Below are 57,671 nucleotides of genomic sequence, written 5' to 3' on the forward strand. Positions count from 1 at the left end.
ATTTCCCCGACTATCCTGATCGCTCATAAAGATGCGAACATGGCAGTTGGTGGCGCTGGTATCCTTTCCGGTATGAACCCGAAGGGTTACATCGATGAGGAAGCAGCAGAGCAGATCGTTAACGCTCAGATCGAGAACAGCAAACATCACGTTCCGGCTCCGGGTTCCGTGCCGATCCACTATGATGAGACAGGATTCTTCCGTGAAGTTTACGAGGATGATTTAGGCGTTATCGAGGGAATCAAGAAGTACATCAACTACCTTCCGTGCTTCAACCTGGAGTTCTTCCGTGTTGACAGCCCGAAGGCTCCGCAGCTTCCGGCTGAGGATCTGTACAGCATCATCCCGATGAACCAGAAACGTCCGTACGACATCTACGATGTAATCGGCCGTCTGTTCGATAACAGTGAGTTCTTCGAGTACAAGAAAGGCTACGGTCCGGAGATCGTTGCTGGTCTTGCAAAAGTTAACGGCCTTCTGGTTGGTGTTATCGCTAACGTACAGGGCTTACTCATGAACTATCCGGAGTACAAACAGGGTTCTGTAGGTATCGGTGGTAAGCTGTACCGTCAGGGTCTGATTAAGATGAACGAGTTCGTTACTCTGTGTGCTCGTGATAAGACACCGGTTATCTGGCTGCAGGATACCACAGGTATCGATGTAGGCGATGACGCTGAGAAGGCAGAGCTGCTTGGTTTAGGTCAGTCCCTGATCTACTCTATCGAGAATGCTAAGCTTCCGTCTCTGGAGGTTACTCTTCGTAAGGCAAGTGCTGCTGCTCACTACGTTCTGGGTGGTCCGCAGGGCAACAACACCAACGTATTCTCTATCGGTACAGGTGCTTGCGAGTACTACGTAATGCCGGGTGAGACCGCTGCAAACGCTATGTACTCCAGAAAGCTTGTTAAAGCTAAAAAAGCTGGCGAGCCGCTTCAGCCGATCATCGACAAGATGAACGCTATGATCCAGATGTACACAGACAAATCTCGTCCGAAATATTGTACAAAACAGGGTATGGTTGATGAGATCGTAGATCTGACCGATCTTCGTCCGTACATCCAGGCATTTACCGAGGCTTATTATCAGAATGCTCAGGCTATCTGCCCGATGCATCAGATGCTGGCTCCGAGATCTACTCGTGAGTTCATCAACTACGGTAAATAATTATCAAATTAAAACGGCATTGTGATAGGTGCCGCTAAGATAACATTTTAAAAAGAGAAGGCGCGTAAGTACGCGGCTGACAGTGATAGTGTAAATAGTGATAAGTAACAAATTGATAGTGTGAATAGTGTGAGGCTCTGGCGAAGCGGCTTGTCTGTATGACTGTAAATGAACCGTTTTGCCGGATGCTTGCAGATAAATCGGGCAAAGGAACTGGAACCTTTGCTCGATTTATTGGTATACTCAGGCAGATAAGTAATAAGTAATAGTTTTGTTAAGAATTATTTTATAACATTTTCAAGATTTTACAGCGACTTTTAGTTGATTTTGTGGTATTATGATGGGTGGAGACGATGTGATAGCACGGATCTGCCAAAACATCGTTGAAACAAAAATCAGGCATAGAAAGTCAGTATTGAAAGGAAAAAGATACATCATGAGCGAAATTTTCACTTTAGGTATCGACGTAGGCTCTACAGCTTCCAAATGTATCATCCTGAAGGATGGCAAGGAGATCGTAGGTAAGTCTCTGATTGACGTTGGAGCAGGTACCAGCGGTCCAAGCCGTGCCATCGAGGCAGTTCTGGAAGATGCAGGCCTCAAGAAAGAAGATATGGCATTCACACTGGCTACCGGTTATGGACGTACATCTCTGATGGACGGAATTGCCGATAAGCAGATGAGTGAGCTGTCATGTCATGCAAAGGGCGCTTATTTCCTTTTCCCGAAGGTTCATACCGTAATTGACATCGGCGGTCAGGACGTGAAGGTTCTTCGCGTTGAGGACGGTGTCATGACAAACTTCCAGATGAACGATAAGTGTGCAGCCGGAACCGGAAGATTCCTGGATGTTATGGCTCGCGTTCTCGAAGTTGAGGTAAGTGATCTAGGCCGTCTTGGCGCTATGTCCAAGAAGCAGGTAGGAATCAGTTCCACCTGTACGGTTTTTGCAGAGAGTGAGGTTATAAGCCAGTTGTCGATGGGAACGGATAAATGTGATATCATTGCCGGTATTCATCGTTCAGTGGCTCATCGTGTCACGGGTCTTGCCCACCGAATCGGTGTAGTGCCGGATGTCGTTATGACAGGCGGTGTGGCTCAGAACCAGGGCGTAGTAGATGCGCTTGAGGCTGAGCTTGGCGTAAAGATTTGTACATCCCCGCTGACACAGTATAACGGCGCGCTTGGCGCAGCCCTGATGGCATATCAGGTAGCCAGCCGTCAGAAGTAACTAAGTTAATTTTTAAGAATGGAGGATAATTATTATGGCAAAACAAGTTAGTCCTGGTGTTCTTGCGCTTCGTAAAGTCGTAGATGACGTACACAAAGAGGCGCGTGAGGCCAAAGCAAGAGGCGAGTTAGTTGGATGGTCTTCTTCCAAATTCCCGTGTGAGCTTGCAGCAGCATTTGATTTACACGTTATGTATCCGGAGAACCAGGCAGCTGGTATCGCAGCTAACCGTTACGGTGAGCTGATGTGCCAGGCAGCTGAGGATCTTGGATATGACAACGATATCTGCGGTTACGCTCGTATCAGCCTTGCATATGCAGCTGGTGTACGTGTATCCCGTAAGTATGATCCGGAGACTGGTGAATACATCATCGATCCGAGCACAGGTAAACCATTAAAAGATGCTGACGGCAACGTAGTGATGGGTGAAGACGGAAAACCGAAGAAGGATCCGAAGACTCAGACTCCGTATCTGCAGCTGGACAACCTGCTTGAGATTGAAAAACTCCCGGATGGTCCGGAAAAAGAGAAACGTCTTGAGGCTATTTCTCCGATTCGTCAGATGCGTATTCCGCAGCCGGATTTCGTTCTTTGCTGCAACAACATCTGTAACTGTATGACAAAATGGTATGAGAACATCGCTCGTATGTGTAACATTCCGCTGATCATGATCGATATCCCGTACAACAATACAGTAGAAGTTCATGATGAGAATGTTAAATACGTTCGCGCTCAGTTCGACAAAGCGATCAAACAGCTGGAAGAGCTGACAGGCAAGAAGTTCGACGAGAAGAAGTTCGAGCAGGCTTGTGCAAACGCTAACCGTACCGCTAAGGCTTGGCTGAAAGTCTGTGATTTCCTGCAGTACAAACCGGCTCCATACAGTGGATTTGACCTGTTCAACCACATGGCAGACGTTGTAACTGCACGTGCTACTGTAGCTGCTGGTGATGCTTTTGAATTACTTGCAAAAGACCTGGAAGAGACAGTTAAGAAGGGTGAGACCACAACTCCGTTCCCGGAGAAATACCGTGTTATGTTCGAGGGTATTCCGTGCTGGCCGAAACTGCCGGCTCTGTTCAAACCGCTGAAGACCCACGGTGTAAACGTTACTGCCGTTGTATATGCTCCGGCATTTGGTTTCGTTTACAACAACATCGATGAGATGGCTCGTGCTTACTACAAAGCTCCGAACTCTGTCTGCATCGAGCAGGGTGTTGACTGGCGTGAAGGCATCTGCCGTGATAACAAGGTAGATGGCGTTCTGGTTCACTACAACAGAAGCTGTAAACCGTGGAGTGGTTACATGGCTGAGATGCAGCGTCGCTTTACTGCTGACCTGGGTATCCCGTGTGCTGGTTTCGACGGCGATCAGGCTGACCCGCGTAACTTCAATGCTGCTCAGTACGAGACTCGTGTAGAGGGTCTGGTTGAGGCAATGGAAGCAAATAAGCAGGCAAAGGAGGCTAAATAACCATGAGTGTTAACGCATTATTAGAAGAATTTAAGGTAAAAGCTGCAACTCCGAAGCAGCAGCTTGCTGAATATAAAGCTCAGGGCAAAAAAGTAGTTGGTGTTCTTCCTTACTACGCTCCGGAAGAGCTTGTATATGCCGCTGGTATCGTTCCGATGGGTATGTGGGGTTCCAACACTAAGACCATCAGCCGTGCAAAAGAGTACTGCGCTACTTTCTACTGCACCATCGCTCAGTTAGCTCTGGAGATGCTGCTGGATGGAACTATGGATCAGTTAGACGGTATTATCACACCTACTATCTGTGATACTCTTCGTCCGATGAGCCAGAACTTCCGTGTAGCTATGGGCGACAAGATGAAAGTTATCTTCTTAGCTCATCCGCAGAACCGTTTCGAAGAGTTTGGTCTTCAGTTCTGTATCGATCAGTACAACCATGTAAAAGCTGATCTGGAAGAGATCGCTGGAAGAAAGATTACTGATTCTGACATCCAGGATGCTATCGTTGTATACAACAAGAGCCGTGCAGCTCGCCGTGAGTTCGTAAAATTGGCTAACGAGCACTGTGATGTTATCACACCAACCAAACGTTCCGCAGTTCTGAAGGCATTCTACTTCATGGAGAAGCCGGAATACACTGCAAAGCTGAACGAGCTGAACGCAGAGCTGGCTAAACTTCCTGTCTGTGACTGGAAGGGAACCAAGGTTGTTACCTCCGGTATTATCTGTGATAATCCGAAGCTGCTTTCTATCTTCGAAGAGAACAACATCGCTATCGCTGCAGATGATGTAGCACATGAGACACGTTCCTTCCGTGTAGACGCTCCGGAAGACGAGCTGGATCCGGTTAGAGCACTGGCTAAACAGTTCGCTAACATCGATTACGAAGTACTTCTGTACGATCCGGAATCTGACAAGAACCGTCGTGGTGAGTTCGTAGCTAACATGGTTAAAGAGAGCGGCGCTCAGGGTCTGGTACTGTTTATGCAGCAGTTCTGTGATCCGGAGGAGATGGAGTATCCATACCTGAAGAAAGCTCTGAACGATGCAGGCGTTCCGCACATCAAACTGGGTATCGACCAGCAGATGAGAGACTTCGGTCAGGCAAGCACTGCTATTCAGGCATTCGCTGACGTTCTTGCACTTCAGAAATAATAGAAGATTCGTTTGGGAAACTGAATGATGAGATAGAAACGCCCCCGCAGGAGATTTTCTTGCGGGGGCGTTTGTTTGGTGCGCCTTGCGGCATACATTTATTTATTCCTTAGTGGAGTCAGAAGAACTATTATTTGCAATTTGCTCATCCGTCACAGACCCCTGGCGGTAGCCGCTGCCTGGTTCCTGTTTGGAGTTCTTCTTTGGAGCATCCGGCTTTTTGTCTCCGGAAGTAGAAGAGGTTTCTTTGGACGGACCGGAGCTTCCGGAATTGCTGTGGCTGCCGGAGCTTCCGTTGGAATTGCTGCTATCATCGCTGGAAGAATCTTCGGATGAGCCGGTGCTGGAGTCAGAGCTTCCGGAATCTGGCGTCCTGCTGGAGCTGGTGGCTGTTTTTTTCGTCTTTTTGGAGGAGCTGTTCTGGAAATCGTCCCAGCTTTCGTTATCGAATTCATTGGAAGCCGCGGTCTGGCGGCTCTGAGCGATGCCGTTTACCGTCCAGGCGCCGTCTGCGTTTACAGTGTAGCCGTCCGGTGTCGTGGTGGAGGTTAGAAGCCAGCCTTCGGCGTCGAAATAGTAGCATTCGCTGACGCCGTCCTGGTTGCCGTCGATCCAGCGCCAGCCATTTGCCGCCCAGGTGTTGTCACCGTTGTCGTACCACCAGCGGGCAGCATTGTCACCAGCTCCATTTTTCCAGCTTCCTGCCATCGCCGGGAAAGCGACGGAGAGGGAGAGAAGACCGGTTGTTAAGCCTGCTAAAAATAAGCGTTTATTAATCATAAAGTGAAATCTCCTTTATTTCTCCTGCTTAAATGTATGTCCCATATAATAGGATAATTCTGCCGCACTGTGGCGGACCTGATCCTGCAGGTGCAGAAGATGTGTGTCATCTTCAATACGGGAATACGGTGCGATGATTCCGACCGAAGCGGAAATGCGTCCGTCAATACCGTAAATGGGAGCACCGATCCCGACTGCATCCGGGACGTATTCGCCGTGGGAAACGGCAATGCCCTTCTCACGGATGGTGCGGAGTTCTTCTGCCAATTCTGCGGGATCCGCCTTTGGAAATGCCTCAGGACGGGTTAAGCGTGTGTCCAGATAGCGGCGGATGTATTCGTCGCTCTGGAAAGCCAGAAGCGCTTTGCGGATCGCACCGCAGTGCAGATCCATCTCATAGCCAAATTCTTCGACGACCTTGAGGTGGTTCGGACCGTCCGTTTTGTCAAGTACCAGTCCCTTGTCGCCAACCTGGATGATCAGATAGGAATCCTCACGGGTACAGTAGGAGAGGTTCTTGAGAATCGGAAGCGCCGCATCCTGAATCCGCACATTGTCAGCCGCCGCCCGACCGAGAGAGATGAGGGCGGGACCAAGCTGGTAGGTGTGCGCGTGTTCATCGCGGATCACGTATTTTTTTTCACAAAATGTCTGCAAAATCCGGTGGATTGTGCTGGGCGGAAGCCCGGTTGATTCGGAAAGTTCTGCGATGGAATATTTGTGGTTGGCTTCTTTTAAAAGTTCCAGAAGTTCCATCGCGCGGAGAAGACTTTGTATCATGCAAAGAATCCTCCTGTGTTATTCTGTGATTTCCTCAACCGTCACGGTTGTGCTGTCATCCGGGGCTGCGTCGGAATCTTCTTTCTCGGAAGAAGATTCGCCGTCCTCGGAAACCGGAGCATCTGCGCGGACGGTTTCTGTTTTGACTGGTTCTTCGGAAGAGACATCTGCATCAGCCGGAGCTTTTTCGCTTTCCTCAGAATGTTCAGAAGTTTCCTCTGGAGTCTCAGCCGGAGCTTCCTTTTTCTCCGGATTTAAGGAAACATAGCTGCGTTCGGAGGCAGCTGTATCAGAAGCCTTGGAAGCTTCTTTATCGCCGGCATCGTCAAAATCATCGAAATCATCTTCAAAGTCGTGGAAATCCTCATCCAGTTCCTTGTGGAATGATTTATACTGTAAGACGTAAGAAACACCAGCTGCTGCAGCGCCGACGATAGCTGCCAGTGTCAGTAATTTACCAAAATGTTTTTTTGCCATGGTTGATACTCCTCTCTATACGATTCGATATCCTTATTGTAATACGAAACGCCTAAAAAATAAAGGGAATCTTTTGTGAACAACGGGAAGTGTGTGAATCACGTGTTACGGGGTACGTATGCGTGAACAGTAACACAGGGGCGGTAATTATGTACAGGAAGCATGAGAAAAATGCTTGTTGTCATACCGGAAATCATGTAGAATAAAATTATATATTTGCTAGGTGGTGATAAAAATAAAATGATGAATTTGAATACAAAGATGACGGCGCAGGAATTGGAACAAATGATTGCACAGATGGAAAGGATATTTACGGTTGTACGTATTTTAGATAAAGATCTACTCCATAAGATGGATGTGAGGAACGGGGAACTCCGATCCGAGGACTGCAAATGCTATTCGTTCTGGGAAAAAGGAAAGAATTGTGAGAATTGTGCGGCACAGCGCGCGCTTGCGATGAAGGGACAGTGCATGAAGCTTGAATTTATCGGTCTGAAGATGTATCAGGTCATCGCGAAGTATCTGGAGGTGGATGGAGTTCCCTGTGTGGTGGAGATGATTTCCTGTCTGGATGATGAGACACTTCTTGACGCAGAGGGAAGAGAAGCACTCGTTAAGAAATTTGCACACTACAGGCGCGAGCTGTATGCGGATGCACTGACGAGGAGCTACAGCCGGAGATATTTTGAAGATCAGTTAAAAGAGCAGCGGATGGATGCCGGTATCGCGATGCTCGATCTGGATGATTTTAAGACCTACAATGATATATATGGGCATGTGGCGGGCGATAAAGTGCTGGTGACGGTGTCGGCGGCGATTATAAGCTGTATCCGTAAGACGGACCGCTTGGTGCGTTATGGCGGGGATGAATTCCTGCTTGTGATGCCGGGCATCAGTCTGGAGGCATTTGTTGAGAAGCTGCATCGGATACAGGATCTGATCTGCAACATGAGTGTTGAAGGATATCCGCAACTGAAATTGTCAGTCAGCATCGGCGGTACGCTGACGAACGGGGAGACAGTCGGGAAGGCGATGTGCCGGGCGGACGAATTTATGTATCAGGCGAAGACCTCCAAGAACATGATTGTGACTGAGAAAGATGGACAGTGGACACCGGAGGAGATCGTGGTAGCCGGGCGGCGCAATGCGAGTCGTTACCGCATTTTGATCGTGGACGATTCGGAGATGAACCGTATGATTCTCTCAGAAATGCTGAAAGGCGAATTCGAGATTCTGGAGGCAGAAAATGGTTCAGCATGTCTCGACATGCTGAACCGTTATGAGACGAAGATTTCCCTGATTCTTCTCGATATCGTCATGCCGGGGATGAACGGCTTCGGGGTTCTGGAATACATGAACCGCAACAACCTGATCGGGGATATCCCGGTTATCATGATTTCGGGCGAAGATTCGGGCGAGGTCATCAAGCAGGCGTATGAGTGGGGAGTTTCTGATTATATCAAGCGCCCGTTCGATATGGAGGTTGTACACCGGCGTGTCTTAAATACGATCAAATTGTATGCGAAACAGCGCCGCCTGGTGGCAATGGTGACGAACCAGGTTTTTGAGAAAGAGAAGAATAGCCGGATGCTGATCAGTGTTCTGAGCGAGATCGTGGAATTTCGAAATGGCGAGAGCGGTATGCACGTACTCAATATTAATATATTGACGACGATGATTCTGGAACAGCTCGTCAAGAAGACGGACAAATATCCCTTGTCCTGGTCGAACCGGATGCTGATCAGCACGGCATCATCCCTGCATGACATCGGAAAGATCGGAATTGACGAGAAGATTTTGAATAAACCGGGTCGTCTGACGCCGGAGGAGCGTAAGATCATGGAAAAACATACAGTGATCGGTGCGGACATGCTTGCGAATCTTCAGATGTATGAGGATGAGCCGCTGATGAAAGTGGCGTACCAGATCTGCCGTTGGCACCATGAGCGCTATGATGGAAAAGGATATCCAGATGGTCTAAAAGGGGAGGAGATCCCGATCTCAGCGCAGGTGGTGGCGCTGGCGGATGTGTATGATGCGCTGACAAGTGAGCGCGTCTATAAAAAGGCTTATTCTCATGAGGAGGCGGTGCAGATGATCTGCAACGGAGAGTGTGGTACATTTAACCCGCTCCTGCTTGAGTGCCTGTGTGAGATTCAGGATCCTATTAAAAAGGAGCTGCAGGAGGCAGCATACCGGAGTGAGATGAGTGATCCGGAGCGAAAAAATAAGAAATTTGAACATTATGACAATTCACAGAAGAAGTTTTTCGGCGCGGTGACGCAGGCGATTGAAAAAGAGTATGGAACTGCGGGCGAGGAGCTGAGCCGTATGAAAACTGAGGAAGAGAAATAACAGGAGGCTGTCATGACAATTCAGGAATGCTACAAAGAAATGGGCGGGGATTTTGAAGGAGTTCAGAAACGCTTTGGAGGTGTGGCGCTGGTGGAAAAATTTGCCATCAAGTTTCTGAGCGATTCCAGCTTTCAGGATCTGGAGGATGGATTAAAAGAAAAGGATGCGGAGAAAGCATTCCGCGCGGCACATACCCTGAAAGGAATCTGTCTGAACCTGGGCTTTGATGCCTTCTATGAGGTAAGCGCAGCGCTGACCGAAAAACTGAGAGGCAGAGAACTGACCGGATACGAGGCGGATTTTGCATCGGTAAAAGAGTGTTATGAGAAAACGGTTGCGGCGATTAAGGCATTTGAGGAGAGCAATTAATAGAACGGGGAGAAATGGAATATTTCAGTTCTCCCCGTAAAATTTACTAAAATTTTAGCACTCAACACTTGACGGTGCTAACAGAACGTGTTATAACATACTTCGTAAGAAGAAGATACATATCTGATTACGAAAGAAAAGCAATCAGATGGAATAAATTTGGATGGATAAGGAGGAGCCAATAATGAAGTTAACACCATTATTTGACAGAGTTGTATTAAAGCAGTTAGTTGCAGAGGAGACGACCAAATCAGGTATCGTTCTTCCGGGTCAGGCAAAAGAGAAACCGCAGCAGGCAGAGGTAATCGCGGTTGGTCCTGGCGGAGTGGTAGATGGAAAAGAAATCACGATGCAGGTAAAGGTTGGCGATAAAGTTATCTATTCGAAATACTCAGGCACAGAAGTTGAGCTGGACAATGAGAAATATGTCATTGTAAAACAGAATGATATTCTGGCTGTTATCGGTTAATCGATGGGCAGGATGTCTGGAAGACAGATGCTGATCGGAACGTTTATTCAAGAAAATTATGGAGGTTGATAACCATGGCAAAGGAAATTAAATATGGCGTAGAAGCCAGAAAAGCCCTGGAAGCGGGCGTAAATCAGTTAGCAGATACCGTAAGAGTTACATTAGGACCGAAAGGCAGAAACGTAGTTCTGGATAAATCCTTCGGCGCTCCGCTCATTACCAACGATGGTGTGACCATTGCGAAGGAGATCGAGCTGGCAGACCCGTTTGAGAACATGGGCGCACAGCTGGTGAAGGAAGTAGCAACCAAGACCAACGATGCAGCTGGTGATGGTACTACAACCGCAACCGTTCTGGCCCAGGCGATGATCAACGAAGGTATGAAGAACCTGGCAGCAGGTGCTAACCCGATCATTATGAGAAAGGGTATGAAGAAAGCCACAGATGCAGCCGTAGAGGCAATCAAAGGCATGAAGAAGGACGTTAAGAGCCAGGCAGATATCGCAAGAGTCGCTGCTATCTCTTCCGCTGATGAGGAAGTAGGCCAGATGGTAGCAGACGCGATGGAGAAGGTTTCCAAAGACGGCGTTATTACCATTGAAGAGTCCAAGACTATGAAGACTGAGCTTGATCTGGTAGAAGGCATGCAGTTTGACCGTGGCTATGTATCTGCATACATGGCAACTGATATGGAGAAGATGGAAGCCGTTCTGGACGATCCGTACATCTTAATTACCGATAAGAAGATCTCCAACATTCAGGAGATTCTGCCGCTGCTGGAACAGCTGGTACAGTCTGGTTCCAAGCTGCTCATCATCGCTGAGGACATTGAGGGTGAGGCGCTGACCACCCTGATTGTCAATAAGCTGAGAGGTACTTTCACCGTTGTTGGTGTGAAGGCTCCGGGTTACGGCGATAGAAGAAAAGAAATGTTAAAGGATATTGCAATCCTGACTGGCGGTACTGTTATTTCCGAGGAACTGGGACTTGAATTAAAGGATACCACCATGGATCAGCTTGGTCGTGCGAAATCCGTTAAAGTTCAGAAAGAGAACACCATCATCGTAGATGGCTGCGGCGATAAGAAAGCCATCGCAGACCGTGTGGCTCAGATTAAGGCTCAGATTGAGGAAACCACTTCTGATTTTGACCGTGAGAAACTGCAGGAGAGACTGGCTAAGATGGCTGGCGGCGTAGCCGTTATCCGTGTTGGTGCAGCGACCGAGGCTGAGATGAAGGAAGCTAAGATGCGTATGGAAGATGCCCTGTCCGCAGCAAAGGCAGCTGTTGAGGAAGGCATCATCGCAGGCGGCGGATCTGCATATGTTCACGCAGCAGCAGAAGTTCAGAAGGTAGTAGACGGACTGGAAGGCGACGAGAAGACCGGCGGCCGTATCGTCCTGAAAGCTCTGGAAGCTCCGCTGTTCCACATCGCAGCAAACGCAGGTCTGGAAGGCTCTGTTATCATCAACAAGGTAAAAGAGTCCCCGGTAGGCGTAGGTTACGATGCTTACAATGAGGAATACGTAGATATGGTAGAAGCAGGCATCCTGGATCCGGCAAAGGTAACCAGAAGTGCCCTGCAGAACGCAACCAGCGTTGCATCTACCCTGCTTACAACCGAGTCTGCAGTTGCCAACATCAAAGAAGATGCACCGGCAGGTCCGGCAGCAGGCGCTGGCATGGGCGGCATGATGTAAGTAAGAGAGCCGGAAAATGGCGGAAGATGTTACATCAGAGATGCAGTATCGAATGTAGAAAATAAAAATGGTAATTTATAGAAAGAATCTCTGACAGGCAGCTGCCAGGGGAGAGAAGGACTGCTATGCGAAGGTGTGGCAGTCCTTCTTTTTTGGTGAAAAAATTGGCAAGGAAATGAGGCTAAGGATGACTGCATTATTAATACTTATCTGATTGGTATTATTTATAAGATACACTAATTAAATGGCGTAAGTAAATTCTATCGTCAACCCCTTTATTCTCCGGTTGACATATTTCAAAAAACTTGCTAAAATCAATTATTAACATCAGACAGTTTTCAATGTCCAGTGTTTAAAATTTACGAAAGTGAGGGTAATATAATGGGTAAGATTATTGGCGATGGCATTACATTTGATGATGTCCTGCTTGTGCCGTCCTATTCTGAGGTTATTCCGAATCAGGTAAACTTGACGACACATCTGACCAAGAAGATTCAGCTGAACATCCCCCTGATGAGTGCCGGCATGGATACGGTTACAGAGCACCGCATGGCGATTGCAATGGCAAGACAGGGTGGAATTGGTATTATTCACAAGAACATGTCGATCGAGGCGCAGGCTGAGGAGGTCGATAAAGTAAAACGTTCTGAGAATGGTGTAATCACTGACCCGTTTTATTTATCCCCAGAGCATACATTAAAGGATGCGGATGAGCTGATGGGCAAGTTCCGGATTTCCGGTGTTCCGATCACAGAGGGAAGAAAACTGGTTGGTATTATCACAAACCGTGACCTCAAGTTCGAGGAAGATTTCTCCAAGAAGATTAAAGAGTGCATGACTTCTGAGCATCTGGTTACCGCTCCGGAGGGCATCACCCTGACGGAGGCAAAGAAGATTCTTGCCAAGGCACGTGTCGAGAAGCTTCCGATCGTGGACAAGGATTTTAACCTCAAGGGTCTTATTACTATCAAGGATATTGAGAAACAGATCAAGTATCCGTTCTCTGCAAAGGATGCACAGGGACGTCTGCTCTGCGGTGCGGCAGTAGGTATCACTGCAAACGTGCTGGATCGTGTGGAAGCCTTGGTGAAAGCAAAAGTAGACGTAGTTGTTCTCGACTCTGCACATGGACATTCTGAGAATGTTCTTCACTGTGTCAGAATGATCAAGGAAGCATATCCGGATCTGCAGGTAATAGCAGGTAACGTAGCGACCGGAGAGGCAACAAAAGCTCTCATCGAGGCAGGCGTTGACGCGGTCAAGGTTGGTATCGGACCGGGTTCCATCTGTACGACCCGTGTTGTAGCAGGTATCGGCGTTCCGCAGATCACCGCTGTTATGGACTGCTACGCAGTTGCCAAAGAGTACGGCATTCCGATCATCGCAGACGGCGGTATCAAGTATTCTGGCGATCTGACGAAGGCGATCGCAGCAGGCGGCAGCGTCTGCATGATGGGTTCCATGTTTGCAGGATGCGATGAGAGCCCGGGAACTTTTGAGCTGTACCAGGGAAGAAAATACAAAGTATACCGCGGCATGGGTTCCATCGCAGCGATGGAGAACGGCAGCAAGGATCGTTACTTCCAGAGCGATGCGAAGAAACTCGTTCCGGAGGGTGTAGAAGGACGTGTTGCATACAAGGGAATGGTAGAAGATACCGTATTCCAGATGCTCGGCGGTCTGCGTGCTGGTATGGGTTACTGCGGCGCATCGGATATTCCGACTCTTCAGGAGACCGGACGTTTCATCAAGATTTCCGCAGCATCCTTAAAAGAGAGCCATCCGCATGATATCCACATCACAAAAGAGGCTCCGAACTACAGCGTGGATGAATAAAAATTGGATAGCATAAGCAATCGATAAGATTGTAAACGATATAAAAGCGGCGTTTCTGCTTCAGCAGGGATGCCGCTTTTTTGGCGGGTTACTGTTCACGCATACGTGTCCAGTGACGGAATTTGCCGTGGCTTCGCATTTAAATACGGCAAATTCCTGCTGCCACCACGTTTTCTTACGGCACTTTCGGTTCCAAAAGTGCCTACCCGTGAACAGTAACTTTGGCGGATTCTTTTTCTCAAACTCTTGTGAAAAAACCGGGGATACGTTATAATGATACATTAGAATAGTAGAAATATAACAATTATGCAGGAAAGACTGTGGATATTCAGAAAACGATTGCAGCGGATTACGAAAGGGATATTTGCGATACCGAGGCAGCAAATCGGGCGTATCAGACGGATAGAAACAGGTAACAGGAGGATTAGTATGACCAGAAGAGAACTGAGAGAACATTGCTTTAAGCTGCTTTTCTGTGCGGATTTTTACCCGACGGATGAGATGCAGGAGCAGGTGGATGTATATTTTACAGAGCCGAAAGAGGAGGACGATGTTCCGAGCGGAATCGGCGATATCATCCATAATCCGATGTTAGACACCTTTGACGGCGGATACGTAAAGAGCAAGGTTGAGAAGATTCTGGATGTGCTTCCGGAGCTTGACAAGGCAATCGATGGGGTTGCACAGGGATGGACTACCCGCCGTATGGGCAAGGTGGAACTGACGATCCTGCGCCTGGCATTATACGAGATCAAGCACGATGACGATGTACCGGAGAAGGTAGCGATCAATGAGGCGGTCGAGCTGGCGAAGAAGTTCGGCGGCGATGATTCACCGGCATTTATCAACGGCATTTTAGCGAAGCTGGTATAAGCGATGGCTGGCGTATATTCGGTTTCGCAGGTTAATGCATACATTAAAAATATGTTCGCACAGGACTTTGCCCTGAACCGGATTTCGGTCAAGGGCGAGGTTTCTAACTGCAAATATCATACGTCCGGTCATATTTATTTTACCTTGAAAGACGGTCTGGGAGCGATGCAGGCAGTTATGTTTGCCAGTAGGCGGAAGGGACTTACGTTCCGTCTGGAAGAAGGACAGCAGGTGGTCGTCAAGGGCAGTATCGAAGTGTATGAGCGGGATGGAAGATACCAGCTCTATGCCAGCGAGATCACGCTGGACGGCACGGGCGATTTATTCCGGCGCTTTGAAAAACTGAGAAATGAATTAGAAGAAATGGGGATGTTTTCCCCGGAATATAAAACGCCGATCTCAAAGTATGCAAAAACGGTCGGTATCGTGACGGCGAGCACCGGCGCAGCAATCCGGGATATTATCAATATCTCGGGACGGCGGAACCCTTACGTGCAGCTTGTCCTCTGCCCGGCACTGGTGCAGGGAGCAGGGGCAGCGCCGAGTATCGTGCGGGCGATCCAGACCCTGGATGCGCTGCATCTGGATGTGCTGATCGTCGGGCGCGGAGGCGGTTCGATTGAGGATCTGTGGGCGTTCAATGAGGAGAGTGTGGCGCGGGCGATTTTTGCGTGCCGGACGCCGGTAATCTCGGCGGTCGGGCATGAGACAGACGTTACGATCGCGGACTATGTGGCGGATCTGCGTGCCCCGACTCCTTCGGCGGCGGCAGAACTGGCGGTTTTTGATTACCACCTGTTTGAGCAGCAGTGCATTGCGGCGGCACAGCAGATGACGAAGCGGATGGAGCAGAAGGCGGAGCAGTATGCCTATCGCCTGGAGCAGTTTCGTCTGCGCCTGCAGCTTCACAGTCCGCAGAGTCAGTTAAATGAGAGACGGCAGTATCTGGAAGATGCGAGAGTTAAGATGGCGCGCCAGATGGAGAAAAAGGTGTCCGATCTGCGCCATCGTCTGGAACTGGTGTGCAGCCGGATGGATGGTCTCTCCCCGTTAAAAAAGATAAGCGGCGGATATGGGTTCGTGACGGATGCAGATGGAAAACGTGTGGAGACAGTGACAGGATTGCAAGCTGGGGATACGCTGACCGTCCGTCTGCCGGATGGACGCGTGGAGGCAGAGATCCGGGAGGTTTATCAGGAAAACCTGCCTGGGTAAAAAAGTGGTTCATTGTGTTGCGTGTGAATCATAACAGAGAGATTTGAGAACACGTTTTCTTTCAGGAAAGATTCCGAGAGTATATTAGATAAAACAGGAGGCAGGATCGATGGAAGAAAATAAGGAAGAACTTTCGATCGAGGAAATGTTTGACCGTCTGGATGGCATTATGCGGACGCTGGAGGACAGCCGCAGCACGCTGGAAGAATCGTTTGCGTCGTATGAGGCGGGAATGCGTCTGGTCCGCGCCTGCAGTGAAAAGATAGATAAGGTTGAAAAACAGATTATGGTCGTAAACGGCGAGGAGACGGAGGCGTGACAGAGATGGAAAATGCAAAGGAACGGCTGGCACAGGCAGTCAAGGAAGCGGAAGAGATTGTATATTCTTATCTTCCGGCAGAGGAAGGGCATCAGAAAACGATCTTTGAAGCGATGAATTACAGCGTGAAGGCAGGCGGCAAACGCCTTCGTCCGATTCTGATGCGTGAGGTATATCGTCTGTTTGGCGGTCAGGGAAAAGAGATTGAGCCGCTGATGGCGGCGATCGAGATGATTCATACATCTTCCCTGATTCATGACGATCTTCCATGTATGGACAATGACGAGTACCGACGTGGAAAAAAGACGACCTGGGTTGCATATGGGTATGATATGGCAGTTCTGGCGGGAGATGCCCTTCTGATCTACGCGATCGAGACGGCGGCAAAGGCATTTGCGATGACGCCGGATGCGGCAAAGGTGGGACGTTGTATCCAGATTTTATCCGAAAAAACGGGTATTTACGGCATGATCGGCGGTCAGACGGTGGATGTGGAACTGACGAATCAGCCGATTCCGAAGGATAAGCTGGATTTTATCTACCGTTTAAAGACGGGAGCTCTTTTGGAGGCTTCGATGGTGATCGGAGCCGTGATGGCGGGCGCGAGCGAAGCTGAGTGCGGGACAGTAGAGCGTATGGCGGCGGCGATCGGTCTGGCGTTCCAGATCCAGGATGATATTCTCGACGTTACCAGCAGCCAGGAGGTGCTTGGAAAACCGGTTCTGAGCGATGAGAAAAACAATAAAACCACTTATGTGACATTGGAGGGAATCGAGAAATCGAAGCATGATGTCAAACAGCTTTCGGAGACGGCGGTTGATATTCTCTATTCCCTGCCTGGAAAGAATGAATTCCTCGAAGAGCTGATCGAGATGCTGGTCAGCCGTGAAAAATAAAAAATCCAATCGAAGACCGGGGACGACAGCGGATGTGGAAAACGGTTTGGGGGATGAAAGAATGGTATTAGATACGATAAAAGGACCGGAGGATGTAAAACGGTTGAGCGAGGAAGAACGCAAGGAGCTGGCGGCGGAAATCCGCGAGTTTCTGATCGAGACGACAAGCCGGACAGGCGGTCATTTGGCGTCCAATTTAGGCGTGGTGGAACTGACGATTGCAATGTTCTGCGCGCTGAATCTTCCGAAGGATAAGATTATTTGGGATGTAGGGCACCAGTCCTATACGCACAAGATTTTAAGCGGGCGGAAGGATAATTTTGATGGGCTGCGCCAGTATGGGGGCTTGAGCGGTTTCCCGAAGCGGAAGGAAAGCCCGTTTGATGCGTTCGACACGGGACACAGCTCGACTTCGATTTCGGCGGGGCTTGGTATGGCACAGGGGCGCGATCTGCTGGGCGAGGATTATTCGATCGTTTCCGTCATCGGGGACGGCGCGCTGACCGGCGGTATGGCGTATGAGGCGCTCAACAATGCGGGACGGCTCAAGACGAATTTTATTATTGTTTTAAATGATAATAATATGTCCATTTCGGAAAATGTCGGCGGTATGTCGCGGTATCTGAATAATCTTCGTGCAGATGAGGGCTACAATCTGTTGAAGAAGAATGTGGCGGGCACGTTATCGCGTATCCCGATGATCGGTTCGGATCTGGTCGGCACGCTGCTCCGGACAAAGAACAGCATCAAGCAGCTTCTGATTCCGGGCATGTGGTTTGAAAATATGGGAATCACGTATTTGGGACCGGTGGATGGACATGATATTAAGGGGTTGATCCGTATTTTCAGCGAGGCGAAAAAGATCAACCGCGCGGTACTGATCCATGTGATTACGAAAAAGGGCAAGGGATACCGTCCGGCGGAGAAGAATCCGTCGGCATTTCACGGAGTTGAACCATTTGATATTGAAACGGGAAAACCGCTCCGGAAAAAGGAACATCCGGGCTATACAGATGTATTTTCCAGAGAAATCTGCCGTCTGGCAGCGGAAAATCCGAAGATCGTGGCGGTGACAGCGGCGATGCCGGATGGAACGGGGCTCAAACGGTTCTCGAAAGAATATCCGGACCGCTTTTTCGATGTGGGAATCGCGGAGGAACACGCGGTTACCTCGGCGGCAGGTATGGCGGCAGCCGGTCTGAAACCGGTGGTGGCGGTGTATTCGTCCTTTTTACAGAGGGCATATGATCAGGTCATTCACGATGTCTGTATCCAGAATCTTCCGGTTGTGTTCTGCGTGGATCGCGCGGGACTGGTCGGAAGCGATGGGGAGACGCATCAGGGTATTTTTGATCTGACATTTCTCTCCTCTGTGCCGAATATGAGCGTGATGGCGCCGAAGAACCGCTGGGAACTGGAAAAGATGCTGCAGTTTGCCATCTCCTACGATGGACCGATTGCGATCCGTTATCCGAGGGGCGAGGCCTACCGGGGCTTGAAGGAATTTCTGGCACCGGTCGAGTATGGCGTCAGCGAGATGTTGTATGAGGAGAGAGGGACGGCGCTTCTGGCAGTCGGAAGCATGGTCAGCACGGCAGAGCATATCCGGGAAAAATTAAAGAGTGCCGGGCAGCCGTGTACGCTGGTCAACGGGCGGTTTGTGAAACCGATGGATACCGACGTGATCGACCATCTGGCAGGAACGCACCATACGATCGTGACACTGGAGGAAAATGTCCTGCGCGGCGGTTACGGCGAGCGGGTGACGGATTATGTACAGAAGCATTATCCGCAGATCAAGGTAGTTAATATAGCGCTGCCGGATGCCTACGTCGAACACGGAAATGTGTCGGTGCTCCGGAATGAGCTGGGAATTGACAGTGATTCGATTCTGGCGCAGCTGAAACGTGAAGGTGTGCTGCAGACTGACGCGGAAGCATGATGGGAAACAAAAGAGTGGCAGCAGCGGAAGGAAGAACATAGAATGAAAGAACGGTTAGATGTACTTCTCGTCAAGAGAGGTCTGGCAGAATCCCGTGAGAAGGCGAAAGCGATCATCATGTCCGGGATTGTATATGTAGAAGATCAGAAAGAAGACAAGGCGGGTACGACCTTCGATGAAAATGCGAAGATCGAGGTACGTGGATCTACCTTAAAATATGTGAGCCGCGGAGGTCTGAAACTGGAGAAGGCGATGACGCATTTCGGAGTGACACTGGATCAAAAGGTCTGTATGGATGTCGGCGCGTCCACAGGCGGATTTACCGACTGTATGCTGCAGAATGGCGCGGTCAAGGTGTTTTCGGTCGATGTAGGACATGGACAGCTGGCGTGGAAACTTCGCAATGATCCGCGTGTGGTCTGCATGGAGAAGACAAACATCCGTTATGTGACACCGGAGGATATCGGCGAGCCGGTAGATTTCTCTTCGATCGACGTTTCCTTTATTTCCCTGACGAAGGTTTTAGGTCCCGTCAAGGAGATTTTAAGCCCGGGCGGCGAGGTGGTTGCATTGATCAAGCCGCAGTTCGAGGCGGGACGTGAGAAAGTCGGAAAGAAGGGCGTTGTCCGCGAGAAGAGCACGCATCTGGAGGTCATTCAGATGGTGATGGCATATGCGGCGGAGATCGGTTTTGAGATCCGGAATCTGGAATTTTCCCCGATCAAGGGACCGGAGGGAAATATCGAGTACCTCCTGTATCTGCATAAACCGGAGCAGGCATCGGAGGAAACTGTGACTGGTGAGGAAGCACTTGCAAAAGCGGAAAAAGAGTGTCCGGTTTCACCGGAACAGGTTGTTGAGGAAGCTCACATGGAGTTAGACAAAACATGAGAAATTTCTATCTGATTGTAAACCGCGAAAAGCCGCGCGTAGAGGAGGCCGCCGATCTGATTTGCAGCTTTTTTGCAGAGCAGGGCTGCCGCTGCATCCGTCTGGACCGTCATGACGGGCTTCGCCGGGATGCTGGGGTGATACCGGCGTATCGCTATACGGATCGTCGGACCGTGCCGGAGGACACAGACTGTGTGATCTGTCTGGGCGGTGATGGAACGTTGATTCAGGCGGCGCGTGATCTGGCGGGACGGAAGATTCCGCTGTTTGGCATCAATATGGGGCATCTGGGGTATCTGACGCAGATTGGGCATGAGGAGGACATTCTGCCTGCCATGCGGGATCTGATGGAAGACCACTACCGTCTGGAAAGTCGGATGATGATCAAGGGGTGCGTGATTTCTGGCGGGAAGGTTGTTATGGAGGATATCGCCCTGAATGATATCGTCCTGAACCGTATGGGAATTGATGCGTTCCGGTTTGAGCTGGCTGTCAATGGACAGCTGTTTAACGAATATTCGGCGGACGGCATGGTGGTTGCGACCCCGACCGGTTCGACGGCATACAACCTGTCAGCGGGCGGTCCGATCGTGGCGCCGGAGGCGGAACTGCTGGTATTGACGCCGCTCTGCCCGCATTCACTCAATTCGCGCAGCATCGTTCTGCCGCCGGATAACCATTTGAGTCTGCAGATTCAGACGACCGGGCGGACGAAGGTTTCGCTGAGCTTTGACGGCGATACGGTGGTTGATATTGAGCCGGGCGATACAATCGAGATAGCAAAATCAGAGATCGAGACGACTTTGATTCAGCTCAAACAGGTGCCATTTTTGGAAAATATACGGAACAAAATGAAACAGATATAAAAGGAGTCAGAGCCATGAAAATGGAACGTCACAGCAAGATTGTGGAATTGATTGGAAAATATGAGATTGAAACGCAGGAAGAGCTGGCGGAATATCTGAATAAAGAGGGATACAATGTCACGCAGGCAACGGTTTCCAGGGACATCCGGGAGTTAAAGCTGTCTAAGATCCAGACAGAAAACGGCGGACAGAAATATGCGGTTTTCCATCCTCAGACGGCGTTCAATGATAAATATACCCGTATTCTGCACGATAGCTTCGTTTCCATGGATATGGCGCAGAACATCCTTGTCATCAAGACGGTGTCAGGCATGGCGATGGCAGTCGCGGCAGCGCTCGACGCCATCCATTTTTCAGAGATTGTCGGCTGCATCGCCGGGGACGATACGGTCATGTGTGCAGTCCGTACGGTGGACGATACGATCGTGCTGATGGACAAGATCCGCAAGCTGATTGCGGGATGAGGGAAGGTGGGTTCACGCATTTTTTGCGGGAACCGCTGATAAGGAGGAACGGAAAGCGGATGCTTTATCATTTACGAGTGAAAAATCTGGCTCTGATCGATTCGGCGGAGGTGGAGTTCGGGGACGGACTCAACATTCTGACCGGTGAGACGGGAGCCGGAAAATCGATCATCATCGGTTCGGTCCAGATCGCGCTGGGCGGAAAAGCACCGAAAGAGATGATCCGCCGGGGCTGCGACAGCGCCTACATTGAATTGGTTTTCTCCATCGATGATGAGAGAAAGCGCGAGCAGTTGAAGGAACATGATGTTTACCCTGATGAAGAGGGAATTTTAATCATTTCTAAGAAAATCACACCGACCCGGAGCATCAGCCGCATCAACGACGAGACGGTAACGGCGGCAAGGCTGCGGGAGATCACGGGTCTTCTGATCGATCTGCACGGACAGCATGAACACCAGTCGCTGGTGAATGCGTCAAAACATCTGGAAATCCTCGATGCGTATGGCGGGGAGAAACTTCTCCCATTCAAACAGAATACGGAAGCTGCTTATCGCCTGTATATGCAGTTAAAACAGAAATGTGCCGCATTTGCATCCGATCAGGAGACGAGGCTGCGGGAGATGGATTTCTGCCGGTTTGAGATCGAGGAGATTGAAAATGCCGCGTTAAAGGATGGCGAAGAGGAAAAGATGGCAGCCGATTTTAAGCGGTTTTCCAATGCCAGACGGATTGCTGAGAGTCTTTCACAGGCATATGACGCGGTGTCCGGTGATGCGGTGTCGCGGGCATTCCGTGAGATTGACGGCGCGATGGCGTTTGATGAGGGATTAAAGGGGATTCGCGACGAGCTGTGCGATGTGGATTCGCTGCTCTCGGATCTTTCCAGGGAGATCGCCGGATATATGGACGATATGACCTTTGACGAAGCGGCATTTCAGGCGACACAGGAGCGGCTTGACCTGATCCGGAGCCTGGAAACCAAGTATGGGAAGACGATCCCGGAGGTACTTCAGGCGTTGGAAGAAAAGAAAGCGCGACTGCAGGAACTGGAGAATTACGATGAACTTCGGGAACAGGCGGAAAAAGAACTGGAACAGGCGGAAGCAGTACTGAAAGAACATTCCGAGGCATTGTCAGCAGCGCGTAAGCAGTTTGCCGGGGAGCTGGTGGAGAAGATCGCAGACGGGCTTCGGGAACTGAATTTCCTTGATGTGCAGTTTGAGATGGAGTTTAGGCGGCTGGATCATTTCACGGCGGGCGGTATCGACGAGCCGGAATTCCTGATTTCCACGAATCCGGGCGAACCGGTTCGGCCGCTCGGTATGGTGGCGTCCGGCGGTGAGCTGTCGCGTATCATGCTGGCAATCAAGACGGTGCTGGCGGAGACCGATCAGGTTCCAACGTTGATTTTTGATGAGATTGACACCGGTATCAGCGGGCGGACTGCACAGATGGTATCGGAGAAGCTGCGGATCCTCTCCAAATGCCGTCAAGTCATCTGCATCACGCACCTGCCGCAGATCGCGGCGATGGCGGACCAGCACTTCGAGATCCGCAAATCCGCGTCCGATGGACGGACGGCAACCTCCATCCGCGCCTTAGACCGCGAGGCGATGGTGGACGAGCTTGCGAGACTTCTGGGCGGCGCGGAGATCACCGAGACTGTGCGGCAGAATGCGGAGGAGATGAAGAAGCTGGCAAAGAAGCGGAAGCTGGAGGTGTGATTATAAATTAAATATAAGATTCGGATTCAGAAAAATGTCGCGTAAGGCGGCATTTTTTTGATCCCCAGATACCAATTAGGTCGAAGTTTGACCGTTTGCGTCGAAGTGGTTTTGCCGCAGCTGTACTTTTCTTCTTCTTTGGTGAGAAAGTAGATGCAGGGGAGGAGAGCAACGCATGATAAAATTTGAACCATTGACACCGGAGAAGTTGATTGGTCTGCAGCCGTATTTTTCGCTGCACCCGACGGACTGTGCAGAATCCCGTTTTGCCTATCATCTGCTCTGGAGACCTTATTATGAGACAAAATACTATGCGGACGAAAAGGGGCTTGTGTGGCTTCAGAAGATCGATTATGATGAGCAGGCGACGATGGTCCCGGTCTGCGCCCTGGGGCATATGCGGGAAAACTTTGACCGTCTGCAGGAATATTTCACAGCAATCGGTGTGAAAATGCATATGTATCTGGTGGATGAGGCGGCGCTTGGAGCGATTCGCCCGGATCCGGAGCGCTATGAGGTGCTGGAGGATCGGGACAGCTTTGACTATATTTATTCCGGGGAAGAAATGCGTGTCCTTCCCGGAAGAAAATATTCAAAAATGAAAAACCGGATTTCGCGATTCCATCGGGATTACGGGGAAACGGCAGAGTTTGTGATCCTGAATCCGGAGGATGAGGGCGGGATACGGACGTTTTTGGAACGCTGGTCTAAGAATAAGGAGAGCGACGATGATCTGAACCGGCTGGACAGCGAAGAGCAGGGGATCTTTGAGACAATCCGTTTTGGACGTGAGGCGGGGATCACGATGGCGGGAGTCCGGATAGGAGGAACTCTGGAAGCATTTTCGATGGGAACGATGAATCAGGAGAGAAATATGACTGTTACCCATGTGGAAAAGGCGAATCTGGAGTTACGCGGGCTTTATAATTACCTGGAAAAAGAATTTTTAACGCACGTTTATCCGGAGGCGGAATTTGTAAACCGGGAAGACGATATGGGACTTGAAAATCTCAGGCGGACGAAAGAGAGTATGCATCCGGTTCGCCTGGAGAAGAAGTATACGATTTTAGAGCGATAATCATAAAGATTAGAAAAACAATGTTTTTGGAATATAAAGTACAGAAAGAATTGTTTTGGTAGTCTTTCGGATAAGAATGATTGGAACGAGGCAGCCACCGGATAAAAAATATCGGGCGGCTGCCTCGGGGCTCTTGTAGAGAATCAGGTGATTCAGTGCGGTAAATGTCAAAAAATTCGGTTCGGGTATTATTTTGATATATCATATAAGAAATTTGAATTAGAAGAAATTAGGGGCTGTGAAATAAGTCCCTTTGATATAAATTTGTACCTTGAAAATTTAACACGATATATAAAAACATTGGATTTTCTGGTAAAATATAGGTAAGATTTTGTGAGGTGAGCCATATGTCTTTTGTTAAAAATGATAATCAACAACTTACTCTTTTAGATAGCACGTTCAATCTTACAGAAGATAGAATTATAAGACTATGAAGCGAGGTAGTGGATATGGAAAAAGACCCGTTTAAGGAATATTTGAGGGAGTCTGAACCGGATAAAGCTTATAAGGGATATGCTTGGAGTACGGCAATTGGACTTCAGGCGGTGGACGGACTCAAACCATCTAAATATTTGATTGATACTGCCATTCAGAATATTGAAGGAAAAATCACGATGAAGGAAGCACAGAGTCTTATCGACAGTTACTATGAAGAAAGACCAGTGCATTTGTCCGATGATGAGCGTACCGAAGAAGCAGATAAGGTTTCGTCCCGTATCGCAGAAATTCTTTCTGAAACAGCGTTTTCATTTTCGCCAAACGAGTATGTATCTATCCACCGTAAACTCTTTCAGGGTATTTATAAACACGCCGGAAAGATTAGAGATTACAACATTACAAAGAAAGAATGGGTGCTTGATGGGGCAACTGTTATGTATGGCAGTGCTTCAGAACTGAGAGCCACACTTGAATATGATTTTTCGCAGGAGAAGGATTTTAGCTATAAAGGGCTTTCAATGGACGAGATTATCCATCATCTTGCGGTATTTGTTTCAAGGTTATGGCAAATCCATATCTTCGGGGAAGGCAATACGAGAACAACAGCAGTGTTCTTTATCAAATATTTAAGGACGCTTGGGTTCTCTGCAACCAATGATATTTTTGCAGAAAATGCCTGGTATTTCAGAAATGCACTTGTGCGTGCAAACTATACGAACCTGCAAAAAGGCATTCACGAAACAACAGAGTATTTGGAAGCATTTCTCAGAAATTTGCTTTTGAACGAGAAAAATGAGCTTCATAATCGAAATCTTCATATAAGTGAACTTTTGAACGAAGAAAAAGTGGACATTGGGGACAAAAAAGTGGATGTTGAGAGTGGAAAAGTGGACATTCGAGACAAAAAAGTGGATATTGAAAGTTTATTTTTCGAAAAAAGTAGTGATTTCTCGGCAAAAACGACGATTCATATCCATAGACTTTTTGAGAAGTTTGGCTTTGATGAGGTGTTTGGAAGAAGTGCAGTTATGGAGCTTCTTGAGCTGAAAGGTTCAGGTGCTTCAAAACTTCTTTCCAATTTGGTAAAGGCAGACATTATTGAACCAGTATCCGGTCATGGAAAAGGAAAATATAAATTCAAGAAGTAGTTCACGTATTGTAGAATTTCCACTCATCGAGTGGAAATTTTGCTTAATATGATAGAAATATTTTCCAAAAATCCGGATTTCATTATATTGGAAGATGATGCAGTTCTCACCCCGCTTCTGATAGATGATGAAATATCTAGTTTGTCGGCAATCCTTTTAAATGAAGCGTATTATGAATTGCTAAAAACCGGACAAAAGAGGGTTGATGGCATTCCAGTATTAAGTCCGACTTGCCTGATACCATTTAAGGCGAAAGTGTGGCTGGGTTTAAAAGAACGCAAGTTGAATGGAGATCAGGTTGACAGCAAAAATATAAAGAAACATAAAAACGATGTGTGCCGATTAGCACAGTTAATCACAGCAAATGGGCTGCACACTCAGCGCAAGAAGTATTGAGAATTTGCTGGCAGTCGGCTATAATGAGATCGAGAACATATGCGTGCAGAGGGGCGATGAATAGTCATCGACTGTGTGCATAAATATGATTCATTTTGGGGGTTTTATGGGGGCTGAAAGCAAAACGAGGATGACAGAGGGAAGTATCTCTAAGAAGATTATTTTATTTGCCATACCATTGTTTCTGGGAAATCTGTTTCAGCAGCTGTATAATACAGCGGATTCCCTGATTGTAGGTAATTATCTTGGCAGCAATGCGCTGGCAGCAGTCAGTTCGTCAGGAAACCTGATTTTCCTGATGGTAGGTTTTATTAACGGTATTGCCATGGGAGCCGGTGTGGTAATTGCCAGGTATTATGGGGCGAAAAACAAGGATTATCTCCAGAGAGCGATTCATACAACCACAGCCTTCGGTCTGGTGGCCGGAATCACACTTACGGCTGCGGGAATGTATCTGGCACCGAAGATTCTGGTACTGATGGGAACACCGGCAGATGTACTTCCGGAATCGATTGTATATTTTCAAACCTATTTTGCAGGTTCTCTGGGTGTAGTCATGTACAATATTTTCGTTGGAATCCTGCAGTCGGTGGGGGACGGCCGCCATCCGCTGATCTATCTGATTATTTCCTCCTGTGTGAATGTGGTGTTGGATATCTTCTTTATCACAGGACTTGGCATGGGAGTGGGATCGGCAGCCCTGGCAACGGCTATATCCCAGTTTGTCAGTGCGATTCTCTGTATGGTGCATCTGATGCGGGTGAAGGAAGATTACCGGCTGGAGCTTAGGAGGATTTGTTTTGACAGACATATGCTGAGGCAGATTATTCAGAATGGTGTACCTTCCGGTTTCCAGAACTCAGTCATTGCCATAGCCAACGTGTTTGTACAGTCCAACATCAATGCATTCGGTAAAATGGCCATGGCAGGCTGCGGAGCTTATTCTAAGGTAGAAGGTTTTGCCTTCCTGCCGGTGACCTGCTTTACTATGGCGATAACTACCTTTGTGGGACAGAATCTTGGGGCAAAGCAGTATGACAGAGCAAAGAAAGGTGCGAAGTTCGGTATCCTCTGCTCCATCTTCATTGCAGAACTGATTGGTATCACCATATATACGGCGGCACCGGTGCTGATTGCAGCATTCAACCGTGATCCGGATGTGATACATTATGGGGTGATGCAGGCCAGAACCATTGCGTTGTTTTATTGTTTATTGGCATTTACTCACTGTATCGCGGCTGTACTCCGGGGTTCCGGCAATGCTGCCGTGCCCATGATTGTTCTGCTCTGTGTATGGTGTCTGTTCCGTGTCAGCTACATCACACTGGCAGTGCGTCTGATTCCGGATATCCGGGTCATATTCTGGGCATACCCACTGACCTGGAGCATCAGCTCGGTGATTTTCCTGTTTTTGTTTTTAAGGGGAAATTGGGTGCATGGATTTGAGAAGAGGCCGAAGAAGGAATAGGTTTTTGCTATATCATATGTGAAATAATTGCTTTGAGTGGTGGACAGCTGCTTACCGGAAATGATGCAGCTGTCAAAAAATTTCTCGCAGAATCAAGTATAAAAGGATTTCGAGACCACATGAAAGTGACAGGGAGGTAACCAGATTAATGAATTATGCAGAATGTTTAGAACTGGCAAGAGGAAAAATGGGTAATTACTGCAAGGCCTGTCCGGAATGCAACGGAAGAGCCTGCAAGAATCAGATGCCGGGTCCGGGAGCCAAAGGAATCGGAGATACGGCGATTCGGAATTATGACAAATGGAAGGAAATCCGTGTCCAGATGGATACACTGGTGGAGAAACGTCCCATCGATACCTCTCTTTCGTTGTTTGGAAAGAATTTTCAGTATCCGTTTTTTGCAGGTCCGGTGGGAGCCGTGAATATGCATTACGGCGATTCACTGAATGATGTTTCTTACAATGATATATTAGTTTCTTCCTGCGCAGAGTTTGGAATTGCTGCTTTTACAGGAGACGGAATGGACAGCAATGTGATGGTGGCTGCCACGGAAGCCATCAAAAAGGCAGGGGGACTGGGAATTCCTACAGTGAAGCCATGGAATGTGGCGATGATTCGTGAAAAGATGGCGCTTGTCAAGGATGCAGGTGCTTTCGCGGCTGCCATGGATATCGATGCGGCAGGCCTTCCATTTTTGAAAAATTTCAATCCTCCGGCCGGAAGTAAATCAGTGGAGGAGCTTCGTGAGATCGTGAAGGCAGCAGGAGTCCCTTTTATTGTAAAGGGTATTATGACGGTAAAAGGCGCTTTGAAGGCTAAAGAGGCCGGTGCGGCAGCCATCGTGGTATCTAACCATGGAGGAAGAGTCCTGGACCAGTGTCCGGCAACGGCAGAGGTTCTGGAAGAAATAGCAAAGGCAGTGGACGGTTCCATGAAAATCTTCGTGGATGGCGGAATCCGTTCCGGTACCGATGTATTTAAGGCATTGGCACTGGGGGCAGATGCGGTTATCATAGCCAGACCTTTCGTCACAGCTGTCTATGGCGGAGGCCGAGAAGGGGTCGAAGCTTATATTCAGAAGATCAGAAGTGAGCTTGCAGATACCATGGCTATGTGCGGAGTATCTTCCCTTGCTGAAATCACCCGCGACTGTGTGAGAGTGTAAAAAAGTAAACTATCAAATATAGCAAAAATTAGTAGAAAGGGTGAGTGATATGCGTTTTAATCGTGTATTTGTAATCGTACTGGATTCCCTTGGAATCGGGCCCATGGCGGATTCAGCCAGATTTGATGATGCCGGTGCGGATACGCTGGGGCACATCTCAGAAACAGTGGAGCATCTGGATATTCCGAATCTGCAGAGATTGGGGCTTGCCAATCTCAAGCCCCTTAAGCAGGTAAAGCCGGCAGAACATCCGGAAGGATATTTTATGGCGATGAATGAGGTAAGCAACGGCAAGGATACCATGACCGGTCATTGGGAGATGATGGGCATCCGGACGGATAAGCCATTTATCACATTTACAGAACATGGATTTCCCAAGGAACTGATTGACGAACTGGAAAAGCGCTGCGGCAGAAAGATAATCGGCAATAAGGCAGCCAGCGGAACGGAGATTCTGGAGGAGCTGGGTGAACAGGAAGTGAATGAAGGAAAGCTGATTGTCTATACATCAGCGGATTCTGTGCTTCAGATCTGTGGCAATGAGGAAACCATGGGACTTGAGACCTTGTATCATTACTGTGAGATTGCCAGAGAACTGACTATGCGGGATGAGTGGAGAGTTGGCCGTGTTATCGCAAGACCCTATGTGGGCAAAAAGCGCGGCGAATTCAAACGGACAAGTAATCGCCATGATTATGCTTTGAAACCCACCGGACCGACGGCGCTGAATACCCTGAAGGATGCCGGATATGATGTGATTTCTGTTGGAAAGATTAACGATATCTTTGTGGGAGAAGGGATAACAGAAAGCAATCATTCCGATAGCAGCGTGCATGGCATGCAGCAGACCATCGATATCGCAAAGCGGGATTTCAAGGGACTTTGCTTTACCAATCTGGTAGATTTTGATGCGTTATGGGGACATCGCAGAAATCCGGTGGGATACGGGGAAGAGATCGAAAAATTTGATAAAAAGCTGGGAGAGCTTCTGCCGCTGCTCCGTGAGGACGATCTGCTGATTCTGACGGCGGATCATGGAAATGATCCAACCTACAAGGGAACGGATCATACGAGAGAGCAGGTCCCGTTTATTGCGTATTCACCATCGGATACGGAAAGCGGGAAGCTTGATACCAGTGACACCTTTGCTGTCATCGGTGCGACTATTGCGGACAATTTCGGTGTCAAGATGCCGGAGGGAACCATCGGAACTTCTATTCTGGATCAGATAAAATAAATGACATTGGACTTGAAGTTAAAAACAGAAAGGCGGCGATTATATGGTTGATTATACAGAAGGAACGGGAAAACAGTACCACACAGGAATCGGTCCGGAGGATATCGGTGGATATGTCATCATGCCGGGGGACCCCAAGCGATGCAAGAAGATAGCAGAACATTTTGAAAATCCGGCGTTAGTTGCGGATAATCGTGAATATACCACATATACGGGAACCATCGATGGGGTAAAAGTCAGTGTGACGTCAACCGGCATCGGTGGTCCGTCAGCGGCTATCGCTATCGAGGAGTTATCCAAGTGCGGAGCCCATACTTTTCTGCGTGTGGGCACCTGTGGCGGTATGCAGGAGGATGTACTGGGCGGAGATATCGTAGTTGCAAGCGGAGCTATCCGCATGGAAGGAACCAGCAGAGAGTACGCTCCCATTGAGTACCCGGCTGTTCCCCATGTGGATGTTATGAATGCCATGATCCGTGCAGCGAAGAATCTGAAGTTCCGCTGTCATGCGGGCGTTGTACAGTCGAAGGATTCCTTCTTTGGACAGCATGAGCCGGAGGTGATGCCGGTCAGCTATGAGCTTGAAAATAAATGGCAGGCATGGCTTCGGATGGGATGTCTGGCTTCGGAGATGGAATCAGCAGCGCTGTTTATCGCAGGCAGCTTCCTTCGGGTGCGTGTAGGTGCCTGTTTCCTGGTTCTGGCCAATCAGGAGCGTGCGAAAAAAGGTCTGTCCAATGAACAGGCCCATGATACAGAGGCAGCGATCCGGACAGCAGTGGAAGCCATCCGTATCTTGATTCGGGAGGATGCGAAAAATGAATAATGAGAGGATAGAAACACTCATCGAGGAGGCATTTGCTGCACGGAAGATGGCTTATACACCTTATTCTCATTTTCAGGTGGGAGCGGCACTGCTGACGGAGGAAGGTAGGATTTACCGTGGCTGCAATATTGAAAATGCAGCCTATACACCGACAAACTGCGCGGAACGCACTGCCTTTTTTAAGGCAGTCAGTGAGGGTGAACGCAGCTTTACAGCGATTGCCATTGTGGGTGGCCCGGAAGGAGCTTCAGAATTTGACTGGTGTGCGCCCTGCGGCGTGTGCCGTCAGGTGATGAAGGAATTCTGCCAGGATGATAGATTTCAGATCATTCTGGCACGTTCGGTGAAGGAATATAAGGTCTATACACTGGCGGAGCTTCTACCGATGGGATTCGGACCGGATAATTTGCAGTAGGAATGCCGATTGCCTCATAAAGCTGGTATGCAGGTGTCAAAGACCCGCGCACTGTAATCTTACAGTTTCATTAATATAACTTAATATATTGGAACACCTTTTGACATTGCAAAAAAAACAGGGTACACTGTATGACAGGCGGGGATGGATTTACCATTTCCGCCTGTATTCAGAAGAAAAAGCGGACGCAGGTCCGATGAAAAATAGAAAAAGTGTGGGGAGTTTGGACGGATGGCTCAGAAAGAGTGGAAACGGGAAGAAATGAAACAGAATCAGGGAAGAACAGAGCAGAACCAGAGAAAAAAGGTTCAGAAAAAGACAGGGTATAGGGCAGTGCTGGCGGCTTCGATGTTTTTGATTGCTGCTTCGGCAGCCCTGTCAGCGTGCAAAAAATCACCGGCGGCTGAGACAACAGCGCAGACACAGGCGGCAGAGGAAACGGAGGGCGCGGTCAGCACGGCGCTCGGAGCGGCGGATCGGGTGCTGGAGGAGAATGGCATGCTGTACCTCAAATACCGCACGGAGATCCGTTCCCTTTCGAAGGAGACAGGCGAGATGAAGACGCTCTGCCAGTTTGACACGAGAGATGAAAACAGCACCTTCTGGGTCTACGGAGGCGGGCTGTATTTTGAGCGGATACAGGCGGAGAGTGGCAGCACACAGGGCACGGAGTTTTATGGGCTGTACCGGCTGGATTTGGAGAGTGGTGTGGAAGAGCATTTAGCGGATCTGACGGATCAGCCGTCGGTGCTCTATGCGTCAAAGAACCGCCTGTATGTCAAGGGTTATAACATGAATGTCATTTATACGCTCGATGAGAATGGCAAAACAGCGGGAGAGTTGTCACCGTCAGACACGATCTACGGGGAGATTCCGGCAGGCTGCAGCGAGCTGTTTAATGGGATTCTTCCATATTATACGGAACAGTTTGGGTATATGCCGGTGCAGAATGAAACCTGCCTGGTGATTGCGGATGTGGACGGCAGCCATCCGAGGGAAATTTCGGATATTACGAATACATCGTCGGTGCTGTTTGCGAAGGACGCATTTTTTGCCCTGCTTCGGGATGGCAATGGAAATACGCAGTGTTACCGCTATGAGGTCTCTGACCCGGAGAAACGGACGCTTTTATATGAGACGGCGGAAAATATCAGCCTGGTGCAGTATCAGGACGGATATTTGTACCTGATGGAAAATCAGGCGTCCCAGATCAGCACGGGAAAGTATTCGTTTAAGCGGATTGCGGCGGATGCTAAGGCAGATGCAGCGGCAAATGCCGCCGAGGCGCAGAATGCGCTTTTTACGGTCGAGGAAGAGCCGGGCATGACGAATGATTTTTCTATGTATGGTAATTTTTATGTGACGGGAAATCAGGCATACTGCCAGCAGTTTAAGGATTACGGCGTTTATCTGGGCGAAAAAACGCTGGATGATGCGGCAAGCGGGGAAGTGACGTTGTTAGAGCCGGTTCTGTTCCAGTCTCCGATCCGGGAGCTGGGGCATGTCGAGGCGCAGTCGGAGACGTTAAAGAGTGCGGATGGAAGCCGGGAGCTGGGAAGTGTGTACGCAGAACGGCTGGTATTTGACGGAGAGGGCGATGCGGTCGAGGCGATGAACCAGACGATGCAGGAGCTGCAGGCGTCGGTTCTGTCGGCGGCGCGGACGGATTCCATGAATCTTGATACGGAGATGAGCATCGATACAGCGGAAACGGACGGATCGGAGGAAGAGGTACTTCCGCAGGAGGCGGATGCAGCGCAGCCGATCTATTCGATGGCTCTTACGATCGACGGAGATGACGCGATTACGTATCTGGATGATCATTATGTCTGCGTCCGTGCGGATGGATACGAATATACGGGAGGCGCACACGGAACGCCGTTCCGCCAGTATTTTGTCTTTGACCGGGAAACGGGGGCACGCCTGTCTTTGAGCGATGTGGTTGAGAATCCGGTGGAGGAGCTGCAGGCGAAGGTTGGTGCGGCATTCCGGGAGCTGGCGGAAAAGACAAATTTTGCTTTTGAATCACCGGAGGATCTGGAACATACGGTGGCAGACGGCATCAGCTACGAATCGCCGTTTTATCTGAGCGAGACGGGCGTGGTTTTCTATTATGCGCCGTATGAGATTGCATCGTATGCGGAAGGATTCCCGGAGGTGACAATTCCGTACAGCGAGTTAGAAATGCGGATTGAACTTAGCAAGTAGGAATTTTCTGAACTGCAACAAATGCGGATTGCGCTTAAGTAGAGATCTTGAAGTTGAGAAAAAAATCGCTTATAATACTCCATAGAAAAATAGTGTCGAACGAATCTGAAAGAATGGCACAGGATGAGGAGGAAGCAGCATGAAGACAGTTGTTAAGGAAAATGCGAACGGCGGTAAAGGACAGGTAGTTGTAAAATACATTCTGGATGACAATGAGTTAAATGCAAAATGTAAGATGTTTGCCGAGGTAACGATCGCACCGGGATGTTCCCTGGGCTATCATGAGCACCACGGCGAGAGCGAGACGTATTATATCATCAAGGGACAGGGCGAGTACGATGATAATGGAACGAAACGTCCGGTTACCGTCGGCGATAAGACCTTCACGCCGGATGGCTGTGGTCATGGCATTGCCAATACCGGAGATGAAGATCTGGTCTTTATGGCATTGATCCAGCTGGATTAAGAGTGAAGAACAAAACAGAAAAAGGTAACTGTTCACAGTAACCAAAAAAGGCGCTGGCACGGGAAGTGGTTCGATGTGTCGGCGCTTTTTGCCATATATGTCCGGAAAATGCCTATATGTTTAAGCGGAAAAAATTGGAAATCAAAAAAACAGTGGATCAAAGAAAGAAAAAGGAGGTGTGCCTGCGTGAAACTATTTCATCTTTCTGATCTGCATATCGGGAAAATGTTAAATGGCTATAGCCTGCGCGAGAGCCAGAAGAATGCGTTTTTGCAGATACTTAAATATGCGGAGGAAGAGAAGCCGGATGCGATTCTGATATGCGGGGATATTTATGATAAATCGGTCCCGGCGGGGGAAGCGTATACGCTTTTTGACTGGTTTCTGACCGAGCTATCCGGGCGCTGTCCGGGGACGGAGATCCTGATCATTGCGGGAAATCACGATTCACCGGAGCGGCTGGCGTATGGCGCATCGTTTCTGGCACGCCACCGGATCCATATCGCGGCGCTGCCGCCGGCAGATCGGACGGAGTATTTAAAGCAGGTCACACTTACAGATGAGTGGGGACCGGTTCATTTTTATCTGGTACCGTTTATCCGTCCGGGTCATGTGCGCCATTTGTTTGACACCAATGGTTATACCGATGCATTCCAGAAACTCCTGGCGCGGGAGACGATCCGGAAGCAGGAGCGCAATGTGGTTCTGGCGCACCAGTTTTTTGTCTGGAACGGTCAGAATCCGGAAACCTGCGATTCGGAGACGGCGGTGCTGACCTCCGGAGGATTGGATGCGATCGATGCGTCGGTGCTGGAACCGTTTGAATATGCGGCGTTAGGGCATATCCACGGGGCACAGAAGGTAGGGCAGGAGCGGTTTTGCTATTGTGGGACGCCGTACAAATATTCGATCAGTGAAGAACACCATCAGAAGGGGATCACGGTGGTGAAACTGGGAGAAAAAGGAAGTGAGCCTCAGATCCGCCGCCTGCCGATTCTCTGCCATCCCGATGTAAAGCGCGTGCGGGGGACACTGGAAGAACTCAAGCTGCTTTCAGATACGATGGAAAAGATGCCGGATGGAAGCGGACGCGCGGACGCGTATGTGAGCGTGGTCCTGACGGACGAAAAAGAAATGTACGATTTCCGGGAGCGCCTGGAGGAGTTATTTGCGCATATTTTGGAGATCCGGGTGGACAATGAGAGGACGCGGAAACGACTGGAGGAAGAACCGGAGGAAAAAGGGGCGGTGACGCCGTTTCAGGCATTTGCCTCTTTTTATGAGGCGGTGCGCCACTGCCCGATGACAGAGGAACAGGAGACGATTCTGGCGCGCATGGTGGAAGAGGCAGAGGAGGAGGAACGCGTATGAAACCGAAGCTGCTTACAATGTCGGCGTTTGGCTCTTATGGGGGCGTGACGCAGATTGATTTCGAACGGGCGGGGACGGGATTGTTCCTGATCACGGGCGATACGGGGGCAGGCAAAACGACGATCTTTGACGCGATCTCGTTTGCGCTCTACGGGGCGGCGAGCGGCGCCGGGAGAGAGGGCGCGATGCTTCGCAGCCAGTATGCACCGGAGGACGCGGAGACCTGGGTGGAACTGACGTTTGAGGATAAGGGGCAGGATTATACGATCCGCCGCAGTCCGGCATACACGCGCCTCAGCAAGCGGAAAAATAAGGACGGCGCGTACACGGCGACGAGTGTGTCGCCGAAAGCGTCGCTGCTTTTGCCGGATGGAAGTGAGGTGTCCGGTCGGATCCGTGAGATCGATGAGAAGATCCGGACGATCGTGGGCGTAGACCGAGATCAGTTTTCGCAGATCGCGATGATCGCACAGGGCGAATACATCCGTCTGCTCCATGCATCCTCCAAAGAAAGAAAAGAGATATTTTCGCGCATTTTCCATACCGGGATTTACGGTAGAATCCAGCAGAAGCTGCGGGAGGCAGATCGGACGCTGTATGGAAAGCTGGAGGATAACAAGACCCGGTGCGAGGAGGTCATCCGACAGGTGACGGTTCCCAGGACGGAGGAGGCGGCAGCTTTGGAGTGGGAAGAAAGATGGCAGTCTTTGAAAGAGCGGTACCGGACAAATGGAGCGGAACTGCTTACATTTCTACATCAGTTGTCGGAGGAAAGCCGGAGACTTGAGGAAGAGGCGGGGAGACTGGAGGAGAATGCAATCCAGAAGCTTGCCGCCGGACAGAACCATCTGGAGCTTGTGAAAAAGGAAAAACGGGTACTGGAAGAAAAAAGCCGTTTGGAAGCATTTGGACGGGAGATGGAGGCTAGGCGTCGGGAAGCTGCCGCAGCCTATGAGAGCCGGAAACCGGAGCTGGAGGATCAGATCCGGCGGATGCAGGATGCGCTTCCGCTCTATGCGGAGCAGGAGAAAAAACGGCAGGCATATGAAACTTTGGAACATCAGCGGACGGCTCTGACCCAAAACCTGAAAAAAATGCAGAATCAGCTGGAAACGTGCCGTACGCAGGAAGAAATACTTCGAAACCAGGAGCGGGAGGCGGTAGAGGCGCGCGCTGCCCTGGCAGAATGCCGGGGACGGCGGGAGCAGATGGAACGGCGCCAGGCGGTTTTGCAGGAGTTAGGGAAATGCTGTGAAGCGGAGCGGACATGGAGAAAGTCACTGGAAAAACGCCAGGAAAAATTTCAGGCAGCCGCGCGGGCGTACCAGCAGTCAGATCAGTTGTATCAGGACGCGTCCTGCCGCTTTCTGGCGATGCAGGCGGGACTTCTGGCGGCAGAGCTGCAGGAAGGAAAACCGTGCCCGGTCTGTGGCTCGCTGGAACACCCGGCTCCCTGCCGTCTGGAGACAGAGCCGATCCGGGAGGAACAGGTGGAAGCGCTGCGTGCCGGGCGGGATGATGCCGATCAGAAGCAGAGGACAGCCGCTGAGGCGTGCCAGGAGGCGCAGATCTCGCTGGAACATGAGAGCAGACGGCGGATAGAGATCCAGGGAAAGCTGTACGGCCAAAATCAGGACAGCCCGGCAGCCCAGCCGGATGTGGATGCTCTGGAGAAGGAGCTCCGGCAGATGGCACAGGAAATCCGGCGATGCAGGCAGGCGGAAACCACTTATACTGACCGGATTGCCATGGAAGAAACGATCCGGCAGAAACGGGAGGCGAACGGAGCCGGACAGAAGAAGCTGGAAGCTGCGCTGGAGCTTAAAAGAAGTGAGGTGCAGCAGGCGGCGATCGAGAGCCAGACGAGACGTAATGAGCTGGAGGAACTCTCGAAGCGGCTGGAGTGGAAAGACAGCCGGACACTCCGGGTGGAGCTTGAGAAGCGCAGCCGGGAGCTGGAAACACTTGCAGAGGCGGTGACAGCGGCTGATAAGAAAGCACGGGAGTGCCGGGAAAAATGCCGGGAGCTGGAGGGAAGCTTATCTTCGCTCCGGGAACATATGGAAGCAGATTCGGAAACAGATCCGGAAGAAAAAATCCAGCAGGCGATCCGGCACTGGGAAGAGGAAAAAACGCGCTGGTCGCGGCTTCACCGGGAACATGTGTCGGTGCGGACGCGCAACGAGGATGCATATGCGGCACTTCGGGTGTATCTGCAGGAACGGGAGCAGCTTGACCGGGAAAAACAGCAGATCAGCGAACTTTACCAGACGGCGGACGGAAAACTGAGCGGTGCGGCGCGGATCGATTTCCAGACGTATGTACAGCGCCAGTATTTCCGCCAGATGATACAGGCAGCTAACCGCCGCCTGCGCCGGATGACGAAAGGAACCTTTGAACTTCAATGCCGCGGTCTGGCCGATCTGGGAAAACAGGGAGAAGTGGGACTTGACCTGGATGTCTACAGCTTTGTGACTGACCGGGTCCGGGACGTCAAAACGCTGTCCGGTGGAGAATCCTTTCTGGCGGCGCTTGCGATGGCGCTCGGCATGGCGGATGTCATCCAGAATGCGGCAGGCAGCGTGAAGGTGGATGCGATGTTCATTGATGAGGGATTTGGTTCCCTGGATGAGGAATCACGAACGCGGGCGGTTCAGGTGCTGCAGGAGCTGTCCGGAGGAAGACGCCTGATCGGCATCATTTCCCACGTGACGGAGCTGAAAGAGGAGATGGGACACAAGCTGGTGGTAAAAAAGGGAAATGGTGGAAGCCAGGTGCATTGGGAGATAGAAGATTAGTAGGACGGCGCAGAGCCGTTGTGTGACGAAAGAAAAGAGGCTATTTACATATGACAATCGTAATTCCAGGGATGGTGACGATATCGCTCTTATCTCTGTTTTACTGCAGTATGCTGCCGGAGACGGGGCGGAAGGCGAGAATGCAGGCATTTGAGCGGCAATACATCGCCCACCGGGGATTTCATGACAACCGGGGTGAATGTCCGGAAAATTCGCTCCCGGCGTTTGAGCGCGCGATCCAGATGGGATATGGGATCGAGCTGGATGTACAGCTGACAAAAGACGGGGTTCCGGTCGTATTTCACGACTGGGATCTGAAGCGGGCGGCGGGCGTTGATCGGAAGATACGCGACTGTACCTTTGAAGAGCTGCAAAGTTATCGTTTGTTTGGTTCATCCCAGACGATACCGGCCTTTGAGACAGTGCTTGAGCTGGCGGATGGACGCACACCGCTTATCATCGAGCTGAAAGCGGAGATTGTCCACCGGGAGCTGTGCGAGAAATGCGCGGTGCTTTTAGACCGTTATCCGGGTGAGTACTGCATCGAATCGTTCAGTCCGCTGGCACTCGGCTGGTTTAAGCGCCATCGTCCAAATGTTTTGCGCGGACAGCTTGCGACCAATCACCGCGGCGAGGGATTGAAAACGCCGGTCATTGTGCGGGAGATGCTTACATACTGTATGCTGAACGGATTTTGCAGACCGGATTTCATTGCGTACAACTGCCAGTTCAGCAACACGCTTCCGGTGGAAATGCTGCGCTATTTCTACAAATGTAAGATGGCGGCGTGGACGATTAAAAACCAGGGCGAATTAAACCGGCACCGGAAACAGTTTGATGTTTTTATTTTTGACAGTTTCGAGCCGGATCAATTCGTAAATTTCAACAAAAAACATCCTAAAAGATAGTGAGAAAGTCCTAAATTATGCTGGAAAAGTTGATTTTCTATGAAAATCTGCTATAATGGCTAAGACAATTTAATAATGAGAGATTATTACGAATTCGAGAGGACAAAGATATGAAAAAGAAACAGCTTCTTTCAGGCGTAATGGCACTTTTGTTATCTGCTTCACTCTGTGCATGCGGAGGCAGCAAGACAGCAGAAGGCACCTCAGAAGCAGCTGGCGAGTCCAGCGAAGCAGAGACCAGTAATACTCTTTCAGAAGGAACACCAGTACCAGGCGGCAGCGTTGTGTATGGCATGACGCAGGACCTGGCTAGTCTTGACCCCCATGTAGATACGGACGCAGGAACTAGAGACGTGGTTTTCAATTTGTACGAAGGGCTTGTAAAGCCTACTTCCGATGGCGGATTTATTCCGGCTGTTGCCAGCGATTACACCATTTCCGATGATGCAAAGACTTATACTTTCACATTGAGAGATGGCGTCACATTCCATGACGGCACACCGGTTACCATCGAAGATGTCAAATATTCCATCGATCGTTATGCGGAGATTCAGGGCGAATCCTCCGCTTTTTCTTCGCTTGTAGATAGTGTAGAGGTGCAGGATGATAAGACACTGGTTGTAAACCTGAAAGAAAGTTATTCAGAGTTTCTTCCGATGATGACGATTGCCATCATTCCGCAGTCCAACGAGGACCCGGCAGGCAATCCGATCGGTACCGGTCCATTCAAATATGTTTCCTACACACCGGGACAGAACCTGGAGCTGGAAAAATATGACGGCTACTGGCAGGAGGGCGTTCCGAGCCTGGACAGCGTGGAATTTAAATTTATTGCCGATGTGGACACCGCATTTGTAGAGCTGCAGGCAGGCACCATCGACATTCTGAAATATTTAACCGCCGCACAGGCGGAGACACTGGGCGATGAAGATTACAACATCGTACAGGGAAGCATGAACCTCGTCCATGCGATGTACTTAAACGGCGCTTACGAGCCGCTTTCCAAGACAGAGGTGCGTCAGGCACTCTGCTATGCGGTAGACCGCGATGCGATCAACAACTTTATTTTCGGCGGAAAGAGCCACATCATCGGCTCCCATATGATCCCGGCAATGTCGAAATACTATGAGCCGGAAGCAGAGACCGTATACAGCTACGATCCGGAGAAGGCAAAAGAGCTTCTGGCAGATGCCGGATACGCAGATGGCTTTGATCTGGAAATCACCGTTCCGAGCTCATACAGCCAGCACGTAGACAGCGCGCAGATCATCGCGGATGAGCTGTCCCAGGTCGGCATCAATGTGACCTTAAATCAGGTTGAGTGGAGCACTTGGCTGCAGGATGTATACAAGGGAGGCAACTTCCAGGCGACTGTCATCGGTTTTGACGGAACGCTGGCACCAAGCGACTGGCTCAAGAAATATGTGACAGACGATGCGAAGAACTTCATGCATTACTCCAACACTGAGTACGACGATGTATTTAATACAGCATACACAACCGTTGATGACGATGTAAAAGTAGAAAACTACAAGAAGGCGCAGATGATCCTGGCAGAGGATGCGGCAGCCGTTTACATCGAAGATCCGGCGAACCTCGTAGCAGTCAGCAAGAAGTTTGGCGGCTACACCTTCTACCCGACGGCAGCAGAGGATATGTCCCTGTTATATCAGGTAGAGCAGTAAAATATACAGTTACAATCCAGCAAATTCCTGCTGCTACCACGTTTTCTTACGGCACTTTCGGTTCCAAAAGTGCCTGCCCGTGAACAGTAACCAGGAAATAACAACAGAATAAGAAGCGGTAAACGCAGGAGGGAATTATGAAATTCTTTATAAAAAAACTGATAACTCTCATTATCACATTGTTGGTCATATCCTTCCTGACGTTTACCGCTTTTTCTGTGATTCCGGGCGATGCGGCACTTTCCAGGCTGGGAAAGGACGCGACGGAAGAGCAGTTAGAGCGGGCGCGGGATGAGATGGGATTAAATGATCCACTTCTGGAGCGGTATGGAAGATGGGTGACCGATGCGATGCAGGGGGATTTCGGGGAGTCCTACCGGTATGAGGGAACCTCAGTCCGCTCCCTTCTGGCACAGCGGCTTCCGGTCACGGTGCTTCTGGCAGTCATTTCCCTGCTCATCATCACGGTGATTTCAGTTCCGCTCGGAATCCTGAGTGCCCGGTTTGCCGGGAAATGGGTCGATACGCTGACGAACTGCCTGACGCAGATTCTGATGGCGGTGCCGTCATTCTTTCTCGGCATGATCCTGACATACGTGTTTGGACTGATTCTTCATATGTTCCAGCCGGGTAAATTTATCGAACCGTCGGAAAATTTCGGAAAGTCTGCACAGTACCTTTTATTTCCGGCGCTCGCGGTGGCGCTGCCGAAGATTGCGATGGTGGTGAAATTCCTGCGAAGCTCGATTCTGACCGAGATGAACCGGGAATACGTGCGGACTGCCTACAGCCGCGGCAATACGGAAACGGCGGTATTGTACGGGCATGTGCTGAAAAATGCGATGATTCCGGTTGTGACGTTCTTTGCGATGGTAATCGCGGAGATCCTTGCCGGCAGCATCGTGGCGGAGCAGGTGTTCAGCGTGCCGGGAATCGGAAGACTTCTGATCAGCTCGATCTCCAACCGTGATTATCCGGTTGTGCAGGCGATCGTGCTGTATATCACATCGGTGGTCGTACTTATCAATTTTGCGGTTGATATGATTTATCAGGTTTTGGATCCGAGAGTCCGGACGGCGGAAGAATAGAGGGAAGATGAATGAAACGAAAGAATTATAATCTGATGATAGGGGGCGCGATCACGCTGTTCTTTCTGGCAGTTGCCCTGATCGGACAGTTCTGGACGCCGTATGGGACGACGACGATGGACTCCATGGCAGTCAATCTGGCGCCGTGTGCAGCACACCCGCTGGGAACGGATAACTTCGGGCGCGATATTTTGAGCCGTGTGATGGCGGGAAGCGGCAGCACCTTTTTTGTGGCAGTCTGCACGGTTCTGATCGGGTGTGTGTTTGGCACGATCGTCGGTGCGCTGACCGGCTATTTCGGCGGCTTTTTCGATAACCTGATCATGCGTTTCAATGATATCCTTTTATCGTTTCCGAGCATTCTTCTGGCGCTTATCTTCATCAGCCTGACGAAGCCGGGAAGCTACAACATCATTCTGGCGCTGGGAATCCTTTTTATCCCGAGTTTTGCCCGGATCGTCCGCAGTGAGGTGATACGGTGCCGGGAACTGGATTTTGTCAAGAGTGCGCGGATCCTTGGCGCAGGGCATATCCGGATTATTTTCGCCCATATTCTGCCGAATGCGGCGGTCAGCCTTTTGACGGCGGCGGCGATCGGATTTAACAATGCGGTGCTGGCGGAGGCGAGTATGAGTTATCTGGGACTGGGAATCCAGCCGCCGGAGCCGAGTCTCGGGAGAATGCTTTACGAAGCGCAGTCGTACCTGTTCAATGCGCCGTGGTACGCGATCGGACCGGGCGTGACGATCATCCTGATTATTCTGGGATTCAGCATGGTGAGCGAGGGGCTGCGCTCGATGCAGCAGTAAGGAGGCGAAAAGATGGAACCATTGGTTGAGATAAAAAATCTGTCGATCCGTTTTCCAGAAGGAAATTCGACCTTTGAGGCAGTCAAGGGAATCAGCTTTTCGATCGGAAAAGGCGAGATCGTCGGAGTAGTCGGCGAGTCAGGGTCAGGAAAATCCATGAGTGCGCTTGCGCTGATGGGGCTACTTCCGAAGGATGCCGAGATTGCCTCCGGATCGCTCTGTTTTCAGGGAGAAGATCTGGTGACCATGAAACCGGAAAAACGGAGACAGCTATGCGGCAGCAAAATGGCGATGGTCTTTCAGGAGCCGATGACCTCCTTAAATCCGGTATTGAAAATCGAACGGCAGGTCGGGGAAAGCCTGCGGATCCATACGAAACTCGGAAATTCTGAGATTCATGAGCGGGTGGTGCAGGCACTCTCAGAAGTCGGTCTGCCGGACCCGGAGGGGCTGTGCGGTAAATACCCGCATGAGCTTTCCGGCGGCATGCGCCAGCGTGTGATGATCGCGCAGGCGATGATCAATTCTCCGAGTCTTCTGATTGCGGATGAACCGACGACAGCGTTAGACTGTGTCGTTCAGGCACAGATCCTGGAGCTTCTGCGGAATATCCACCGGACCAAGGGAACGTCGATTCTCTTTATTTCCCATGATCTGAATGTTGTGCGTGCGCTCTGCAGCCGTGTGATCGTGGTTTATAAGGGCGAGATCGTGGAAGAAGGGCAGACGGAAGACGTCCTTCTGCATCCGAAGCATGAATATACGCGCCATCTGGTGGCGTCGATTCCGGAGGGAGAAAAAGGGGAAAGCTCCGGCGGGGAGATCCTGCGCCTGACGGATTTGAACGTATTTTACGATGTGCGTGGCGGTCTGTTCCGCAAAAAAGGAAAAAAACACGTAATTCACGATCTGAACCTGTCGGCAAGAGAGGGAGAGATTGTGGGGATCGTGGGCGAGAGCGGCTGCGGCAAATCGACGCTCAGCAAGACGATCCTGGGACTTCACGACAATTATACGGGTGAGGTGAAGGTGCGTGACGGCGTCCGTCCGCAGATGGTATTTCAGGATCCGGCGGGATCGCTCAACCCGGCGCGGACGATCGGATGGATTCTGGAAGAACCGCTGCGCCTGCGCGGCATCAGGGACCGCGCAGAGCGCAGGCAGCTAGTGAAAGAAATGCTTGAAAATGTCGGACTGGACGAGTCCTTTGCGGCGCGCCATCCGAGAGAGCTTTCTGGCGGTCAGAAACAGCGCATCAGCATCGGCGTGGCCCTTCTCATGGATCCGCGCCTGGTGATCGCGGATGAGCCTGTTTCGGCGCTTGATGTGACGGTCCAGTCCCAGATTTTGAACCTGCTTTTGAAGCTGCACGCCGAAAAGCAGATGACCATCCTCTTTATTTCCCACGATCTGAACGTCGTGCGCGGGCTCTGCAGCCGTGTCATGGTCATTTACAGGGGTGTGATTGTGGAAGAAGGTCTGGCAGAAGAGATCTATGAGCATCCGGCGCACCCGTACACGAAACTTCTGCTGGAAGCGGCGATCGGCGGGGATACAATGGAACTGGATGCGGAGGCAGGAAAGCAGAGTGCGGAGCCGGAGAGAGACAGCCGGATGGAAAAACCGGAGCGGGGACAGACGAAAGGGAACCTTTTGGAAAATCAGGAAAAAGAGCGGTCCGTCCAGAATGCACCAAAGAAGATAGCGGGCAGTGGGGAGAAGTGTATCTTTTATGAGCGCTGTCCGAAGAGAAGAGAGGCGTGTGCCCATGTGCCGCTGTCACCGGAGGCAGTACAACTTTCAAGGACACACTGGGCGCGGTGTATTCAGATAGAAGCATAATCTGATAAGCTGAAATAGAGAAAAACGAAATAGCAGCCGAAAAAAGACAGACGGTTCAGCCTATGCCAGGGAAAGCGGCATGGCTTGAATCGTCTGTCAATGTTTTTTCCTGCGGTGGGAAATTAAAGTGCGCGGCTGCTCACTGGAAGAATCCTGCTGCCCCTGCTGTGCCTCACCGGAAAGCTGCAGCGGCTCCCGGCGGTGCCGGAGTGAATGGTAAAAAAGCCAGATCAGATCCACCAGGGCGATCAGAAACGCACATCCGGCTAATAGATGAAATACCTCATGCGTCAGAGCGGGATACGGCAGAGCGGATATGATATAAGGAGAAGTCATGTTCCGCAGGGAGCTCACCGTCCAGGAGAGACTGTCCGCCATCGTCTGGAGAAGCGATTCATAGGTATCCTCGTTCAGGCGGATCAAACGCCCGTTTAATGAAAGTGCTTTGCGTTCGGGCGGCTCTGGATAGCCGGAAGACGGATCGAGCAGATAGAAATGGCAGGTTCCATTTTCCAGAGAGTAATAATAATATCCGGTCTCTTTCTTTCCATCGTAGGCAGCGCACCCTGTATAATATAAGGAAGGAGCGTTCACCGAGACATAGGGCTGAGCCGGGTTATAAAAATCTTCAAACTTGCACTGGCTGTTTATCGGCCGCGGGGAGTGTGAATTTTCCCCGGCATTCTGCCACAGGAGCAGGATGGACGCGATCAGCACCAGTGCCGGAAGCCACATCTGCCGGCGGTAAAAACGGCGGCTTTTGATGGGGGAATGTTTTTGTTTTTCAGTCAAATTTTTCATACGCTCTAGTATAGTCAGTTCTGCGTGGAACGTCAAGAGTTAGTGTATACGACAAAATCCTGCTGCCACCACGTTTTCTTACGGCACGTTCGGTTCCAAAAGTGCCTACCTGTGAACAATTACTCCATTCCTGGTCATCTGCGCGTGCTTTTTCAATTATTCTTGCAAACAGGGCGAAAAATTGCTATGATGGGAGTGCTGGCATCGGAAGGAGATTGTGCAGTAGGGGAAAGCTTTCGGTGCATGGCAGTCATTTTTGCATCGGCAATATAGAAGGAGAGGCTAAATGGACGCTTACACGAGTTTTGCGGAAGTATATGATATGTTTATGGATAATATTCCCTATGAGGACTGGTGCGGGTACCTGACTTCTCTTTTAAAGGAATATGGGATCAATGATGGTCTGGTGCTGGATCTGGGATGCGGAACCGGCACGCTGACGGAGCTTCTGGCAAAGGAAGGCTATGATATGATCGGCGTGGATGTCTCGGAGGATATGCTGCAGGAAGCAATCGAAAAACGGGCAGAATCCGGGCTGCCAATTTTGTATTTATTGCAGGATATGCGCGAATTTGAATTGTACGGGACGGTCCGGGCGGTCGTGAGTATCTGCGATTCGCTGAATTATATTCTGGATTATGACGATCTGGCGCACGTATTTTCGCTGGTCAACAATTATCTGGATCCGAAGGGAATGTTCATTTTCGACCTGAACACGGAGGCAAAGTTTCAGGCAATGGGAAGTGAGACGATCGCGGAGGTGCGCGACGAGGGTAGCTTCATCTGGGAAAATGAGTATGATGAAGAGGAGAAAATTAACTCCTACGATCTGACGCTCTTTATCCGCGAGGAGGATGACTTATACCGCCGCTATCAGGAGACGCATTTTGAGCGCGCGTGGTCGTTGGACGAGATAAAAAAGGCGCTCACAGAGGCGGGTATGGAATTTGTGGCGGCGTATGACGCATTTACGAAGAACGCGCCGCGAAAAGAGAGCGACCGAATCTATGTGGTTGCGAGAGAACATGGAAAAGAGGTATAAATGATGGAAAAGATAAAAGCAGGTGAAATAACGGGACAGACCGGAGATTATATGCTCCGTGCGACGGCGGCGAATGGTCAGATCCGCGCATTTGCGGCGACTTCCCGCGATCTGGTGGAGAAAGCCAGACAGGCGCACAATACCAGCCCGGTGGCGACCGCAGCGCTGGGACGCCTGATGACGGCAGGGGTCATGATGGGCTCGATGATGAAAGCGGACAGTGATCTTTTAACCATCCGGGTCGAGGGCGATGGTCCGATCGGCGGTCTGACGGTAACAGCTGATAAGAACGGCAATGTCAAGGGCTACGCGTTCCACCCGGAGGTAATGCTGCCGCCGAATGCGAAGGGCAAGCTGGATGTGGGCGGTGCGCTGGGAGTCGGCGTCTTGAGCGTAATCCAGGATATCGGTTTGAAAGAGCCGTATGTGGGGCAGACGATCCTGGTAACGGGTGAGATTGCGGAAGATCTGACTTATTACTATGCGACTTCCGAGCAGACTCCGTCCTCCGTGGCACTGGGCGTTCTGATGAATAAAGAAAATACGGTGCGCCAGGCAGGTGGATTTATCATCCAGCTTCTTCCGGGAGCAGAGGAGGCGACGATCGCGGCACTTGAAAAGACGATCGGTGAGCTGGAGCCGGTGACGACGATGTTAAATAAGGGAATGACCCCGGAGGATATTCTGGAGCTGATTTTAGGACAATTTGGTCTGGAGATTCTGGATAAGATGCCGATTCAGTTTACCTGCAACTGCACCAAGAGCCGTGTAGAAAAGGCGCTGATCAGCATCGGCGGCAAGGAGCTGCAGGAGATGATCGACGAGGGCAAGAGCATCGAAGTCAACTGCCAGTTCTGCAACAAGCACTATGAATTTAGTGTGGATGAGCTGAAAAAATTGTACGAGAAAGCTAAGAAGTAAAAAGAAATGAGATAATAGATAGGGCTGCTGTGCGGAAAGAGGATATTTGGATATGTTCCGCATGGCAGGACAGAAAAAAGGTAACTGTTCACACATGTGTGAGCAATTACGAAAAAAGGGATACTGCCGAAGCGGTATCCCTTTTTATAATCACTTTACTTAGATCAATATAACGTATTCGCAAAATATATATCAAACATATTTGGAAAACAGGTACACTGGAAAGTTGATGATTAAAGCTTGGTTACGTTAGTAGCCTGCGGTCCCTTAGCACCGTTAACAACTTCGAACTCTACCTGAGCGCCTTCCTCAAGAGACTTGAAGCCTTCCATGTTCAGTCCGGAGTAGTGAACGAATACATCGTTGCCCTGCTCGTCGCAGATAAATCCGTAACCTTTCTGGTTGTTGAACCACTTTACAGTACCTCTGTTCATATGATACCTCCAAAAAAATATAAAAAATAGTGATGGCCGCATGGATTTACGACCTGTTCCAAGAATAGCATAGTTTCATATTGATGTCAAACGTTTTCGCATAAAATTTCTGGAAATTCAGACATTTAAAAATAGTTAAATTTTTGTGGAAAATAAGGGCATTTGTTACTGTACACACATGTGTGCCCAGTAACGGGTATTTTCCAGAAAGCCGCGAAAGAAAGTGGGGTTGTCAAACCAGGATACGGGGGGTAAAATAGGAGGAAAGAAAAGGGGAAAGAGGTAGGAAAATGAATTATATTTACAATGCGTATCATCATTTTTTGACGATCACGAAACATAAATGCGAGGTCATGAAAAACTGCTTTGCGGTAGGGCTGTACCGCCAGGGACTTCTGCACGACCTCTCCAAGTATTCCTGGGAGGAATTTGCGACCGGCGTTAAATATTATCAGGGAAACCGCAGCCCAAATGCGGCGGAAAAAGAAGAAAAGGGCTATTCGGCGGCATGGCTGCACCACAAGGGACGCAACAAACATCATTTCGAATACTGGATCGATTTTGCACCGGACAAGTCCTGGGGGCTTGTCGGCAATAAAATGCCCCTTCGCTATCTGATCGAGATGGTAATGGACCGGATTGCCGCGTCGAAGGTTTATAAGGGAAAAGATTATACGGATGCGTGTGCGTGGGAATACTTTGAAAGAGGCAGAGATTTTGTCGTGATGCACCCGAGGACGAAGTACCAGCTGGAATATCTCCTCACGATGCTGAAAGAGCAGGGCGAGGAGAGAACCTTTGCGTTCATCCGGGCGCTGCTTGCGCGGGAGAGAGCGAAAGAACAGGCAGTCCGGAGAAAACGGATGGGTCACGTGATCCGGGAGATAAGAGAGCGTGGACGGGTGCTGTAATTTATAAGGACAATTCTCTCAGATAATTATGTAAGTACAGCACTGCCGTCTCTGGATCTGTGAAAAGCTGTTCTGAATACGGCACAAACAGCTGCTTACTCTTATAGTCTGCTTTCAGGCATTCATGCCACATCGGAGTGCCATCTGCAAGAAGCGGCTGCGGCACAAACAGCCCGGCTGCGCGGGTGTAGCACGTTTTGGCGGTTGCCTTCTTGCGGGCGGAGCGATCCACATACTGACCGACACTTTTGTGGATGGCGCAGTCCTCGTAGATCATATAGTAATAATTCTCATAATCGTTGTAAAATCGTTTCAGCTCCCCGGAATATAATGGAAGGTCGAGCGTCAGGCGGTTTCCTTCCGCCGACAGCTCCAGATCACCGATGGAAAACTGGAATCCGCTTGTCAGAGAGAAGGGACTTTCATAGTGAAGCAGCAGGTGCTTTTCTGAGTTTCCGTCCGCATATGGGATATCACGGCTTTCTGAACCTTTGAAAGAAAAATCGCCGGTCAGAAAGTCCGGGTAGGCGAGAATCGGCAGAATCTGCGGCATTCCCTTTAAGTCATCCTCGTTATGGAGAATCAGAAGGTGCTTCAGCAGTTCAGAGTGCGTCTGTAAATATTCACCGTAAACCTCGATGAGCTGACCGCCGTTGTACTTATCTTCGCGGGCAATGCCGAGGAACTGCTCGATGCTTTTCTGTTTCAGATTTTCAAGTCCCAGCAATTTTTTTAATGGGCGTATTTTCTTATAAATATCAAAACTTTCAACCGCTTCAAAATTCCAGTCCTTTTTATAAAAAACACAGCGTTTCGTCAGAAATGGAATGTCAAACCCGTCGCCGTTGAAATGGACGAGGATGCGCTTTGTCCGGAGAAGTGCAAAAAAAGCGTCGAGAACCTCTTCCTCTGCATCCCTCGTCTCGGCAAAATACTGGGTCAGAATCCAGGTGTTTCCGTCGTGCCAGACGCAGCCGATCAGATAGACCGAGGCGTAGTCGCCGGAAAAGCCGGTTGTCTCGATATCGAAAAAAAGCAGATCGGAGATAGCTCCTAACCGTTTGGGCGGATAAGAGGAAGTAAAGGTCAGCGGATTTTGAATGGTGATCATTTGGCAGTATCCTCCTGTGTCGGTTTATAATGTCCGCCCCAGATCCGCATTGCGTCGGGGATTGGTTTCAGACTGTAACCTATGGCGTTATTATAAATTCATCGGAAGTGAAAAGCAACCGTTTAAAATGATAAAACAATAACACACCCGGTATCGTGAAATATCCGTTCTGGCAGTTGAGTAAAAAGAAAAACAATTTGTAAACCTTCAGTGGTACAAGTTTGGCAATCTTTTTAAATTCCGATATACTAGAAAATGTCGGAAGTGACAGCGGGAAATGTGGTTGTACCAATATGGCAATTCGGGAATTTTTGGCGGAAAGACTGGCAGATTATGAGATCCCGCGCAAATTTGCCTTGCTAAAGGAGTTTTCAAAGACTGAAAGCGGAAAGATTCGTAAAAAAGAACTGTGAAAATTGCTTTTTCTTGTCGAAAAAAGAAAATGATTTATTGTGCAAAATGACAAAAGTGACGTTGACAAAATTGGAAAAGAGTGGTATATTTACATACAGCAATCAAACTATTTAATGTAACGGTTGTGAACGTGACCGGAGAGCTGCTTTCTGTGGGGGAAAAGCGGCTCTCTTTTTATATATGTTTGACTTTTTGTATAGTGACAGCTACAATAAATTCGTAACTGTTCAGTACCTTCACAGTCACGCGCAAAAATCCATTTAAAATTGCCTACGGCAATGGGATTTTTTCCTGCTGGTCCATGTTTTCGTACGGTCAGCGCAGTAAATGCGCAGACCTATTGAACAGTTGCTATGTTTTTAAAAATCATTTATAAGGGAGACAAACCATATGATAAGAGATGGCTTTATCCGGGTTGCCGCGTCAACGCCGGAAGTGAAGGTGGCAGATGTAGAGTACAACCGGGAACAGGTTTGTGAACAGATAGAGGAGGGGCGCAAAAAGGGCGCTTCGATGATGGTATTTCCAGAGCTGGTGCTGACGGGATATACGTGCGGTGAGCTGTTTATCCAGAAATCGCTGCTGGCGAAGGCAAAGGAAGAGCTTAGGAAGCTGATCGCCTTTACAGCTGGCGATTCAATGCTTGTATTTGTAGGACTTCCGTGGGAATACAACAATAAATTGTACAATGTGGCAGCGGCGATCCAGGATGGAAAGCTGCTCGGTCTGGTTCCGAAGAGATGGATTCCAAACTATTCTGAATTTTATGAGGGACGTTATTTCAACCCGGGCTGGGAAAAGACAATCGACGTTTCCTGGGACGGTTATCAGGTGCCAATGGGAATGAAGCTTTTATTTTCCTGTGACAATGTGGAAAATCTCGTCGTGGGGGCGGAGATCTGCGAGGACGTCTGGGTTTTAAATCCACCGAGTATTGCACACGCGTCGGCGGGGGCAACGGTGATTGTCAACTGTTCTGCCAGCGATGAGGTGACGGGCAAGAGCGAGTACCGCAGAAGTCTGATCAGCGGTCAGTCGGCGCGGCTTCTCTGTGCGTATATTTACGCCAATGCGGGCGAGGGAGAGTCTTCCCAGGATCTCGTTTTTGGCGGCCAGAATATTATCGCTGAGAATGGCAATATCCTGTCGGAGTCAGCGCGATTTGAGAATCAGACGATCTACGCAGATATCGATTTGGAACGTCTGGAATGTGAGCGCCGCCGGATGACGACCTATCAGACAGAAGACCGTGAGGATTACCGGTTTGTAAGCTTTACGCTGGATCGGAAACCGCTTGCGCTGGAGCGCGCGATCGATCCGACCCCGTTTGTCCCACACGATGCGGGCAGCCGGAACCGCCGCTGCGAGGAGATCCTTTCGATCCAGGCGATGGGATTGAAAAAACGTCTCAAACATACCGGATGTCGCCATGCTGTCGTTGGTATTTCAGGCGGTCTGGATTCAACTCTGGCACTTTTAGTAACCGTGCGCGCCTTTGATCTGCTGGGGATTCCGCGTGAAAATATCCTGTCTGTGACGATGCCGTGCTTTGGTACGACTGACCGGACGTACCAGAATGCCTGCCAGCTCACGAAAAAGCTGGGTGCAACCTTGAAAGAAGTCGATATCCGAGAGGCAGTTACTATCCATTTCCGCGACATTGAGCAGGATCCGTCGGTTCATGATGTAACGTATGAAAATTCACAGGCACGCCAGAGGACGCTGGTTTTGATGAACCTTGCCAATAAGATCGGCGGTCTTGTCATCGGTACCGGCGATATGTCGGAGCTGGCGCTTGGCTGGGCGACCTACAACGGCGATCATATGTCGATGTACGGTGTCAACTGCTCGGTTCCGAAGATGCTGGTGCGCCATCTGGTGCGCTATTATGCAGATACCTGTGGCGAGAAAGAGCTTTCTGATATTCTGCTGGATGTACTGGATACGCCGGTCAGCCCGGAGCTTCTGCCGCCGGAGGAGGATGGAAAGATCGCACAGAAAACGGAGGATTTGGTTGGTCCTTATGAGCTGCATGATTTCTATCTCTACTATATATTAAGATTCGGCTACCGTCCGGGCAAGATTTACCGCCTGGCGCGTCAGGCATTTGACGGTGCTTATGATAAGGAAACGATCCTTAAATGGCTGAAGGTGTTCTACCGCCGTTTCTTCAACCAGCAGTTTAAGCGTTCCTGCCTGCCGGATGGTCCGAAGGTAGGTTCTGCTGCAGTATCGCCGCGCGGCGACCTGCGTATGCCGAGCGATGCGTGCAGCCGCCTGTGGCTGGAGGAGCTGGAAACACTGGATGAGGATTGCGTTTACGGAGTGCCGGAGACGAAAGCGGCAGGAGGCAGCCTGTGATCGCGAGCACGGGCAACGCCCGTGTCAGAGCGGTGGCGGCGCTTGCAAAGAAAGCAAAAGCAAGACGGGAACAGGGCGTCTTTTTGGTGGAAGGTCCGAAGATGTTCGGGGAACTGCCGGTGGAGAGACGCCGCGAAGTCTATGTGTCGGAAAATTTTCTGCGCCAGCAGGGGGAAAAAGCAGAAAAACTGCTGGCTGGCTGCCGGTATGAGACGGTGACGGATGAGGTCATGCGCCATATGTCGGACACCCAGACACCGCAGGGGATCCTGGCGGTAGTGGAACAGTTTTCCTATCAGCTCTCAGATGTGCTGAAAAATAGCCCGGACGGAAAGGCACCGGAGCTTGTGATTCTGGAGACGCTGCAGGATCCAGGTAATCTGGGAACAATCCTGCGTGCCGGAGAGGGGGCGGGTGTGACAGGCATCATTCTTGACCGTGGTTCAGCTGATATTTACAGCCCGAAGGTCATCCGTTCCACGATGGGCTCGATCTACCGGGTGCCGTTTATCTACACGGACGACCTGCATCAGACGATCGCGGAAGTGAAAAAGCAGGGAATCCGCCTCTATGCGGCGCATTTAAAGGGGAAACATAACTACGAAGAGGAAAATTATACAGGTCCGTCCGGCTTTCTGATCGGAAATGAGGCGAATGGTCTGACCGAGGAGACGGCGGCGCTTGCTGACGCGTGGGTGAGGATTCCGATGGCTGGAAAGGTTGAATCCCTCAATGCAGCGGTGGCGGCTTCGGTGCTGCTGTTTGAGACGGCACGGCAGAGACGGCAGTAAATTGCATTTTTTGAAACAATGTTTTAAGCCGGATAGTTTGTGCAAATAGAGAGCTGTGAAGAAATAAATTGAACTGTAGATCGATATGTTCCATTAAGAAGTTTGTAATAAAACCGTAAGTTCAAAAACAGAGCTGATTGGTTGATAAATGTCAGAAAATATCGTATACTAGTTTTAAGATATCAGGGTCAAAAGACCTATATGGAAGGAGGGGATGACATGGCAGTATGGTGTGTCTGGCTGGCGGTGTTTGTAGTGTGTATCGGGCTGGAAGCAGCGTCGATGGCGCTGACTTCGATCTGGTTTGCTGGAGGCGCTCTGATTGCGTGTGTCCTGTCGATCGCGGGAGTGAATCTTTACATCCAGATGGCAGTGTTTGTCGTTGTTTCATTCCTTCTTTTGTATTCAACAAGACCATTGGCACTCCGGTATATCAATCAGAAGACGGTGCGGACCAATGTGGACGCGCTGGTGGGTAAAAAAGCGCGGGTAACCGCAGAGATTGATAACGACGAGGCGAGAGGGACGGCGATGGTGTCCGGTCAGGAATGGACGGCACGCTCGGCGGATGGAAGCCGGATTCCGAAGGATACGATGGTACAGATTCAGGCGGTCAGCGGCGTCAAGCTGATTGTCAGCAAATGTAAGGAGGAGTAGGAAATATGGGAGCAGTTATCAGTTTTCTTGTCATTGCAATTGTGGTACTTCTGATTTTGTCATCCTGTATCCGGATTGTGCCGCAGGCACAGGCATTAGTCGTAGAGCGTCTGGGTGCTTATCTGGAGACATGGTCGGTTGGCGTGCATTTCAAGGTGCCGTTCATTGACCGCGTGGCAAAAAGAGTCATTTTAAAAGAGCAGGTTGTAGATTTTGCACCGCAGCCGGTTATCACGAAAGATAACGTTACGATGAAGATTGATACGGTTGTATTTTTCCAGATCACGGATCCGAAGCTGTTTGCGTATGGTGTTGAGAACCCGATCATGGCGATCGAGAACCTGACGGCGACCACCCTTCGAAATATCATCGGTGATCTCGAACTTGACCAGACCTTAACCTCCCGTGAGACGATCAACACGAAGATGCGCGCTGCACTCGATGTGGCGACAGATCCGTGGGGAATCAAGGTAAACCGTGTTGAGTTGAAAAATATCATTCCTCCGGCAGCCATTCAGGATGCGATGGAGAAACAGATGAAGGCAGAGCGTGAGCGCCGTGAGTCCATTCTCCGTGCCGAAGGCGAGAAGAAATCGACGATCCTGGTAGCCGAAGGTAAGAAAGAGTCCGCGATTCTGGAAGCAGAAGCAGAGAAGGAAGCGGCGATCCTGCGTGCAGAAGCACAGAAGGAAAAGATGATCCGCGAGGCAGAAGGTGAGGCGGAAGCGATCCTCAAAGTCCAGAAAGCGGAAGCAGATGGACTTCGCTTTATCAAGGAAGCAGGCGCGGACAATGCAGTGCTGCAGCTCAAGAGCCTGGAGGCATTTGCCAAAGCAGCGGACGGCAAGGCGACGAAGATCATCATCCCGTCCGAGATCCAGGGCATTGCCGGTCTGGTAAAGGGTCTGACGGAAGTTGGCACGGATGTTCAAAAGGCAGAGTAGCCGGGAGTGAGCGGCTCTAAGTTATAAAAAGAAGGTATAAGAAAAGGCTGATGGTTATGTAAAGCAGGAACCGCAGCCTTTTTCGATTTCTTTTTTGACAAGCCTGCGGACATTCGGTATAATATCCCATAGTGATATGTATACCCATATATGTTGATGAAAGGGTATATGCAAGAAGCTATGTGCTATATGAAGAATGAGGCTGTTGTTTGCGAATATAAGTAAGGAGTGGATGCGTTGAACCTGCAGGAAAAAAGAAAGAAAAGCGCGAATATCGCGTTTGCCCTGGATATGCTTCATATCGTAGTGGGTATATTGATCGTGATATTTGCGGTTCTTGCGTTTCTGAACCCGGATGAAAACCGGATTTTGTTTCCGGTAATCTTTCTTCTGGCGGCGGTACTGAATTTTGCCAATGGCTATGACCGCTATCGCCGGGGAAGGGGAAGAAAGCATCTGCGGACCGGCGGAATGATCCTGATGGCTGTGGGAGCAGGATTGTTCCTTTTATGTATTGTCAGTACACTTACAATATGGTGGGGGTAATAAAAGTGAAAACAGAAGTTTTGCGAATGTTAAAAGAAACGGATGATTACCTGTCCGGACAGGAGATCTGTGAGCGTTTAAATGTATCACGGACGGCAGTCTGGAAAGTTATCAAACAGTTGGAGGCAGAAGGATATGAGATAGAGGCGGTCCGGAACCGCGGTTACCGGCTGCGTTTCCTGGGCGATGTTCTCAGCCAGGCAGAGCTGGAGAGCAGCATCGACAGCGAGTGGGCTGGAAAAAATATTTTATATTTTGACGAGACAGATTCAACCAATACCGAGATCAAGAAAGCGGCGGAGAAAGATGCCCCGCACGGTACGCTGGCAGTCGCGGATTATCAGTCGATGGGAAAGGGACGCCGCGGAAGAAGCTGGGCGGCGCCGCATGGCGTCGGCATCTGGATGAGCCTGCTTCTGCGCCCGGAGCTTCCTCCGACCTGCGCGTCGATGCTGACGCTGGTGGCGGCTCTGGCAGTTGCCGACGGGATTCGGGAGGTTTGTGATCTGGAGGCAAAGATCAAGTGGCCGAACGATATCGTCGTCAATGGAAAGAAGGTCTGCGGTATCCTGACCGAGATGAGCACGGAATTAGAGTGTATTAATTATATCGTGACTGGTATTGGTATCAACGTGGCAAATCACGAGTTCCCGGAGGAGATTCGGGATGTGGCAACGTCTCTGTATCTGGAGACAGGAAAAGAAGTGCGCCGCAGCCAGCTTATCGCTGCGATCATGCGTGCGTATGAGGGATATTATGATAAATTCATGGAAAACCAGAACATGAAATCCCTAATGGACGTTTATAACAGCCGTCTGGCAAACTGCGGTACACAGGTGCGCGTCCTGTCTCCGGGCAATGAGTATACGGGCATGGCGCTTGGAATTGACGAGATGGGCGAACTGCTGGTCCGCACAGAAGACGGAAAGGTGTGCAAGGTGATCTCAGGAGAGGTATCTGTCCGGGGCATTTACGGATATGTATAAAGATTTTTATGCGTCGTTGAAGCCTTTAGAGGGGGAAATACCTTATGCGGAAGAAGAGAGGCTGGCGGCATCCGGCGCTCCATTGCTCTCCTGGTACCGGAAAAACCGGCGGCTCCTTCCGTGGCGGGAGAATCCGGAACCGTATTCGGTCTGGATTTCGGAGATCATGCTGCAGCAGACGCGGGTAGAGGCGGTCAAACCGTACTTTGCCCGTTTTATGGAAGCACTCCCGGACATCACCTCCCTCGCGCAGGTGGACGAAGAGCGGCTTTTGAAGCTGTGGGAGGGACTTGGGTATTATTCCAGAGCCCGGAACCTAAAAAAGGCAGCGGTCTGCCTGATGGAAGACTACGGCGGTCAGATGCCGGCGTCGCGGGATGAGATATTGAAACTTCCGGGCATCGGAAGTTATACAGCCGGGGCAGTTGCGTCGATCGCGTATGATCTGCCGGCTCCGGCGCTGGATGGAAATGTGGTGCGTGTTCTGACACGCCTGTTTGCTGACCCACAGGACAGCACGAAGCTGGCGCTTCGAAAGAAATATGAGCGGCTCCTGGAGGCGGAACTTGTGCGCCGGACGGAGGAAAGAGAGTCCTATTTGTCAGCCGGTGATGATGCCGGTGAGGTTTCCACGGCATTACGGTCAGAAGAGCTATTTCATCCAGGTGAATATAATCAGGCATGGATTGAGCTGGGCGCGCTTGTCTGCATCCCGGGCGGACGTCCGCTCTGTGAGAAGTGCCCGCTGGAATCCCTTTGTCTGGCGCACCGGCGGGGAGAGGAGGAGCAATATCCGGTCAAGCCGCCGAAAAAGCCGCGCCGGATCGAGGAAAAAACGGTCTGCCTGATTGAGTGGGAGGATACGGTGGCGATCCGCAAGCGCAGTAGCAAGGGATTGCTGGCATCTCTCTACGAATATGTCAATCTGGACGGAAAAAAGAGCGCGGCGGAGGCAGCGAAAGAACTGGGAATCGCGGAGGCGGATATCAGGGAAACCGAGGATCTGCCGGATGCAGTCCACATTTTTTCCCATGTTGAATGGCATATGTGTGGACGCAGAATCCGCCTGAAACGGGCATCCGGCTATCAGGATAAAACAGTTTTGATGGTGCGCCGGGCGGAGCTGCAGGACCGTTATCCGATCCCCAATGCATTTCGCGTGTATACAAATATATTAATATGAAATACTGTTAGTGTGGGGGAGCAGGAGAAATGGCGATTATGAAAAAAATGCTTTTTATCATCAATCCGAGATCTGGCAAAGAACAGATTCGAAGTCGTCTTCTTGAAATTTTAGATAGTTTTGTAAAGGCGGGCTATGGACCGTCTGTTTATATTACGCAGGGCCCGAAGGATGCGGAGTATCAGGCGGCACGTGCGAAAACGAAGGAACTGGTCGTGTGCAGCGGCGGGGACGGTACGCT

At 50.1% G+C, this 57,671-nt stretch carries 52 protein-coding genes (2 of these 52 running past the window's edge); 46 read left to right on the top strand and 6 right to left on the bottom strand.

The features are described from left to right. From DWZ45_RS04945 to hgdB, 4 genes are all read left to right on the top strand, one after another. Positions 1–1,164, top strand: partial view of a carboxyl transferase domain-containing protein gene (locus DWZ45_RS04945; protein WP_107000304.1) — the 3' portion only. 603 nt of this gene lie to the left of the window's left edge; 1,164 of the gene's 1,767 nt are visible here — the last part of the coding sequence; its start codon lies off the left edge, out of view; the stop codon is at positions 1,162–1,164. A gap of 436 nt (positions 1,165–1,600) precedes the next feature. Next, positions 1,601–2,395 carry a (R)-2-hydroxyglutaryl-CoA dehydratase activase HgdC gene (gene hgdC / locus DWZ45_RS04950; RefSeq protein ID WP_107000303.1) on the top strand — a complete coding sequence of 265 codons (795 nt, stop codon included), beginning with the start codon at positions 1,601–1,603 and terminating at the stop codon, positions 2,393–2,395. Positions 2,396–2,429: 34 nt separating this feature from the next. After that, positions 2,430–3,869, top strand: coding sequence for a (R)-2-hydroxyglutaryl-CoA dehydratase subunit alpha (gene hgdA / locus DWZ45_RS04955; RefSeq protein WP_107000302.1), 1,440 nt, complete (start codon positions 2,430–2,432; stop codon positions 3,867–3,869). A 2-nt stretch (positions 3,870–3,871) separates the two neighbouring features. Further along, positions 3,872–5,023 carry a (R)-2-hydroxyglutaryl-CoA dehydratase subunit beta gene (hgdB, locus tag DWZ45_RS04960; RefSeq protein WP_107000301.1) on the top strand — a complete coding sequence of 384 codons (1,152 nt, stop codon included), beginning with the start codon at positions 3,872–3,874 and terminating at the stop codon, positions 5,021–5,023. 102 nt (positions 5,024–5,125) lie between these two features. Here hgdB and DWZ45_RS04965 read toward each other — a convergent pair whose 3' ends face one another. The 3 genes from DWZ45_RS04965 to DWZ45_RS04975 are packed head-to-tail and all read right to left on the bottom strand — an operon-like array spanning position 5,126 to position 7,060. Continuing rightward, positions 5,126–5,803: a choline-binding protein gene (locus DWZ45_RS04965; RefSeq protein ID WP_118467961.1), complete on the bottom strand. Its 678-nt coding sequence runs from the start codon at positions 5,801–5,803 to the stop codon at positions 5,126–5,128. A 15-nt stretch (positions 5,804–5,818) separates the two neighbouring features. Then, complete coding sequence (locus DWZ45_RS04970; protein WP_107000299.1) at positions 5,819–6,583, bottom strand: IclR family transcriptional regulator; 765 nt, start codon at positions 6,581–6,583, stop codon at positions 5,819–5,821. An 18-nt stretch (positions 6,584–6,601) separates the two neighbouring features. Continuing rightward, positions 6,602–7,060 (bottom strand): hypothetical protein, encoded by a 459-nt coding sequence (locus tag DWZ45_RS04975; protein ID WP_107000298.1) that lies wholly within the window; start codon positions 7,058–7,060, stop codon positions 6,602–6,604. Between the two features lie 240 nt (positions 7,061–7,300). Here DWZ45_RS04975 and DWZ45_RS04980 point away from each other — a divergent pair, with 240 nt between their 5' ends. The 31 genes from DWZ45_RS04980 (at position 7,301) to DWZ45_RS05135 (ending at position 44,328) form a co-directional block, all read left to right on the top strand. Continuing rightward, positions 7,301–9,415, top strand: coding sequence for a diguanylate cyclase (locus DWZ45_RS04980; protein WP_333490942.1), 2,115 nt, complete (start codon positions 7,301–7,303; stop codon positions 9,413–9,415). A gap of 12 nt (positions 9,416–9,427) precedes the next feature. Then, the gene (locus tag DWZ45_RS04985; protein WP_107000297.1) at positions 9,428–9,784 is read left to right on the top strand and encodes an Hpt domain-containing protein; all 357 of its coding nucleotides are present in this window, start codon (positions 9,428–9,430) and stop codon (positions 9,782–9,784) included. A 184-nt stretch (positions 9,785–9,968) separates the two neighbouring features. Then, on the top strand, positions 9,969–10,253 hold the full coding sequence (locus DWZ45_RS04990; protein WP_022359940.1) for a co-chaperone GroES: 285 nt from the start codon (positions 9,969–9,971) through the stop codon (positions 10,251–10,253). Positions 10,254–10,327: 74 nt separating this feature from the next. Then, positions 10,328–11,953: a chaperonin GroEL gene (groL, locus tag DWZ45_RS04995; RefSeq protein ID WP_022359939.1), complete on the top strand. Its 1,626-nt coding sequence runs from the start codon at positions 10,328–10,330 to the stop codon at positions 11,951–11,953. 381 nt (positions 11,954–12,334) lie between these two features. Next, the gene (gene guaB / locus DWZ45_RS05000) at positions 12,335–13,789 is read left to right on the top strand and encodes an IMP dehydrogenase (protein ID WP_022359938.1); all 1,455 of its coding nucleotides are present in this window, start codon (positions 12,335–12,337) and stop codon (positions 13,787–13,789) included. A gap of 429 nt (positions 13,790–14,218) precedes the next feature. Beyond that, on the top strand, positions 14,219–14,662 hold the full coding sequence (nusB, locus tag DWZ45_RS05005) for a transcription antitermination factor NusB (RefSeq protein WP_107000295.1): 444 nt from the start codon (positions 14,219–14,221) through the stop codon (positions 14,660–14,662). 3 nt (positions 14,663–14,665) lie between these two features. After that, positions 14,666–15,877, top strand: a complete 1,212-nt coding sequence (gene xseA / locus DWZ45_RS05010) for an exodeoxyribonuclease VII large subunit (protein WP_118467963.1) — start codon at positions 14,666–14,668, stop codon at positions 15,875–15,877. A gap of 109 nt (positions 15,878–15,986) precedes the next feature. Then, positions 15,987–16,196 carry an exodeoxyribonuclease VII small subunit gene (xseB, locus tag DWZ45_RS05015; RefSeq protein WP_107000293.1) on the top strand — a complete coding sequence of 70 codons (210 nt, stop codon included), beginning with the start codon at positions 15,987–15,989 and terminating at the stop codon, positions 16,194–16,196. A gap of 5 nt (positions 16,197–16,201) precedes the next feature. Continuing rightward, positions 16,202–17,092: a polyprenyl synthetase family protein gene (locus DWZ45_RS05020; RefSeq protein WP_117796477.1), complete on the top strand. Its 891-nt coding sequence runs from the start codon at positions 16,202–16,204 to the stop codon at positions 17,090–17,092. Positions 17,093–17,153: 61 nt separating this feature from the next. Next, the gene (gene dxs / locus DWZ45_RS05025) at positions 17,154–19,034 is read left to right on the top strand and encodes a 1-deoxy-D-xylulose-5-phosphate synthase (RefSeq protein WP_118293819.1); all 1,881 of its coding nucleotides are present in this window, start codon (positions 17,154–17,156) and stop codon (positions 19,032–19,034) included. A 42-nt stretch (positions 19,035–19,076) separates the two neighbouring features. After that, positions 19,077–19,925 (top strand): TlyA family RNA methyltransferase, encoded by an 849-nt coding sequence (locus DWZ45_RS05030; RefSeq protein WP_118293818.1) that lies wholly within the window; start codon positions 19,077–19,079, stop codon positions 19,923–19,925. After that, positions 19,922–20,791, top strand: a complete 870-nt coding sequence (locus tag DWZ45_RS05035; RefSeq protein ID WP_118467965.1) for an NAD(+)/NADH kinase — start codon at positions 19,922–19,924, stop codon at positions 20,789–20,791. Before DWZ45_RS05030 ends, DWZ45_RS05035 begins: the two co-directional genes overlap by 4 nt. 14 nt (positions 20,792–20,805) lie before the next feature. After that, on the top strand, positions 20,806–21,255 hold the full coding sequence (gene argR, locus DWZ45_RS05040; protein ID WP_022359930.1) for an arginine repressor: 450 nt from the start codon (positions 20,806–20,808) through the stop codon (positions 21,253–21,255). 59 nt (positions 21,256–21,314) lie between these two features. Continuing rightward, positions 21,315–22,982 (top strand): DNA repair protein RecN, encoded by a 1,668-nt coding sequence (gene recN, locus DWZ45_RS05045; protein WP_118467967.1) that lies wholly within the window; start codon positions 21,315–21,317, stop codon positions 22,980–22,982. A gap of 175 nt (positions 22,983–23,157) precedes the next feature. After that, the gene (locus DWZ45_RS05050) at positions 23,158–24,060 is read left to right on the top strand and encodes a phosphatidylglycerol lysyltransferase domain-containing protein (protein WP_118467969.1); all 903 of its coding nucleotides are present in this window, start codon (positions 23,158–23,160) and stop codon (positions 24,058–24,060) included. A 449-nt stretch (positions 24,061–24,509) separates the two neighbouring features. Then, positions 24,510–25,646 carry a Fic family protein gene (locus DWZ45_RS05060; protein ID WP_118467971.1) on the top strand — a complete coding sequence of 379 codons (1,137 nt, stop codon included), beginning with the start codon at positions 24,510–24,512 and terminating at the stop codon, positions 25,644–25,646. Positions 25,647–25,694: 48 nt separating this feature from the next. Further along, complete coding sequence (locus DWZ45_RS05065; protein WP_118467973.1) at positions 25,695–26,042, top strand: hypothetical protein; 348 nt, start codon at positions 25,695–25,697, stop codon at positions 26,040–26,042. A gap of 106 nt (positions 26,043–26,148) precedes the next feature. Next, a complete protein-coding gene (locus DWZ45_RS05070; protein ID WP_118467975.1) occupies positions 26,149–27,510 on the top strand; it encodes an MATE family efflux transporter in 1,362 nt (453 codons plus the stop codon). Positions 27,511–27,658: 148 nt separating this feature from the next. Then, positions 27,659–28,675, top strand: a complete 1,017-nt coding sequence (locus DWZ45_RS05075; protein ID WP_118467977.1) for an alpha-hydroxy-acid oxidizing protein — start codon at positions 27,659–27,661, stop codon at positions 28,673–28,675. A 49-nt stretch (positions 28,676–28,724) separates the two neighbouring features. Then, on the top strand, positions 28,725–29,912 hold the full coding sequence (locus DWZ45_RS05080; RefSeq protein ID WP_118467979.1) for a phosphopentomutase: 1,188 nt from the start codon (positions 28,725–28,727) through the stop codon (positions 29,910–29,912). A 43-nt stretch (positions 29,913–29,955) separates the two neighbouring features. Further along, on the top strand, positions 29,956–30,738 hold the full coding sequence (gene udp / locus DWZ45_RS05085) for a uridine phosphorylase (RefSeq protein ID WP_118467981.1): 783 nt from the start codon (positions 29,956–29,958) through the stop codon (positions 30,736–30,738). Continuing rightward, on the top strand, positions 30,731–31,153 hold the full coding sequence (gene cdd / locus DWZ45_RS05090; RefSeq protein ID WP_118467982.1) for a cytidine deaminase: 423 nt from the start codon (positions 30,731–30,733) through the stop codon (positions 31,151–31,153). Before udp ends, cdd begins: the two co-directional genes overlap by 8 nt. Before the next feature lie 231 nt (positions 31,154–31,384). Beyond that, a complete protein-coding gene (locus DWZ45_RS05095) occupies positions 31,385–33,361 on the top strand; it encodes an RsiV family protein (RefSeq protein WP_118467984.1) in 1,977 nt (658 codons plus the stop codon). 139 nt (positions 33,362–33,500) lie between these two features. Next, positions 33,501–33,827, top strand: coding sequence for a cupin domain-containing protein (locus DWZ45_RS05100; RefSeq protein WP_107000176.1), 327 nt, complete (start codon positions 33,501–33,503; stop codon positions 33,825–33,827). 186 nt (positions 33,828–34,013) lie between these two features. Then, entirely contained in the window at positions 34,014–35,198 is a 1,185-nt protein-coding gene (locus DWZ45_RS05105) for an exonuclease SbcCD subunit D (protein WP_118467986.1), read from the top strand. Beyond that, the gene (locus tag DWZ45_RS05110) at positions 35,195–37,996 is read left to right on the top strand and encodes an SMC family ATPase (protein ID WP_118467988.1); all 2,802 of its coding nucleotides are present in this window, start codon (positions 35,195–35,197) and stop codon (positions 37,994–37,996) included. The genes DWZ45_RS05105 and DWZ45_RS05110 overlap by 4 nt, the downstream gene beginning before the upstream one ends. Before the next feature lie 50 nt (positions 37,997–38,046). After that, complete coding sequence (locus tag DWZ45_RS05115) at positions 38,047–38,904, top strand: glycerophosphodiester phosphodiesterase family protein (RefSeq protein ID WP_118467990.1); 858 nt, start codon at positions 38,047–38,049, stop codon at positions 38,902–38,904. Positions 38,905–39,014: 110 nt separating this feature from the next. Beyond that, complete coding sequence (locus DWZ45_RS05120) at positions 39,015–40,589, top strand: ABC transporter substrate-binding protein (protein WP_118467992.1); 1,575 nt, start codon at positions 39,015–39,017, stop codon at positions 40,587–40,589. 137 nt (positions 40,590–40,726) lie between these two features. Further along, the gene (locus DWZ45_RS05125; protein ID WP_022359791.1) at positions 40,727–41,677 is read left to right on the top strand and encodes an ABC transporter permease; all 951 of its coding nucleotides are present in this window, start codon (positions 40,727–40,729) and stop codon (positions 41,675–41,677) included. Between the two features lie 11 nt (positions 41,678–41,688). Continuing rightward, positions 41,689–42,486 (top strand): ABC transporter permease, encoded by a 798-nt coding sequence (locus DWZ45_RS05130; protein WP_107000170.1) that lies wholly within the window; start codon positions 41,689–41,691, stop codon positions 42,484–42,486. 12 nt (positions 42,487–42,498) lie between these two features. After that, positions 42,499–44,328, top strand: coding sequence for an ABC transporter ATP-binding protein (locus tag DWZ45_RS05135; RefSeq protein WP_118467994.1), 1,830 nt, complete (start codon positions 42,499–42,501; stop codon positions 44,326–44,328). 96 nt (positions 44,329–44,424) lie between these two features. On the opposite strand, the gene DWZ45_RS05140 is transcribed toward DWZ45_RS05135, so the two are convergent. Next, a complete protein-coding gene (locus DWZ45_RS05140) occupies positions 44,425–45,120 on the bottom strand; it encodes a hypothetical protein (protein ID WP_147352089.1) in 696 nt (231 codons plus the stop codon). A 295-nt stretch (positions 45,121–45,415) separates the two neighbouring features. Here DWZ45_RS05140 and DWZ45_RS05145 point away from each other — a divergent pair, with 295 nt between their 5' ends. Both DWZ45_RS05145 and hslO read left to right on the top strand, forming a co-directional pair. Then, positions 45,416–46,171, top strand: coding sequence for a class I SAM-dependent methyltransferase (locus tag DWZ45_RS05145; protein WP_022359795.1), 756 nt, complete (start codon positions 45,416–45,418; stop codon positions 46,169–46,171). Next, on the top strand, positions 46,172–47,092 hold the full coding sequence (gene hslO / locus DWZ45_RS05150) for an Hsp33 family molecular chaperone HslO (RefSeq protein ID WP_333489824.1): 921 nt from the start codon (positions 46,172–46,174) through the stop codon (positions 47,090–47,092). Positions 47,093–47,325: 233 nt separating this feature from the next. Here the strand turns inward: hslO and DWZ45_RS05155 are convergent, their stop codons facing one another. Next, positions 47,326–47,526: a cold shock domain-containing protein gene (locus DWZ45_RS05155; protein ID WP_022359797.1), complete on the bottom strand. Its 201-nt coding sequence runs from the start codon at positions 47,524–47,526 to the stop codon at positions 47,326–47,328. Positions 47,527–47,816: 290 nt separating this feature from the next. Here DWZ45_RS05155 and DWZ45_RS05160 point away from each other — a divergent pair, with 290 nt between their 5' ends. Beyond that, positions 47,817–48,437, top strand: a complete 621-nt coding sequence (locus DWZ45_RS05160; protein ID WP_022359798.1) for a DUF5662 family protein — start codon at positions 47,817–47,819, stop codon at positions 48,435–48,437. A gap of 1 nt (position 48,438) precedes the next feature. Here the strand turns inward: DWZ45_RS05160 and DWZ45_RS05165 are convergent, their stop codons facing one another. Further along, a complete protein-coding gene (locus DWZ45_RS05165; RefSeq protein ID WP_118467996.1) occupies positions 48,439–49,548 on the bottom strand; it encodes a ribonuclease H-like domain-containing protein in 1,110 nt (369 codons plus the stop codon). An 807-nt stretch (positions 49,549–50,355) separates the two neighbouring features. Between DWZ45_RS05165 and DWZ45_RS05170 the strand changes: the two genes are divergently transcribed. From DWZ45_RS05170 to DWZ45_RS05205, 8 genes are all read left to right on the top strand, one after another. After that, positions 50,356–52,323, top strand: coding sequence for an NAD(+) synthase (locus DWZ45_RS05170; protein ID WP_182426636.1), 1,968 nt, complete (start codon positions 50,356–50,358; stop codon positions 52,321–52,323). Beyond that, positions 52,320–53,114, top strand: a complete 795-nt coding sequence (locus tag DWZ45_RS05175) for an RNA methyltransferase (protein ID WP_118468000.1) — start codon at positions 52,320–52,322, stop codon at positions 53,112–53,114. The genes DWZ45_RS05170 and DWZ45_RS05175 overlap by 4 nt, the downstream gene beginning before the upstream one ends. Positions 53,115–53,333: 219 nt before the next feature. Beyond that, positions 53,334–53,771, top strand: coding sequence for an NfeD family protein (locus tag DWZ45_RS05180; protein ID WP_118468002.1), 438 nt, complete (start codon positions 53,334–53,336; stop codon positions 53,769–53,771). Between the two features lie 5 nt (positions 53,772–53,776). Continuing rightward, positions 53,777–54,715 carry an SPFH domain-containing protein gene (locus DWZ45_RS05185; protein ID WP_022359803.1) on the top strand — a complete coding sequence of 313 codons (939 nt, stop codon included), beginning with the start codon at positions 53,777–53,779 and terminating at the stop codon, positions 54,713–54,715. A 237-nt stretch (positions 54,716–54,952) separates the two neighbouring features. Beyond that, on the top strand, positions 54,953–55,261 hold the full coding sequence (locus DWZ45_RS05190) for a DUF6637 family protein (protein WP_022359804.1): 309 nt from the start codon (positions 54,953–54,955) through the stop codon (positions 55,259–55,261). A gap of 5 nt (positions 55,262–55,266) precedes the next feature. Beyond that, a complete protein-coding gene (locus DWZ45_RS05195) occupies positions 55,267–56,247 on the top strand; it encodes a biotin--[acetyl-CoA-carboxylase] ligase (RefSeq protein WP_118293273.1) in 981 nt (326 codons plus the stop codon). Next, positions 56,240–57,430 carry an A/G-specific adenine glycosylase gene (locus DWZ45_RS05200; RefSeq protein ID WP_118468004.1) on the top strand — a complete coding sequence of 397 codons (1,191 nt, stop codon included), beginning with the start codon at positions 56,240–56,242 and terminating at the stop codon, positions 57,428–57,430. The genes DWZ45_RS05195 and DWZ45_RS05200 overlap by 8 nt, the downstream gene beginning before the upstream one ends. A gap of 38 nt (positions 57,431–57,468) precedes the next feature. Then, positions 57,469–57,671 carry the start of a YegS/Rv2252/BmrU family lipid kinase gene (locus DWZ45_RS05205; protein WP_107000161.1) on the top strand. 718 nt of this gene lie beyond the right edge of the window, so the window shows 203 of its 921 coding nt (coding positions 1–203); its start codon is at positions 57,469–57,471; its stop codon lies beyond the right edge, outside the window.

This window comes from Clostridium sp. AF32-7AC (assembly GCF_003477925.1).
In the GTDB taxonomy this organism is placed as follows: domain Bacteria; phylum Bacillota; class Clostridia; order Lachnospirales; family Lachnospiraceae; genus Otoolea; species Otoolea fessa.

Excerpts from the sequence above, each read along its gene's own strand:
- hgdC (WP_107000303.1), top strand. The coding sequence starts at position 1,601 with ATGAGCGAAATTTTCACTTTAGGTATCGACGTAGGCTCTACAGCTTCC.
- hgdA (WP_107000302.1), top strand. The coding sequence starts at position 2,430 with ATGGCAAAACAAGTTAGTCCTGGTGTTCTTGCGCTTCGTAAAGTCGTA.
- hgdB (WP_107000301.1), top strand. The coding sequence starts at position 3,872 with ATGAGTGTTAACGCATTATTAGAAGAATTTAAGGTAAAAGCTGCAACT.
- DWZ45_RS04965 (WP_118467961.1), bottom strand. The coding sequence starts at position 5,803 with ATGATTAATAAACGCTTATTTTTAGCAGGCTTAACAACCGGTCTTCTC.
- DWZ45_RS04970 (WP_107000299.1), bottom strand. The coding sequence starts at position 6,583 with ATGATACAAAGTCTTCTCCGCGCGATGGAACTTCTGGAACTTTTAAAA.
- DWZ45_RS04975 (WP_107000298.1), bottom strand. The coding sequence starts at position 7,060 with ATGGCAAAAAAACATTTTGGTAAATTACTGACACTGGCAGCTATCGTC.
- DWZ45_RS04980 (WP_333490942.1), top strand. The coding sequence starts at position 7,301 with ATGATGAATTTGAATACAAAGATGACGGCGCAGGAATTGGAACAAATG.
- DWZ45_RS04985 (WP_107000297.1), top strand. The coding sequence starts at position 9,428 with ATGACAATTCAGGAATGCTACAAAGAAATGGGCGGGGATTTTGAAGGA.
- DWZ45_RS04990 (WP_022359940.1), top strand. The coding sequence starts at position 9,969 with ATGAAGTTAACACCATTATTTGACAGAGTTGTATTAAAGCAGTTAGTT.
- groL (WP_022359939.1), top strand. The coding sequence starts at position 10,328 with ATGGCAAAGGAAATTAAATATGGCGTAGAAGCCAGAAAAGCCCTGGAA.
- guaB (WP_022359938.1), top strand. The coding sequence starts at position 12,335 with ATGGGTAAGATTATTGGCGATGGCATTACATTTGATGATGTCCTGCTT.
- nusB (WP_107000295.1), top strand. The coding sequence starts at position 14,219 with ATGACCAGAAGAGAACTGAGAGAACATTGCTTTAAGCTGCTTTTCTGT.
- xseA (WP_118467963.1), top strand. The coding sequence starts at position 14,666 with ATGGCTGGCGTATATTCGGTTTCGCAGGTTAATGCATACATTAAAAAT.
- xseB (WP_107000293.1), top strand. The coding sequence starts at position 15,987 with ATGGAAGAAAATAAGGAAGAACTTTCGATCGAGGAAATGTTTGACCGT.
- DWZ45_RS05020 (WP_117796477.1), top strand. The coding sequence starts at position 16,202 with ATGGAAAATGCAAAGGAACGGCTGGCACAGGCAGTCAAGGAAGCGGAA.
- dxs (WP_118293819.1), top strand. The coding sequence starts at position 17,154 with ATGGTATTAGATACGATAAAAGGACCGGAGGATGTAAAACGGTTGAGC.
- DWZ45_RS05030 (WP_118293818.1), top strand. The coding sequence starts at position 19,077 with ATGAAAGAACGGTTAGATGTACTTCTCGTCAAGAGAGGTCTGGCAGAA.
- DWZ45_RS05035 (WP_118467965.1), top strand. The coding sequence starts at position 19,922 with ATGAGAAATTTCTATCTGATTGTAAACCGCGAAAAGCCGCGCGTAGAG.
- argR (WP_022359930.1), top strand. The coding sequence starts at position 20,806 with ATGAAAATGGAACGTCACAGCAAGATTGTGGAATTGATTGGAAAATAT.
- recN (WP_118467967.1), top strand. The coding sequence starts at position 21,315 with ATGCTTTATCATTTACGAGTGAAAAATCTGGCTCTGATCGATTCGGCG.
- DWZ45_RS05050 (WP_118467969.1), top strand. The coding sequence starts at position 23,158 with ATGATAAAATTTGAACCATTGACACCGGAGAAGTTGATTGGTCTGCAG.
- DWZ45_RS05060 (WP_118467971.1), top strand. The coding sequence starts at position 24,510 with ATGGAAAAAGACCCGTTTAAGGAATATTTGAGGGAGTCTGAACCGGAT.
- DWZ45_RS05065 (WP_118467973.1), top strand. The coding sequence starts at position 25,695 with ATGATAGAAATATTTTCCAAAAATCCGGATTTCATTATATTGGAAGAT.
- DWZ45_RS05070 (WP_118467975.1), top strand. The coding sequence starts at position 26,149 with ATGGGGGCTGAAAGCAAAACGAGGATGACAGAGGGAAGTATCTCTAAG.
- DWZ45_RS05075 (WP_118467977.1), top strand. The coding sequence starts at position 27,659 with ATGAATTATGCAGAATGTTTAGAACTGGCAAGAGGAAAAATGGGTAAT.
- DWZ45_RS05080 (WP_118467979.1), top strand. The coding sequence starts at position 28,725 with ATGCGTTTTAATCGTGTATTTGTAATCGTACTGGATTCCCTTGGAATC.
- udp (WP_118467981.1), top strand. The coding sequence starts at position 29,956 with ATGGTTGATTATACAGAAGGAACGGGAAAACAGTACCACACAGGAATC.
- cdd (WP_118467982.1), top strand. The coding sequence starts at position 30,731 with ATGAATAATGAGAGGATAGAAACACTCATCGAGGAGGCATTTGCTGCA.
- DWZ45_RS05095 (WP_118467984.1), top strand. The coding sequence starts at position 31,385 with ATGGCTCAGAAAGAGTGGAAACGGGAAGAAATGAAACAGAATCAGGGA.
- DWZ45_RS05100 (WP_107000176.1), top strand. The coding sequence starts at position 33,501 with ATGAAGACAGTTGTTAAGGAAAATGCGAACGGCGGTAAAGGACAGGTA.
- DWZ45_RS05110 (WP_118467988.1), top strand. The coding sequence starts at position 35,195 with ATGAAACCGAAGCTGCTTACAATGTCGGCGTTTGGCTCTTATGGGGGC.
- DWZ45_RS05115 (WP_118467990.1), top strand. The coding sequence starts at position 38,047 with ATGACAATCGTAATTCCAGGGATGGTGACGATATCGCTCTTATCTCTG.
- DWZ45_RS05120 (WP_118467992.1), top strand. The coding sequence starts at position 39,015 with ATGAAAAAGAAACAGCTTCTTTCAGGCGTAATGGCACTTTTGTTATCT.
- DWZ45_RS05125 (WP_022359791.1), top strand. The coding sequence starts at position 40,727 with ATGAAATTCTTTATAAAAAAACTGATAACTCTCATTATCACATTGTTG.
- DWZ45_RS05130 (WP_107000170.1), top strand. The coding sequence starts at position 41,689 with ATGAAACGAAAGAATTATAATCTGATGATAGGGGGCGCGATCACGCTG.
- DWZ45_RS05135 (WP_118467994.1), top strand. The coding sequence starts at position 42,499 with ATGGAACCATTGGTTGAGATAAAAAATCTGTCGATCCGTTTTCCAGAA.
- DWZ45_RS05145 (WP_022359795.1), top strand. The coding sequence starts at position 45,416 with ATGGACGCTTACACGAGTTTTGCGGAAGTATATGATATGTTTATGGAT.
- hslO (WP_333489824.1), top strand. The coding sequence starts at position 46,172 with ATGATGGAAAAGATAAAAGCAGGTGAAATAACGGGACAGACCGGAGAT.
- DWZ45_RS05155 (WP_022359797.1), bottom strand. The coding sequence starts at position 47,526 with ATGAACAGAGGTACTGTAAAGTGGTTCAACAACCAGAAAGGTTACGGA.
- DWZ45_RS05160 (WP_022359798.1), top strand. The coding sequence starts at position 47,817 with ATGAATTATATTTACAATGCGTATCATCATTTTTTGACGATCACGAAA.
- DWZ45_RS05165 (WP_118467996.1), bottom strand. The coding sequence starts at position 49,548 with ATGATCACCATTCAAAATCCGCTGACCTTTACTTCCTCTTATCCGCCC.
- DWZ45_RS05180 (WP_118468002.1), top strand. The coding sequence starts at position 53,334 with ATGGCAGTATGGTGTGTCTGGCTGGCGGTGTTTGTAGTGTGTATCGGG.
- DWZ45_RS05185 (WP_022359803.1), top strand. The coding sequence starts at position 53,777 with ATGGGAGCAGTTATCAGTTTTCTTGTCATTGCAATTGTGGTACTTCTG.
- DWZ45_RS05200 (WP_118468004.1), top strand. The coding sequence starts at position 56,240 with ATGTATAAAGATTTTTATGCGTCGTTGAAGCCTTTAGAGGGGGAAATA.